Raw genomic sequence first — 57,671 nt, forward strand, 5'->3', positions numbered from 1 at the left:
GGAATTCATCCCCGGTCCGGATTTCCCCACCGAGGGCATCATCAACGGTCGTGCGGGCATTGTTGAGGCGTATCGCACCGGCCGTGGCCGCGTGTACATTCGCGCCCGCCACGAAGTAGAACACGACGCCAAGACCAAGCGCGACGCGGTTATCATCACCGAACTGCCGTATCAGCTGAACAAATCGCGGTTGATCGAGAAAATCGCCGAGCTGGTGAAAGAGAAACGCCTGGAAGGCATCACCGGGCTGCGTGACGAGTCCAACAAGGAAGGCATTCGCGTTGTTATCGAATTGCGCCGTGGTGAAAATCCAGACGTAATCATTAACAACCTGTTCAAACAGACCCAGCTTGAAACTGTGTTCGGTATCAACATGGTGGCGCTGATTGACGGCGAACCGCGCATCCTAAATCTGAAGGAAATGCTGGACGCCTTTATACGTCACCGTCGCGAAGTGGTTACTCGTCGGACAATTTTTGAATTACGCAAAGCCCGCGAGCGTGGTCATATTCTTGAAGGTCTGGCGGTTGCGCTGGCCAACATTGACGAGATCATCGCGCTGATCAAAGCCTCGCCTTCGGCCTCAGAAGCCAAGGAAAAGCTAATTGCCCAGGGTTGGGGATCCGAAGATGTGATGGCCATGCTGGAGCGTGCTGGCGAAGATGCCTGCCGTCCGGACGATTTGCCGGAAATTTACGGCTTGCGCAATGGCAAATATCACCTGTCTCCGGAACAGGCCCAGGCAATTCTGGACCTGCGTCTGCATCGCCTGACCGGTCTGGAAACCGAAAAGCTGCAAAACGAATACCGCGAAATTCTGGAGCGTATTGCCGACTTGTTGGACATTCTGGGTAACCCGGAGCGCCTGATGCAGGTCATTCGCGACGAACTGCAAGCTATTGTGGAAGAGTTTGGCGACGAGCGTCGCACTGAAATTACCAGCTCCCGCCGCGATTTAACCGTGGCCGATCTGATTGATGAAGAAGAGCTGGTAGTCACCATTTCCCACAGCGGCTATGCCAAGACGCAAGCGGTGGAAGATTATCAGGCTCAGCGCCGTGGCGGTCGTGGAAAAGCGGCGACCTCTATGAAAGACGAAGATTTCGTAGAAAAACTGCTGGTGGCTAACTCTCACGACACTATTTTGTGTTTCTCCAACCGTGGCAAAGTCTACTGGTTGCGGGTATTTGAAATTCCGCGCGCCAGCCGTGCTTCACGCGGCCGCCCGATGGTGAACATTCTGCCGTTGGACGAGGGTGAACGTATCACCACCTTCCTGCCGGTTCGGGACTACCCGGAAGATCAGTTTGTATTGATGGCAACATCAGCCGGCGTGGTCAAAAAAACCCCACTGCCGAACTTTTCCCGCCCACGCAGCAGCGGCCTGATTGCGCTGTCGCTGGACGAAGGTGACACCCTGATTGGCGCGGCGATCACCGACGGCAGCGCCGAAATCATGTTGTTCTCCACCGCCGGCAAAGCGGTGCGCTTTAAAGAAGAAGCTGTGCGCCCGATGAGCCGCACCGCACGGGGTGTACGCGGTATCCGTATGGCCGGAGGCCATCACGTGGTGTCGTTGATCATTCCACAGGATAACGCCGTATTACTGATGGCGAGCGAACACGGCTACGGTAAACGCACCAACCTGGACGAGTTCCCCACTTACGGTCGCGGCAGCCAAGGCGTCATCGCCATGCAGTGCTCTGACCGCAACGGCAACCTGGTGACCGCATTGCAACTGTTCGACGGCGACGAAATGATGCTGATCTCGGACAAGGGCACGCTGGTTCGTACCCGCACCGATGAAGTGTCTGTGCTCAGTCGCAACACCCAGGGTGTGCGCCTGATCAAACTCAGCCAGGAAGATGAACGCCTGGTGGGTGTAGAGCGTATTGCGGAAACCGATGCCGAAGAAATCACCGATGAAGATGTCAGCGGCGAAAACACCGAAGTTGAAGGTGTTACAGGTGACATTAGCGATGTGCAGGCAGGCGATGAAACGCTTGACGGCAACAGCACCGATGCAGACGATAATGGCGACGCGGATGCCGGCGACGAATAAGTCGCCGCAGCCGGCACACTGAATCAGCAAGACGCGAGAGACCACAGCAACATGAGCAGGGCGTATAATTTTTGTGCAGGCCCGGCAACCTTGCCGGAACAGGTGCTGCGACAGGCACGGGATGAAATGCTCGACTGGCGCGGTACTGGCATGTCGGTGATGGAAATGAGTCATCGCAGCGACGAGTTTGTTGAAATCGCCGAAACTGCCGAGCAGGATGTGCGTGATTTAGCTGGAATATCAGACGATTACGCCGTTCTTTTCATGCAGGGCGGTGCCTCTAGCCAGTTTACGACTGTGCCCCTGAATCTGCTGGGTAACTCAGCCTCCGCTGATTACGTGAACACCGGTATCTGGTCTGAAAAAGCCATCGCTGAAGCACGCCGTTACGGTGACGTGAACGTGGTGGCGAGCTCTGCCGAGTGCGGTTTTACCACCGTGCCGGATCAGGCCGGCTGGAAAACCCGTGCCGATGCCGCTTACCTGCATTACACGCCCAATGAAACTATTGGCGGGCTGGAGTTTGATTTTGTTCCCGACAGCGGTAAGGTGCCGCTGGTTGCGGACATGTCATCCACAATGCTGTCACGCCCTATAGATGTCTCGAAATTCGGACTTATTTACGCCGGCGCGCAGAAAAACATCGGTCCTTCCGGCCTTGTGGTTGTCATTGTTCGCAAAGATTTGCTGGGTAAAGCCCACGCAAAAACCCCGACCATGATGAATTATCAGGTGATTGCTGATAACGCTTCCATGTTCAACACGCCGGCTACCTATTCCTGGTACCTGGCGGGTTTGGTTTTCAAATGGTTGAAAGATCAGGGCGGCGTAAGCGCCATAGGCGAGCTCAACGCCCGCAAGGCAAAAAAACTGTACCACTTTATTGATACTAACCCGTTCTACGCCAACCCTATTGACCCGCGCTTTCGTTCCTGGATGAACGTGCCCTTCATCCTTGCAGACGATGCGCTGAACAGCGCTTTCCTTAAAGGTGCTGATGAACGTCAGTTGCTGAACCTGAAAGGTCACCGGTCCGTAGGCGGCATGCGTGCCAGCATCTACAACGCTATGCCGGAAGCTGGCGTAGACGCACTGATCGCCTACATGGCGGAATTTGCCAAGGAGCGCGGTTAATCATGAGCGATGAGCAAGCTCGATTGGCGGAACTGCGCGACGAAATAGACAGTATTGATCAGCAAATTATGGAGCTAATCAGTGCCCGCGCCCGCTGCGCCCAAGAAGTGGCCCATGTAAAAACGGCCGCCAATCCGGGGCAGGACGTGCTTTTTTACCGGCCTGAACGCGAAGCTCAGGTGCTGCGCCGTATTATGGAGCAGAATCCGGGGCCTTTGCCCAGCGAGGAAATGGCGCGTTTGTTCCGTGAAATCATGTCGGTGTGCCTTGCGCTTGAAAAGCCCATGCACATTGCTTTTTTGGGACCGTTGGGGACCTTCACACAGGCCGCTGCGCTCAAGCACTTTGGCCATTCGGTGGTAAGCGTGCCCATGCCTGCCATTGATGCCGTGTTCCGCGAAGTGGAATCCGGGGCTGCGCACTACGGCGTGGTGCCGGTTGAGAATTCCACCGAAGGCATGATCAACCACACTCTGGATATGTTCATGTCGTCGCCGTTAAAAATCTGCGGCGAAGTGCAACTGCGCATTCACCACCACCTGATGGTGTCGCCGCAACACGATGGCGTGGAAATTACCCGAATTTACTCGCACCAGCAGTCCTTTGCCCAGTGCCGCCAGTGGCTGGATACCCACCGCTACGGCATCGAGCGTATCACCGTTTCTAGCAACGCCGAGGCGGCGCGCCGTGCCGCAGCGGAGCCTGGCGCGGCCGCCATTGCCGGTGATATGGCGGCAGAGCTTTACGGTTTGGTCAAGCTGGCCAACAGTATTGAAGACCGGCCTGACAACACCACCCGTTTTCTGATTATCGGCCGCGAAGCGGTTACCCCCAGCGGGCACGATAAAACGTCGGTGCTGGTGTCTATGCGCAATAAGCCGGGCGCCTTGTATCAGTTGTTAGAGCCGTTTCACAGCCATGGCATCAGCCTGACCCGTATTGAAACCCGGCCTTCGCAAACAGGCACCTGGGCCTATGTGTTCTACATCGATTTTGAAGGCCATATGGACGACGAACCCGCCTGCAAAGTATTGGCCGAAGTGGATGCAGAAGCGGTAGAACTCAAACGCTTGGGCTCTTACCCTATTGGTGTGCTTTAACCCGCTTAAAGGATAAATCATGGCGATTGATTACCAGAGTCTGGCAGTATCCGGTGTTCAGGCGTTATCGCCTTATCAGCCAGGCAAGCCGATTGCAGAGTTGGCGCGGGAGTTAGGCTTGAACCCGGCCGACATCATCAAGCTGGCCAGCAACGAAAATCCGCTGGGCCCCAGCCCGAAAGCCGTGCAGGCCGCGCAAAAAGCCATGGGCGAGTTGTGCTTGTACCCTGACGGTAACGGCTTTGATTTGAAACAGGCATTGTCCAGCCGTTTTGTTGTCGGAACGTCACAACTGACTCTGGGCAATGGTTCTAACGACCTGCTAGAAGTGATCGCCCGTTGCTTTGCCGGTGCTGATGACGAAGTGATCTATTCCCAGTACGCCTTTGCCGTTTACCCGATTGTGACCCAAGCGATTGGTGCACGGGGCGTGTGCGTTCCAGCGTTGAACTGGGGGCATGACCTGAATGCCATGGCAGCGGCGATTACCGAACGCACAAAACTGATTTTTGTGGCCAATCCCAATAACCCCACCGGTACAGTTCACGGCGCCAAAGCCTTACAGGCGTTTATGGACACAGTGCCCGCACGGGTGCTGGTGGTGTTAGACGAAGCCTACTGCGAATACATGCAAGGCGAGGATGACGCCGACGGCCTGTTGCTGTTGCCCGATTATCCCAATCTGATTGTTTGCCGCACTTTTTCCAAAGCCTGGGGCCTGGCGGCGCTGCGCATCGGTTACAGCATCAGCTCTGCGGCTATTGCCAACATTCTTAATCGGGTACGCCAGCCGTTTAACGTGGGCAGCGTGTCTTTAGCAGCGGCTACGGCGGTGTTGAGCGACGAAGCTTATCTGGATGAAGCACGCAGGGTGAACCGTGATGGCCTGGCTCAGCTTAGCGCTGCGTTTGATGCCATGGGACTGTCGTATATTCCGTCTACGGCGAACTTTATTGCGGTAGACGTGGGTGAGCAGGCCATGGATGTTTATCAGGCGCTTTTGGCGCACGGCGTAATTGTGCGCCCTGTCGCCGGTTATGGCATGCCGCGGCACCTGCGGGTGTCGGTGGGCCTTGCGAGAGAAAACGCGCGCTTTATTGAAGCTTTATCACAAGTTCTGATGACGTCCGGGCAGGGCGCTTAATATGCCCATAGCTCAGCTTCTGTTTCAGCGTGTTGCGGTGATTGGCCTGGGGTTGATCGGCGGCTCGCTGGCTGCGGCCCTGCGCGAAAACAAACTGGCGGAAGAAGTGGTGGGTTTTGACACCCGCGCCGACGAACTGGGCCTGGGCGTAGAGCTGGGTGTGATCGACAGCGCTGCAGAATCTGCCGCGCAGGCGGTCAGCGGCGCCGATCTAGTGGTGCTGGCAGTGCCCGTAAAAGCTATCCAGTCGGTGTTGCGGGAAATACAATCGTCGCTAAAGGTCGATGCTGTTATTACCGATGTGGGCAGTACGAAAAGCGGATTTGTAAACGATGTGCGCGCGGTTTTGGGACACTTGCCGGCAACGGTAATACCAGGCCACCCCATTGCCGGCTCGGAGAAAAGCGGCATTCGAGCGGCGAATCCGCAGCTGTTCGCCAAACACAAAGTCATTTTGACGCCTGCGGATAATGCTTGCCCGCAAGCCTTGGGCAAAGTAACCGCCATGTGGCGCGCCTGCGATGCTAACGTGCTGACCATGGCCGCGGAGCATCATGACGAAGTGTTGGCAGCCACCAGCCATCTGCCTCATCTTATCGCGTTTTCCTTGGTGGACACCCTCGCCGGCGACGACCAGAATATGGATATATTTCGCTACGCGGCCGGCGGATTCCGTGATTTTACCCGCATCGCTGCCAGCGACCCGGTTATGTGGCGTGATATTTTTTTGTCAAATCGCGACGCTGTGCTGCTCACGATCGACCGGTTTACCCAAGATCTCGACCAGCTGCGTTCGGCCATTGCCGACCAGGATGGAGACACTCTGCTGCGGGTTTTCACGCGTGCTAGAGCTGCTCGCGAACACTTTTCAAAAATGCTCTCAGGACAGGCCTACGTGACTAACAATACAGAACATCAGGTGACCTTCCGGGCTCAGCCCGCCGGCCCAATTGTGGGCGATATTCGGGTGCCGGGCGACAAATCCATGTCGCACCGCTCCATTATGTTGGGTGCCTTGGCCGAGGGCATTACCGAAGTGAACGGATTTCTGGAAGGCGAAGACAGTCTGGCCACGGTACAGGCGTTCCGCGATATGGGTGTGACCATTGAAGGCCCCGACGACGGCTTCGTGCGCATTCACGGTGTTGGAATGAACGGCTTGCAAGCGCCGCGCGGGCCCATTTATTTGGGCAACTCCGGCACAGGGATGCGGTTGTTTTCCGGTTTGCTGGCGGCTCAGGCGTTTGATTCCGAACTGGTGGGTGACGCCAGCCTTACCAAACGGCCGATGGGCCGGGTGGCTGACCCGCTGCGCGCCATGGGTGCAGTGATTGATACGGCCGAAGGCGGGCGGCCACCGCTGAAAATTCGCGGCAACCAGCCGCTGACAGGCTTTCACTACGACATGCCGGTGGCCAGTGCCCAGGTAAAATCTTGCCTGTTACTGGCAGGATTATACGCCGATGGCGTCACGTCAGTCACCGAGCCTGCACCCACGCGTGACCATACCGAACGCATGCTGGAGGGTTTTGGTTACCATGTGTATCGCGATGACGCGACCTCCAGCGTCAGCGGCGGCGGCAAGCTGGTTGCTTGCAATATTGATGTGCCGGCCGACATTTCGTCCGCGGCTTTTTTTCTGGTAGCCGGCAGTATCGCGCCAGGCTCTGACTTGACATTGCGCCATGTCGGTATGAATCCCACGCGTGTAGGGGTGATTAATATACTCCGGCTAATGGGTGCAAACATTGATGTCAGTAATGAGCGCGCGATTGGCGGCGAGCCGGTGGCGGATGTTCGCGTGCGTTACGCCCTACTAAAAGGCATCGACATTCCTGAAAGGGAAGTGCCGCTGGCCATTGACGAGTTTCCGGTGCTGTTCATCGCTGCTACTTTCGCCGAAGGCCGCACCACGCTGCGAGGCGCGGAAGAGCTGCGGGTTAAAGAAAGTGACCGCATTCAGGTAATGGCGGACGGTTTGGCAGCGGTAGGCGTTAAAACCACGGTCACCCCCGACGGCATCATTATCGACGGAGGTCAGACCATGACCGGCGGTATTGTTAACAGCCACGGCGATCATCGCATTGCCATGTCGTTTGCGGTGGCCTCACTGCGTGCAAAAGGCGAGATTGTCATCAACGACTGCGCCAACGTCGCAACGTCGTTCCCCGGTTTTGTCGAGCTGGCGCAGCAGGTGGGTATGAATATCCAAAGCCAGGGAGGTGCCTGATGGGTGTGCAGCCAGTAACGGTTATAACTGTGGATGGCCCGGGTGGTTCAGGTAAGGGTACTATTACCCAAATGCTGGCGCGCAAGCTGGGCTGGCATCTGCTGGACAGCGGTGCTCTTTATCGTTTGACTGCATTGGCGGCCGAGCGCCAGGGCGTGGCGCTAGACAACGAGCCCGCTCTGGTAGCGGTGGCGGCCAGTTTGGATGTCACTTTTGAGCCCACACCCCCCGGGGAGCCCGCAAAAGTGTTGTTGGCCGGTGAGGATGTAAACGCTGCGATTCGCACCGAACAGTGTGGCAATAACGCGTCTAAAGTGGCGGTGATGCAGTCCGTTCGAGATGCTCTGTTGCAGCGCCAGCGCGATTTTCGTAAGGCGCCAGGCCTGGTAGCCGACGGTCGCGATATGGGCACAGTGGTGTTCCCGGACGCACCGGTAAAAATCTTTTTGACGGCCAGCGCTGAAGAGCGGGCGCAACGCCGTTTCAGCCAGTTGCTGCAAGCCGGCGTCGATGTTAGTATTGCCAACGTTTTAGAAGAGATTCGGGTACGTGATGAACGGGATATGAATCGTTCAGCTGCCCCGCTTAAGCCCGCGGATGATGCGCAAGTCATTGATTCCACAGGGTTAAGCATAGAAGAGGTGTTAGACAGGTGTATGGCAGCAGTAGGCCAGGCCTGACGGCACCTCTTTGCCATTGGAAATCCGGGAACAGCATAATCTGCCAGCCCCAGGCTGATTCCGGACTTAATTAACAGACCGTGTTGCTGGCGGCACGAGATACTTGCGTTGAACATATAGGACTCATAATGAGCGAGAGCTTTGCGGATCTTTTTGAAGAAAGTCTAAAAGAAATTGATATGCAGCCAGGTTCCATTGTTCAGGGAACCGTTGTTGATATCGATAGCGACTGGGTCACCGTTAACGCCGGACTAAAGTCCGAAGGCGTTATCCCCGCCTCCCAGTTCCTGAATGAAAAAGGTGAGATGGAAGTAGTCATTGGCGACGTTGTAGACGTTGCCCTTGAAGCAGTTGAAGACGGTTTCGGCGAAACCCGCCTATCCCGCGAAAAGGCCAAGCGTGCAGAAGCCTGGACAGTACTTGAAAAGTCCTTCGCAGCGGAAGAAGTGGTTAAAGGTATTATTAACGGCAAGGTTAAGGGTGGTTTCACCGTTGATCTGGCTGGTATTCGTGCGTTCCTGCCGGGCTCCCTGGTGGACGTTCGTCCGGTTCGCGATACCGCGCACCTGGAAAACAAAGAACTTGAATTCAAGGTTATCAAGCTCGACCAGAAGCGTAACAACGTGGTTGTTTCACGTCGTGCCGTTCTGGAAGCTGAAAACAGCGCCGAGCGCGAAGCTCTGCTGGAAACCTTGACCGAAGGTCTGACAATTAAGGGTATCGTCAAGAACCTGACCGACTACGGCGCGTTCGTAGATCTGGGCGGTGTTGACGGCCTGCTGCACATCACCGATATGGCCTGGAAGCGCATCAAGCATCCGAGCGAAATCGTGAACGTTGGCGACGAAATCAACGTCAAGGTTCTGAAATTTGACCGTGAGCGCAACCGCGTATCACTGGGCTTGAAGCAACTGGGTGAAGATCCCTGGGTTGAAATCAAGGCTCGCTACCCAGAAGGTAGCAAGGTCACAGCACGCGTTACCAACCTGACCGATTACGGCTGCTTTGCTGAGCTGGAAGAGGGCGTTGAAGGCCTGGTTCACGTGTCTGAAATGGATTGGACCAACAAGAACATCCATCCTTCTAAAGTTGTCCAGGTTGGCGACGAAGTGGGTGTGATGATTCTGGATATCGATGAAGAGCGTCGTCGTATTTCTTTGGGTATCAAGCAGTGTGTATCCAACCCATGGGAAGACTTCTCTGGCAACTTTAACAAGGGCGACAAAATCTCCGGTAAGATCAAGTCAATCACTGACTTCGGTATCTTTATCGGTCTGGACGGTGGCATTGACGGTTTGGTTCACCTGTCTGATATTAGCTGGAACGAGACTGGCGAAGAAGCCGTACGTGAATACAAGAAGGGCGACGAAGTTGACACCGTTATCCTGTCTGTAGATCCCGAGCGTGAGCGTATCTCTCTGGGTATCAAGCAGCTGGAAAGCGATCCGTTTGCAGAGTTCGTTCAGTTGAATGATAAAGGCTCTATCGTTAAAGGGATTGTTTCTGCCGTCGACGCCAAGGCAGCTACTATTACCCTGAGCGATGAAGTTGAAGCCATTCTGAAGGCTTCCGAAATCAGCCGTGACCGTGTTGAAGATGCACGCAACGCGCTGAAGGAAGGCGAAGAAGTTGAAGCTAAGATCATTAGCATTGATCGCAAAAACCGCATTATCAACCTGTCCGTCAAGTCGAAAGACGTTGAAGACGACAAGCAGGCTATTGAGACTGTGCGTACCAAGACTGCAGAAAGCTCCTCCGGTGCGACCACCATTGGTGATCTCATTAAGGAACAGATGCAGCAGCAGAACGCCAACAAAGATTAATTTCTGAGTTGTGTCAAAAAAACGGGCTCTAAGAGCCCGTTTTTTTTGTGTTTTTTTTCGGTGTGGCTAAACTACAGCCATGGTAAAGTAGATTCATTCATCGAATAATAACGCAAGAGGGGAACACCTCATGACAAAGTCGGAATTGGTTGAGTTAATCGCTTCAAAGCAGACGCAGTTGTCGGTAAAAGATGTGGAACTGGCGGTAAAAACCATCATCGAGCATATGTCCCGATCCTTGGCAGATGGCCAGCGCATCGAAATTCGCGGTTTTGGTAGTTTTTCTCTCCACCATCGCGCCGCGCGGGTAGGGCGTAACCCGAAATCCGGTGAAGCCGTGCAATTACCGGCAAAATTTGTGCCCCATTTCAAACCGGGCAAAGAGCTGCGTGAACAGGTCAACGAGAGCCTGAAACAAGGTTTCTGATGTTGCGTTGGGTGCCGTTTCTCAATCGGGCCTGAACGGCCTTCAGGAGTTCTATTGTTATGGCGGGATTACAGAAAATCCTGATCGTTCTATTGGTATTAGTGCTGGTTCTGTTGGCACTGGTGTTCTCGTTGAATAATCAGATGGCCGTTCCGCTGAACTTTCTGGTTTTTGAAACCCGCCCCTATAGCGTGGCCATGTGGATTATTCTGGCTTTTGTGCTGGGAGCGCTGATGGGCGTTTTGATGGCCACACTGGCTACGGTAAAAGCCAAAGTGTCGCGGCGATCCCTACAGAAAAAACTTGCACGTACCGAACAAACACTTGAAAAAGAGCGGGCCCAGAACGACCGGACGGTTTAATGGACATGATGTTTCAGTGGCTGCTGGTTAGCACGGCAGTCGCGGTTGGTTGGGCAGTTGGCCGCTTCGGGGGTTCGCGCAGCCGCAATGAAGTAATAGCCGATGAAGAATCGGTGCGTGACCGTTTGCAATTTCTGTTCACCAACTACTCCGACCAGGCCGTTGATAACTTTGTTCAGTCACTGGCGGTCAACCGCGACACCGTTAGCCTGCATTTATCCATTGGCAGTCATTTCCGTAACAAAGGCGAAACAGACCGAGCAATTCTGATTCATCAGAATTTACTTGACCGCCCTGAGCTTCCCGCCCGTTATTCTCCTCAAGTGACTCTGGAGCTGGCTCTGGACTATCTCAATGCTGGTTTGCTTGATCGTGCAGAGGCGCTGTTGCAGCAGCTGATGGGCGATCGTGAGTACGGCCGCAGTGCTGCAGTCCAACTGATTGATCTGTACGAGCGCGAGCGGGAGTGGGATAAAGCTTCGCGGGTAGCCCACACGCTCACCCGCGGTGACGCAGATCCGGCCATGTTTAAAATTCTGGCCTATCTGACCTGCGAAAAATCGGAGCAAGCACTGCGCCAAGATGACCGCTGGGGCGCCCAGCGCTTGGCCAAAGAAGCGCTGGAGTTCGACCGTTCTTGCGTGCGCGCTACACTGATACTGATGAAATTGCTGACCCGGCAGGGCAGCTTCCGCGAAGCCGGCACTATGGCGATTAAAGTGTTCGAACAGAACTCCGACTTCGGCCCGGAAGCCATCGACCAGCTGATGACGCTGGAACGCGAACACGGCGACATCGGCAAGCTCGGTGGTAAGTTGCGCAAACTTTATGAAAGCTACCCCAGTACCAGCTTGCTGCTGGCGCTGGTAGAGTCGGTAGAGCGCCGCTCCGGCCGTCTGGCAGCCATTGACCTGCTTCGTGGTGAATTGGAAGCTCGCCCTAGCGTACGTGGCTTGTTGCAGCTGGTGGAAATGGCTGGTTACGAAAAAAGCATGACCACCGATGAAGGCCGTCTGGTCAGCCGTATCGGCGAACTGATACTGCTTAACCGTCCGGTTTACCGCTGCGTAAACTGCGGTTTTGATGGCCAGCAGCTGCATTGGCTTTGTCCGAGTTGCCGCCAATGGGAAACCGTTCGTCCGATACAGGGCGTAGACGCAGAATAAACCAGCGTTCCGCCACACATCACATTCATTCATTTAACGTCAGGAACCTCAGCGTGCAAGGCACCCTAGTATCCCCCATCATTGTTGCCCTCGATTTCCCCTCTGATCAGCCCGCATTAGCCCTGGCCGATCGGCTGGATTCAAAAAAGTGCCGCCTGAAAGTGGGCAAAGAGCTGTTCACCAGCAGTGGTCCGGCTTTAGTTCGTGAGCTTCAGCAGCGTGGCTTCGAGGTGTTTCTGGATTTGAAATTCCACGACATTCCCAATACCGCCGCGGGTGCGGTTGCCGCAGCGGCTGACTTGGGTGTGTGGATGGTGAACGTGCACGCCTCCGGCGGCGAAAAAATGATGATCGCTTGCCGCGAACGCCTGGAACGCTTCGGCGCCGACAAGCCGCTGCTGATTGCGGTCACCGTACTGACCAGCATGACGGAACACGATCTTAGCGGCATCGGCATCAATGTCTCCGCCGAAGAGCATGTATCGCGCCTGGCCACCCTGACCAAAAACTGCGGCCTGGACGGCGTCGTCTGCTCAGCGCAGGAGGCGCCCAAGCTAAAAGCAGAGCAGGGCGCAGCCTTCCAGTTAATCACCCCCGGCATCCGCTCGGCCAGCGCCGACAAAGGCGACCAGCAGCGCATTATGACCCCCGCAGCGGCCTTAAAAGCCGGCTCCGACTACCTGGTCATTGGTCGCCCAATAACCCAGGCTGCTGATCCTCTGGCTGCTTTGGAAGCGATCTATGCTGAGGTGGCGGGCTTGTAGCTCGCTGCTGTTTCTGGCTTTACCACGGCAAACATCAGAACGAAAAAGCCCGCTAATCCAAAGAATTAGCGGGCTTTTAAATAGTGGCTCCCCGAGCTGGGCTCGAACCAGCGACAAACGGATTAACAGTCCGTTGCTCTACCAACTGAGCTATCAGGGAACATCGTCGTAAGACGAAGCGCGTATACTAGACATGCCGCCTCGCCTCGTCAACCCCTCCGGGGAAATTATCCCAGAGCTTTCTTCAGCCGTTCAATCGCGTTCTTAAGAATTTCCTGACTGGTGGCGAAACTCAATCGCATGTGCCCTGGCATACCAAATGCCGAGCCAGGAACCAGCGCTACGCCTGCTTCTTTCAACAGCTTTTCCGCGAACTCCACATCATTGCTCACGCTACTATCAGCGTCAATCGCGCCCTGAAAACTAGGGAATACATAAAAAGTACCGTCGCCTTTCAAGCACTCAACGCCCGGCAAGGTGTTCAAGGCCTCTACCAGGTAATCGTGACGTTCGTGGAACGCTGTTACCATGGTCTGCACGCAGTCTTGACTACCATCCAGTGCCGCTTGCGCAGCTGCCTGTGAAATAGACGCCGGGTTAGACGTGCTTTGCGACTGAATCTTCTTCATCGCGCCAATAACCTTGGCAGGGCCTGCGGCATAACCGATACGCCAGCCAGTCATGGAATAGGCTTTAGACACGCCGTTCAACACAAAGGTACGATCGTACAATTCCGGGGTGGCGTTCAGAATGTTGCAAAAAGGCTTACCCGTCCACAAAATGGGTTCGTACATATCGTCGGTTGCAATCATCACCTGCGGGTACTTTTTCAGCACCTCGCCCAAAGCTTGCAATTCTTCGAGAGTGTACGCCATGCCGCTGGGGTTAGACGGGCTGTTGATCACAAACAGGCGGGTGCGATCGTTGATCGCGTCTTCCAGTTGCTGTGGGGTGATCTTGAAGCGGGTTTCGGCGGTGCTTTCCAGAATGACGGGCTTGCCTTCGGCTACCAGCACCATGTCCGGGTAAGACACCCAATAAGGCGCAGGAATAATGGCTTCGTCGCCGGCGTTCAGAACGGCCAGGGCAAGGTTGAAAAAGCTTTGTTTGCCACCACTTGATACCAGTACCTGGTTGGCTTCGTAATCTAGGCCATTGTCGCGTTTGAATTTCGCAATAATCGCCTTCTTCAACGCCGGAGTGCCGTCGACCGCGGTGTATTTTGTCTGGCCGTTGTGAATGGCCTCAATCGCAGCCGCCTTGATGTGATCTGGCGTATCGAAGTCTGGCTCACCAGCGCCAAGGCCAATAATGTCCTGGCCTGCAGCACGAAGTTCTGCCGCTTTGTTAGTGACTGCTAGAGTGGGGGAAGGCTTGATTGACTGTACACGGCTGGAAAGTTGAAGGTCCAAACTTGCGCTCCTTAAAGCTGCATCTAAAAAAGGCTGCGATCGGCCGGAGTCAGCTGCGCTGGCTGAACCTCCTCCAGCCGTCGATCAGGAAGATATTAGCACGAAGCCGGCGCAACACTAAATTTCTCTGTATTATTTACCTACTATCTAAACACTGTCTAAGCACTATCTATGCCCCGTATCTCGGTAAGATAGTGCCAATTTCCACGGCTTACAGAGCCATCGAGGATTTTCTCAGGTTATGGTCAACAGCTTTGAAAACGTTGAACAACCCAATGTGGGTGAGGGCGCTTTTCAGGTGCACTCACCCTACCTTCCGGCCGGTGATCAACCTAAAGCCATAGAAGCCCTGGTGGACGGTATCAAATCGGGGCTGGCCCACCAGACCCTGTTGGGGGTGACTGGTTCCGGTAAAACCTTCACCATTGCCAATGTCATCCAGCAGATTCAGCGGCCCACCATCGTGATGGCGCACAACAAGACTCTGGCTGCCCAGCTGTACGGCGAATTCCGCGAATTTTTCCCGAATAACGCGGTCGAATATTTCGTGTCTTACTACGATTATTACCAGCCAGAAGCCTACGTGCCGTCATCCGACACGTTTATTGAAAAAGACGCCTCCATCAACGAACACATCGAGCAGATGCGGCTGTCGGCGACAAAAGCTCTGCTGGAACGCCCGGACGCAATCATTGTGGCGACGGTATCGGCCATTTACGGTCTGGGTGACCCACAGTCTTACAAAAAGATGATGTTGCACCTGGATCGCGGTGATCAGATGGATCAACGTCTTATTTTGAAGCGTTTGGCTGAATTGCAGTACACCCGTAACGACATCGAATTTCATCGCGCGAATTACCGCGTGCGCGGCGATGTGATCGACGTGTTTCCGGCGGAGTCGGAAAAAGAAGCCATCCGCATCGAGCTGTTTGACGACGTGGTAGAAAATCTGAGCTTTTTCGATCCGCTGACCGGTGAGATGCTACGCCGTGTGCCGCGGGTAACGGTATACCCCAAATCTCATTACGTAACGCCTCGGCAAAACGTTCTGGATGCAATTGAGCATATTCGGGTGGAGCTGGACCAGCGCCTGACGCAGTTGCGCGACAACAACCGCTTGGTGGAAGCCCAGCGCCTGGAAGAGCGTACCCGTTATGACATGGAGATGATGCAGGAACTGGGTTACTGCAACGGTATCGAAAACTATTCCCGCTACCTGTCGGGCCGGCCCCCCGGTGAGCCGCCACCCACGTTATTTGACTACCTGCCTGCGAACGCTTTACTGGTGGTGGACGAATCCCACGCCAGTATTCCGCAGATCGGCGCCATGTATAAAGGCGATCGCTCGCGCAAGGAAACCCTGGTGGAATACGGTTTTCGCTTGCCGTCGGCGCTGGACAACCGCCCCATGCGCTTTGAAGAGTGGGAGCGCATTGCGCCGCAGATGATTTTTGTGTCGGCCACCCCCGGTAACTACGAAGCTGAGCACCAGGGCCAGGTGGTTGAACAAGTTGTTCGGCCGACCGGCCTGCTTGATCCAGAAATTGAAGTACGGCCAGCGTCTACACAGGTTGACGATCTGATATCAGAAATTCACGCCAGGGTAGCGGTCAACGAGCGGGTGCTGGTGACCACACTCACCAAGCGTATGTCAGAAGATCTCACCGACTTTTTGATGGAGCACGATATCCGCGTACGCTATCTGCACTCGGATATCGACACAGTCGAGCGTGTGGAGATAATCCGCGATTTACGCCGCGGCGAATTTGATGTGCTGGTGGGTATTAACCTGCTGCGTGAAGGACTGGATATGCCGGAGGTGTCGTTGGTGACTATTCTGGATGCGGATAAGGAAGGCTTTCTACGTTCCGAGCGTTCGCTGATTCAGACCATTGGCCGCGCCGCCCGTAACATCAACGGCAAAGCGATTCTGTATGGCGACCGCATTACCGGCTCTATGCAGCGGGCGATTGATGAAACCGCGCGCCGGCGCGCTAAACAGGCGGAACACAACGAAATACACGGCATTACGCCCCAGGGCCTGACCAAAAAAATTGCGGATGTGATGGAAGGCGCCAGCAGTGGTGGCCGTGGCCGCAACAAATCGAAGCGTCCGGGCCAACAGGCCGCAGAAGAAGCCGAACATTACCGCACTCTGGTGGGCAACAAGTCGCCACAGGAAGTTCACAAGGAAATATCGCGACTGGAAGACGAAATGTACAAGGCTGCTGCCGATCTGAATTTCGAGACGGCGGCGCGATTGCGTGATGATATTTCCGAATTAAAAGAAGCGTCGCTGCGCACCGGATAACCGGTGCAGGAGCCTGATGCTTTCGTTAGCTGAGGCTCTTGTTAAAGGGCGCGTTTTGGCCCCACAATCACTGCTGCTTGCAACGGCTGATTGCTGCCATAACGGGAGATTTTGCTGAACACCCGGCGGTCGATAGGCAGGTATTGCTTGTCGGCCACGGTTTCCCCTTCCTCTACATCAATCTCTGGATCGTGCAGATATACGAACTGGTCGTCCATGGCACACACGGTTACCCAGTGAGGTACGCGGCTGCGGTTTAGCTGCCAGGTGCTGATCAGAATCAGTGGGATGCGCCCGCCCAGCAACGCTTGCTCTAACCCCGCCAGGGTCAGCGGGTCGTGATGGAGTTCAATGCCGGTTTGGCCGAGGTCGTGCATAAAGCCTTCGTGTACCAGCTCCAGCACCCGTTTTTTATCGTCGTTACGCACCGTGTCTTTAAACAGTGCGCCTTCGTTGCTGATCCACGCGCTGGCCTCAAACCCTCTGTGCCAGGCCGCCAGTGCCAGGCCGTGGGGGCCGCAGCCGCCATGGCCAGAGAGCATAAAAATGGTGGTGGCCTCACGCCAGATTTTCAGTTCTTCCAGGGTCGTCATTGACTGCTGTTGGTTCAGCGCCGCCATCGCCATAATCAGCGCCGCGGGGCCACAGGTAAATTCGGTGGTCTGCGGGTAATAGGGTACTGGCGGGAATTGTGCGCCCGGCTTGTAAAACAGAATCCGCCGTTCAAAACGCAGGGCGTCACCGTGATCTTCGTAATAATCGCGATAACTGCCAAACTGGCGATAGCCCAAACGTTTATAAAGCGCAATGGCGCCGGGGTTGTCTTCTCTTACCTCCAGGCGCATTACAATGCGCCCTGCGTCCGCCGCCTCGGTCTCAGCCATTTGAACCAGCTTTTCACCGATACCTTTACCACGAGAGCCGGGGTTAACGGCAATGGAGTAAATGCGCGCCAGACGAGTTGCCGCGCTCATCAATACCAGGCAATAACCCAACAGGGTGTTGCCGTCGCTGGCCAGTAGTAACCGGTCCCGTGGCATTTCCAGAAAACGGCGGAAGCTGCGGCGAGAAATCCGGTCTTCACTGAAACAGTGGTGCTCCAGCGCTACAAGGGCGTCAAGATCGTCACTGACGGCCTGGCGAAGCACAATCGAAGACATAAATCAGTGGCCTGAACAGAAGTACACAAGGGCATGCGCATACGCTTCCCGTATGGGCGTATTATGGGCTTGCGCCGCGCTGGCGCAAGCATTGTAAGTATGCGTAAAAGCACCGATCACGTGATGATTGTAGCGCACTGAATTGCCGCGTATTGTTGCGAAAATTTACTGATGCCATCCGCTGGATGCCGTCCTTTTAAGGTAGCGCCCAAATATGTCTCGATTGTTGATTGTGGTAGATCGCGCCAAAGACTGGGCGCCGTATTATCCCAGTACAGACGTGCTGACGTTTGATCAGTACCTGCAGTTTGCGGCGCCGGCGTCCAGCCGGGTGCGAGTGATCAACCTGTGCCAGAGCGCCCGCTACCTTAGCCGTGGCTATTACTGTTCTCTGCTTGCAGAAGCCCGTGGCCACAACGTGGTGCCTTCGGTGATGACGCTGAACGACTTGAGCCGCAAAGGCTTGTTTTCGTTGCAGTTGGAACAGCTGGACGCCAGCGTGATTCAATGGCTGGATGCGGCCATTGTGCCTACAGCGGAGAATTCTCATTCAGCGAAGGAAGTGCGCATACGCACGTATTTTGGCGAGTCGTCCCAGCCGGAGTTAAAACCCGTAGCGCGTGCGCTGTTTGATCGCCTTCCGTGTCCGATTCTTGAAGTGGTGTTCAAGCGCCGTAAAACCTGGCAAATCGAATCCATGAAGCCGGCTGCGCCGGTAGATTTGCAGGAACAGGAGCAAGACGTGTTTGCCAGTTCGCTGGATCGTTTCAGCGGTATGGTGTGGCGCAAGCCTCGCGCTCGCCGCAACTATCGTTTTGATCTGGCCATTCTGGTGAACCCGGATGAGGAAATGCCTCCCAGCGATAAAGAAGCCCTCAAACGCTTCGAAAAAGCCGGTCGCAAGCTGGGCATTAACGTAGAGCAGATCACCCGTCGCGATTACATGCGCATTCCAGAGTACGACGGTCTGTTTATTCGCGAAACCACCGCTATTGACCATCACACCTACCGTTTCGCACGTAAGGCCGAAGCCGAAGGGTTGGTTGTCATTGATGATCCGGTGTCGATTCTGCGTTGTACCAACAAGGTGTACTTGGCTGACCTGTTAAAAAACAACAAGGTGCCCACGCCAAAGACCCTGATTCTGTCTAAAGACCAGAAAGACGCGGTAGAGCAGGTCATCAGTGAGTTGGGCTTCCCGGCGGTGATCAAAATACCCGACGGCGCCTTTTCCCGCGGCGTTAACAAAGCCGAAGATGAGAAATCTCTGCGCGAAGGCTTGAAGGAGCTGTTCAAGCAGTCGGCGCTGGTACTGGCTCAGGAATATTTGTACACCGACTACGATTGGCGCATTGGCGTATTGGGTGGGCGTGCCATTTACGCCTGCAAATACCTGATGGTGAAGGGCCACTGGCAAATCTACCAACACACGGAATCCAGCAGCGACAGCGGCGATTTTGAAACCATGCCCACCTATGAGGTGCCGCGCAATGTGATTCAGGCGGCGCTGAATGCAACCCGTCTGATTGGTAACGGCCTGTACGGTGTAGACATCAAGCAGTCTGGTAATCGGGTAGCGGTGATTGAGGTGAACGACAACCCCAGCATTGACGCCGGGGTGGAAGATCTGTTTCTGGGCGGTGAGCTGTACACCCTGATCATGCAGGAGTTCCTGTCGCGGATGGAAGCCAACCGTCGCCGCTAAGCCGCTAAGAAGTTAAAAAGCGTTTACAGGCCGCCGCTCAGTCGGCGGTCTGCCACACCCTTAGGCTGCCAAACCAGGGGAACTCGCCTAGCTGTGCGCGCAGCCCGGCGCTATCGAAATCGCCCTCGCTGCCGTCCAGAAATAGCTCCAGATGCACCTTGTTCTTTAGGTAGTGCAGGCGCAGCCGATTGCCAGTAGGTGCTTCAGGCGTGATCTGATGTATGGCCTTTTGAATGATTTTTCGAGAGGGCATCAGTGCAGACGTCGGGTGGTAGCTTTCATCGTCTTCCGCATCAATGTGGAAGTTGATGTCACGAATGTTGTCCAGCTCTTTGCGCATAGCGCTTACCACGCGCATACCCACTTGGTGCCCTTCCGATACGCTGACGTCCGGGCGTACCACTAAATGCACATCCAATAGGATATCGTCGCCCATGCGCCTGCTGCGCAGTTCGTGCACATCACGAACGCCGTCGATGTCACTGGCAATGGCAAGCAATCGCTCGGTGTCTTCAACAGAAAGGCCTGTGTCGACCAGTTCTTTCATAGAACTCCAGCCAAAGCTCCAGCCCACATGGATGATAATGCCTGCCACAACAACCGCTGCCAGGGTGTCTAGCCACAAATAGCCCAGCATGGCACCAATGGTAGACAGCACCACAATGCCTGATGAGAAAGCATCAGTGCGGCTATGCCAGGCGTTGGCAATGATCAGATCTGAACGTATCTCCTGGCCCACCTTACGGGTGTAGCGAAAAATCCATTCTTTGCCCACCACCGACAACAGCGCCACAACCAGCACCGGCCAGCCCGGCGTGAAGGTTAGGTCGTCTGTGAATAGCCGTTGCACGTTTTCCCAGGCCAGGGCGGCGCCAACTGCAATTAGCAGGCTGCCCATTAACAAAGTGCCAAACGTCTCAATGCGTTGATGGCCATAGGGGTGGTCTTCATCCGGTGCCTGCCGCGATATCCGCATCACACCCAGTACCATCAAGTCAGAGGCCACGTCCGTGAACGAGTGAATGCCATCCACCACCAGCGCGTGAGAATGGAACAGGGTGCCTACCACCATCTTGAACAGCCCCAAGACAGCGTCCAGCACCATGCCAATCACGGTAACCTGGCTGGCGGCCTGTTTTTCCTTGTCCAGATTGGCGTATTTGTCAGCGGGTGCCGGTGTCGTGTGTTCCATAACGAATGCTCCAAAGCGCGTTTAACAATGCAAATCAAGCCTTTCCGGTTAGCCGGAATGAATCAGCGGAGGGTGGCGAGGTATTTCAGATGTCGCCAAAGTGTAGTCGTATTGCTGCGTATATAGATCAAGAACAGTGTGCTTTCTGCTGATTTTATGCACACCAGAGTGTAAGCCGGTTGGCAGCTAACATGGTTTGTTATTTTAAAAAAGTGTCGATTGCGAAGTATATAGGTTTCTGAAAATAAAGGAAATTTTAACTGATCAAAAAGTGATCAATTAGTAGCCGGGCGCTGCTTGCAAGGCGTGGAACGCGTTAAACCGGCATTTTCAACAGAGTTATCCACAGATTCCGTGGACAAGCCTGAGTGGAGCCAACCAGACAATGAGTTACGATGAAACTCGAACCGCACCCTAACCGCGCAGGATGCTGTGGAAAACTTCGGGTATACTCCCCACACGAATTTTTAGCGTGTTTCTTGGCGCGCGTGTTTAAGATTGTCTTTGGGATTATCTTTGAGGGTGTTTTGATGTACGGGATGATTCGCAACCTGCTGTTCAAGTTGCCGCCAGAGCAGGCGCACAATCTTAGCTTGAAAGGGCTGGATATGGTCCATCGGCTGGGCGTGCTAAAGCATTTGGTGCCTGCTGTTCCTGCACATCCGGTAACGGTGATGGGTCTGGAGTTTCCCAATCCGGTGGGATTGGCAGCGGGGCTGGATAAAAATGCCGTCCATATGAACGCTTTGGGCGATCTCGGCTTTGGTTTTATTGAAGTGGGCACGGTCACGCCCTTGGCTCAGCCGGGTAACCCCGAGCCCCGTATGTTTCGCTTGCCCGAACACCAGGCCATTATTAACCGCATGGGTTTTAATAACCAAGGCTTGGGGCATTTACTAGCCCAGGTAGACCGCCGCAAATTTCGCGGTGTGCTGGGTATCAACGTGGGTAAGAATAAAAACACCCCGGACCAAGATTCGGCGCAGGATTACCGCAAGTGCATCACCGCCGTGTATAACCGCGCTGACTATATTACGGTCAACGTTTCATCACCCAATACACCAGGCCTGCGAGACCTGCAATTTGGTGATTCGCTGAAGCAGTTGTTGGCCGCTGTAAAAGATGAGCAACTCAGCTGCCAAAAAGACCATAGTCGTTATGTGCCCATCGCGGTTAAAATTGCGCCGGATATGGACGACGCCGGCATCCGGTTTGTTGCAACGGCGCTGGTGGAAAGCGGACTGGATGGGGTGATTGCGACGAACACAACTATTAGCCGCGAGGCCGTGGCCGGCCACAGGCACTGTAACGAAGCTGGTGGCCTAAGCGGTGCGCCGGTACGCGAGCCCTCATTACGCATTATTCGCGGACTGCACGCCGAGTTGGGTGACCGGCTGCCGATTATCGGTGTGGGTGGAATTACCGATGGCGCCAGCGCGGCGGAGAAAATTCAGGCGGGTGCCAAATTGGTGCAAATCTACACCGGCTTTATATACAGAGGTCCTGGGCTGATTGGCGAAGCGGCAGCGGCGATTAAAGCGCTGGGTTGAGGAAATGCCCAAATGTTATCCATAAAAAAAGGGCCCGCTGAGCGAGCCCTCCTTGGGGAACTACAGTCCCCTGCGGTTTACCGCAATTTTACGGGGCGGGTGGCCCCGTTCGGTTTTATCGACTACTCATCCAGTTTTCAGATTGCTCCGATTAGTGGGTTGCGTACAAACACCGAACTCAATTAAGTAATGTCGTTAATGATAAACTTCACCACTACGTCCATCACGCAGTGGTGACGGTGGCTAATCGATGGATGCCAGAGACACCGGTCAAACCATCCCATTGATCTGTGCGGCCTTCTCGCCACCCATTTATCCATTCTTGACGAACTTCAGCCTGTTCAATGGGACAGCTGTCTTTCGATTTACCGGACACTCCTGCGAGATAACCCCGCTTGAATGCTCGAGCGACCATGTCTCTTTTCTGTCTTTTCATGCCGTTCCTCACTGATGGATTAACAGAAACAAGCGTGTACACATTCTGCTGAGGTGTCGACAAACGGGGTGGCGAAATGATTTTCGCTACAACCCACTATTGCCAGCTCTCACCAGAGCAGTCAGGATCCTGTTACTGGGGGCAATTGCCCCGAAACGACGCGTCAAGTACAAGGTATGCCGAACTGACTGTTAAAGTACAACACTATTTCGGTCTAATGAATTCATTTTTTAGACGCTATAGGCATAAAAATTAGTCCTAAAGTGGTTAATGAGCCCAATTCCAGAAACTTAGCCGTCCCGATAAAACCAGGAGTTCAACTTGTCCCTACCTCTCTTTTTTGTAACCTGCCCAAAAGGCGTTGAATATTTGCTGGCGGACGAGCTGGACGGCTTCGGTCTAAGCCTGGTTCGCCACGCGCCTGCTGGTGTGTGGGTTGAGGGCACGTTGGAAGGGGGATACCGCGCTTGCATGTGGTCTCGCCTGGCGAACCGGGTCATCCTGCACGTGGCGGAAGTCGCCGCAACCAGTGATGATGAACTGTATGACGGCGTGGTGCATCTGGACTGGCAGCAGCACATTGCCGTTAATGGCAGCTTCAAAGTGAATTTTATTGGCGAGAATGAAGCTATTCGCAATACTCAGTATGGCGCCCAGCGGGTGAAAGACGGCATTGTCGATCGTTTTACGGCCAGCGGCGGTAAGCGCCCTGCGGTAGAGGCCAAAACGCCCGATGTGATTGTGTCGGCGCGCTTGCACCGCGGCCAGTTAACTCTGGGCATTGATTTGAGTGGGCACAGCCTGCATCAAAGAGGCTATCGAGCCGAGCAGGGCCGGGCGCCGCTGAAGGAAAATCTGGCAGCTGCGCTGCTGATTCGGTCTGGCTGGCCTGAAACGGTCGCCGCCGGCGGTGACTTTATAGACCCGATGTGCGGGTCCGGTACGCTGTTGATTGAAGCAGCGTTGATGGCTCTGGATATTGCACCGGGCCGGCGCCAGGACGGTTTTGGTTTCGAAAAATGGCTGGGCCACGATGCCGAATTGTGGATGTCGCTACGCCAGGAAGTGGAGCGCCGCGCCCACGCTGGTAAACAAGGCCGAATACCGCGTATCGCCGGTTTTGATGAGGACCGCCGGGTATTGACCACGGCACGCAACAACCTTCAGAGGGCAGGGCTGGACAGCATTATTGAGCTTACAGAAATGCCATTGCAAGAGCTTGAACTCAATGGTGACTGGGCCGGACAGGGCCTGGTAGTGACCAACCCTCCTTACGGTGAGCGCTTGAGCGAGCGCAAGTCACTGGCAGAAATTTATCAGGCCTTAGGCGCGGCGGTAAAACGGGTAACGCCAAACTGGCGCCTGGGAGTGTTTACCGGGGCGCCGGAGTTCGGTAAATCCATTGGCCTGCGCAGTTTCAAACAGTACAAGCTATTCAACGGTAAGCTGCCGGCACAACTGCTGCTGTTCACGGTAGACGAGGCCAGCGCGCGTATTCCGAAAGATCCGGCAGCGCCGGGTGAAATCCTGCCGCGTATTGCCAACGAAGAGCGCGCCGCCATGCTGGCGAACCGCTTGAAAAAGAACGTCAAAAGCATCGGCCAGTGGGCACGAAAACAGAACATCAGCTGCTATCGCCTGTACGACGCCGACATGCCGGAATACGCATTGGCAATTGATATCTACAATGACTGGGTGCATGTGCAGGAATACATGGCGCCCAAGACCATCGACGAGCGCGCTGCTCGTGAGCGCCTGTCAGAAGCGTTGGCGGTCATACCCGAAGCGCTGGGTATCCCGCGTGATCGGATGGTGTGCAAACAGCGTCTTCGTCAAACGGGCACCAATCAGTATGAAAAGCAGGCGGCCAGCGGCGAGTTTTTCCAAGTGCAGGAGCACGGCTGCACGCTAAAAGTGAATTTGAAAGACTACCTGGATACCGGTTTGTTTCTGGACCATCGTCCGCTACGCCAGTGGATTCAGCAGAATGCCCGCGGCAAACGCTTTCTGAATTTGTTCTGTTACACCGGCGCGGCCACGGTACACGCGATTGCCGGCGGTGCCAGCCGCTCGCTGAGCCTGGATATGTCACACACCTATGTCAGCTGGGCTAAAGATAACCTGGAACTGAACCACGCTGATCCGAAAAAACATCAGGTGGACGCCGTAGATTGTCTGGCGTGGCTGGCAAGTAAGCCCAAGCCTGACCAGCGTTTTGATTTGATTTTTATGGACCCACCCACTTTTTCCAACTCGGCGAAAATGATTGGGGTTCTGGATATTCAGAAAGATCACGCCAAGCTGATTCGCCAGGCCATGCAACGCCTGACCAACGACGGTTTGCTGGTGTTCTCCAACAACTTCCGCCGTTTCAAGCTAGACGACGAAATCAGCGCGGAGTTTGCAGTGGAAGAAGTCAGCCAAAGCACCATAGACAAGGATTTTCAGCGCAACCCGCGCATCCACCGCTGCTGGAACATTCGCCACCCGCTGCAAGCGCGAGAAGCGGGTGCTTTCTACGTTGGCTAAGGCTAAGGGGCAGGGCCAGACCGGGGACGGATTTCAAATCCGTCCCCTAGGAATCCGTCCCCTCGGAATCCGTCTCTTCGGTGAACTCGTCGTCGCCCAGTACGCCGTAGTGCTGGGCCAACATTAGCAGCGCATAAACGCCGTTTTCTGGCAGCTGAGGTTCCAGTCCTTCCTCAATCAGAAGGGCGCGGCGTTCGTCTTCCAAGGTTTCGCTGTCTACGCCGGTGATCAGGTCGGTGATCGGTGCGACTTCAAAAGGCGCGTCCTGGCCGATTGCTGTGAAAATCCGGTCAATCAGAATTTCGTCCGGATCCAGACCGTCTACGTACACTGTCTGGTCAGGCAAGTCCTGGTGCAGTTCTCGGGTCAGTTCTATCAGCGGCACGCCCTGTTCTTCAAGGTAGTGCAGGTCGATATCGCCGGTGTCGCCGTCTTCTGGCAGCCAGTCGTCTTCTGGCGCAATAACCACGGTTTTCATGGTGCCATCCACCAGCGACCAGGCCATGGCAGTGGGGAATAGGGTGTCGTCATCCTGATAGTATTCAATATCGAGAAAACACGGTTTGGCCAAGGGCTGGGCTCCTGTAGGATTGAGTATCTGGGGCTGCATAACATAGTGTTGGCGCCATTATTATTGAATTAAGGACACCATGGAACACATTGATTTCAACAACGATCTGCTTTCGTTTCTGAACCAGTCACCAACGCCCTGGCACGCTGTCGCTACTATGAAAATGCAGCTGGACAGAGCGGGTTTTCATTCGCTGGATGAAAAAGACGACTGGTCACTGCAAGCTGGCACCAATTATTACGCCATCCGCAACGGCTCGTCGATCGTGGCCTTTCGTACAGGCAATACCGACACCACCAAAGCCGGCGTGCGCATGGTTGGCGCTCACACTGACAGCCCGTGCCTGAAAGTAAAGCCTAATCCGGTACTCCGTCGCAAAGGCTTCTTGCAGCTGGGCGTTGAAGTCTACGGCGGTGCCTTGCTGAACCCGTGGTTTGACCGCGATCTTTCCCTCGCCGGGCGAGTCACTTACGTTGACGGCAACGGGCAAGTGCAAGATGCGCTGATCAACTTCCGCAAGCCGGTGGCGTTTATACCTAGCCTGGCCATTCATCTGGACCGCGAAGCCAACAGCAACCGCACGGTGAACCCGCAAACCGATTTGCCACCGGTGCTGATGCAGGTGCCTGAAGACGACACCACCGATTTTGCCAGCCTGCTGATCACTCAGCTGAAAGCTGAGCAGGGCGTTACCGCAGAGCGCATTCTGGGTTACGAGCTGAGCTTTTACGATGTGCAGCCAGCAGGCTTTGTAGGCCTGCGCGATCACTTTATTGCTTCAGCGCGGCTGGATAATTTGTTGAGCTGTTACATCGGCTTGCAAGCTTTGCTGAAAGCAACCGGTGAACAGCCAGCGTTATTGGTGTGCAACGACCACGAAGAAGTGGGCAGCATGTCCGCTGAAGGTGCCCAGGGGCCTTTTTTAAGCTCGGTGCTGGAGCGCTGGTGTGGCGCAGGAAAAAGCCGTGCGATTGCCCATTCAATGATGATTTCGGCGGACAACGCCCACGGCATCCATCCGAATTTTATGGACAAACACGACGAGAACCACGGTCCGCTGCTAAACGCCGGCCCGGTAATCAAAGTAAATCACAACCAGCGTTATGCTACCAACAGCCGCTCGGCGGCGGTGTATCGTCACCTGAGTGACCAGTTGGGCCTGCCCCACCAAACCTTTGTGGTGCGCAGCGATATGGGCTGTGGCAGCACCATAGGGCCGCTGACGGCCGCCAATCTGGGAGTGACCACGCTGGATATCGGTGTGCCCCAGTTTGGCATGCACTCCATTCGCGAGATGATTGGTGCCGACGACGCTTACACGCTGTTCAAAGTGTTGACCGGCTTTTACCAAAGCCCTCAGGTTTTTTGAGGGCTATAACGAGAAATGCCGCTGATTCTTTCGAATCAGCGGCATTTTAAAATAATTGGCTCCCCGAGCTGGGCTCGAACCAGCGACAAACGGATTAACAGTCCGTTGCTCTACCAACTGAGCTATCAGGGAACAGCATCAAGTCGGCGCGCATATTATTCGCTTTTAGCGCCGGAGTCAATACCCTGAAATAAAAGGTTTGTTAGCGGTGACTCAAAGCAAAGGTACCAGGTGGGGCCACACATTATCCAGCAAAATGCTTTGGGCCGGTTCCGTGGGGTGAATGCCATCGCTTTGCATTAAGCTGTCAACGTTGTAAATGTCGTCCAGGAAGAAGGGCACCAGTGCGGAGTTGTAGCGCTGTGCCAGATCTCCGAAAATAGCGGCGAAAGCCTGGGTGTACCGGTCACCATAATTGGGGGGTATTTGCATGCCCACTAGCAGAGTTTGAACGCCGGCTTGCTGGCTGTTTTTAAGCATCAAGGCCAGGTTTTTTTCGATCACCTGCGGTGGAAAACCGCGCAGGCCATCGTTGCCGCCGAGCTCCACAATCACCAGTTGCGGTTGGTACTTGTTCAGTAAATCCGGCAGCCGGCGGGCGCCGCCGTCTGCGGTTTCGCCACTGATACTGGCATTCACCACGCTCCAGTCGCTGTGGCCCTTGTCGGCCAGGCGTTGGCGCAGCAAATTTACCCAGGCGGTTTCTTCCGGCACGCCGTAGGCCGCGCTTAGGCTGTCCCCCAGCACCAGCAAAGTGTTGGCACTGATCAAACCGGGCGTTGTAACCAACACAAGCAGCAGTGCAAATGATCTGAGCGCCGGTAAAACCGTATTCTTAAACACTGCGTAGTCTCCTAAATTTTTTGCCACAGGACAGGATTAATTAGAGCCGTGAACGAATTTAACGACCAGAAGTCACCGAATCCCCACGTAATATTGCGGGTCAGCAACCTGACACACAAGGTAGACCTTGAATTCAATACGCTAACGATCTTGCAGGGGGTCAACCTGGAAATCAATCAGGGCGACTCCGTCGCTATTGTAGGGCGCTCCGGTTCCGGAAAAACCACCTTGCTGGGCCTGCTGGCCGGGTTGGACACGCCGAGCGAAGGCAGTATTGAACTGGATGGTGCAAACATCAGCGCGCTGAGCGAAGACGAACGCGCCGCGCTGCGGGCCCAAAGAGTTGGTTTTGTGTTTCAGTCATTTCAATTATTGCCGGCTTTGACCGCTCTTGAAAACGTGATGTTGCCGCTGGAACTGGCCGGTCGCCAAAATGCCGAGGCCCGAGCGCGGGAGCTTTTGCAACGGGTAGGTCTGGGTGAGCGCCTGACGCATACCCCGCGGCAGTTATCCGGTGGCGAGCAGCAACGGGTGGCCATAGCCCGCGCCTTCGCTTGCGAACCTGCGATTCTATTCGCCGATGAACCCACCGGTAATCTCGATAACCGTACCGGCAAAGACGTATCGGATTTGCTGATGGCACTGAACCGCGAGCAGGGCACCACCTTGGTGATGGTGACTCATGACGAACAGCTGGCGGCCCGCTGTGGCCGACAGTTCCACATTGAGGGTGGCGTGTTGAGCGAGCCGGAAACCCGCCAGAAGGCAGCAAGCTGATGGCCGCTACCGGTAAATTGCAGTCGGTGCGCCGCGAATGGCGCGAGCGGGATGTTCGGGTGGTGCTGGCGGCGCTGATTATTGCCGTGGCCACGGTGGCTACCATCGCGTTGTTTGCCAGCCAGTTGCAACGCACTCTGGTGTCATCGGCCAGCTCGTTCCTGGCGGCTGACCGCCAGCTGGAATCGGAAAACGGCCAACCACTGCCGCCGGCCTGGCTCGTTGAGGCGCAGCAGCGTGGATTGGAAACAGCAGAAATGACCGAGTTTTCCACCATGGTGTTTGGCGGTGGTAACTTTCAACTGGTTTCGGTGAAAGCTGTTAGCGACGGTTATCCGCTGCGTGGCGAAGTCGAAATTCGCACGGGTTTCGATGAGCCACGGCAAACTCTGAAATCTGGCCCAGCTCCCGGTGAGGTTTGGATAAACCCGCGTTTGCTGCGCTTGCTGGAATTAAATGTGGGCGATGAGCTTGAGCTGGGCACTCGCAAGTTGGTGATCGGCAGTCTGCTGGAGCGCGAGCCTGACGGTGGCTTCAGTCTGGCAGCGTTGGCGCCACGGGTAATGATGCACCAAGCGGATGTGGCATCGACCGGCGTTCTGCAAGAAGGCAGCCGGGTCAGCTTTGTGTATCTGTTTGCCGGCGAGGCGGCTGAGCTGTCGGGTTTCGAACAGTGGCTACAACCCCAGCTGCAACCTAGTCAGGAATGGCGCAGCGTGCGTGACGGTGAAACTCTGTCGGCATCACTGGAGCGAGCCGAAAGCTTCCTGCTGCTGGGCGGCAGCTTGGCCGTGCTTCTGGCCGCGGTGGCGGTGGCGGTGGCCAGCCGTCAATACGCCGTGTCGCAGCGCGATACGGTAGCTTTGCTGAAAACTCTGGGCGTCGGCAGCCCTCGCATCGGCCGTTTGTACCTGCGCCGACTGGCCGTTTGGGGCGTTGTCGGCATGGTCGGTGGTTTGCTGGTGGCCTTACCGCTGTTCTGGGGCCTGAGTCAGATACTAGGTGATGTGCTGGATCAGCCTGTTGACGTTTACCTTGACCCTAAAGCTCTAACGCCGGCTGTTCTGACGGCCCTTGTGTCGCTGTTCGCTTTTGCTTACCCGCCCATCCGCCGCCTGCGCAAAGTGCCGGCCATGCGGGTGCTGCGCAGTCAGCCGGGTGAATCCCGGCGCGAGCTGGTGCCAGACTTTATCATCGGTATCGTGGGTGTGTTTGGTTTGGTGTGGGCTTACGCCGGCGATGTGCAGCTGGTGATTGCGCTGCTGGTGGGCCTCGGCCTCCTGCTGGCCACTCTGGTGTTGCTGGGTTGGATGCTGGTGCTGGGCTTGCGAACAGTGCGCGGCGGCGGCAACGCCTGGCGCCTTGCTTTGCTGGGCCTATACCGGCACCGCCAGGCCAGCCTGTCGCAGATTGCGGTGTTCGCCATGACGCTGATGCTGGCCACCACCCTGATTTTGGTGCGTACCTCGCTGTTGGACGACTGGCGCGCGCAGCTGCCCGAAGGCGCGCCCAACCACTTTATGGTCAATATCAGCCCGCAAGCAGTGGACGATATCGATGAATTCTGGAACAGCCGCGGCCAGCCTCTGGACGCTATGTACCCCATGGTGCGTGGCCGCCTGACGTTGCTCAACGGTAAACCGGTAAAAGAGGCGGTGAGTAAAGACGAACGGGTGAATGCGTTGAACCGCGAGCTTAACCTGACCTGGATGGACACGCTGCCAGAAAACAATCGCATTGTTGATGGTGAATGGTTCGCCCCAGGCAAAACTGACGGCGTATCGGTGGAATCTGAGCTGGCTGGAAAGCTTGGTATTACGCCTGGTGACGTATTGACCTTCACCATTGGTTCCGAGCAGATCACTGAAACCGTGACCAGTATCCGCACCGTGCAGTGGGACAGTATGACACCCAACTTCTACGTGGCGTTTTCGCCAGACAGCAGTCTGCGCCAGTTGCCGGCAACCTGGATCACCAGTTTCTTTTTGCCGAAAACGGCGAAAAACGAACTGAATGCGTTTTCCCGCCAGTTCCCCACAGTGTCGGTGCTTGAGGTTGATAATATTATCGAACGCATTCAGCTGATTGTGGTGCAAATCACCCAAGCCATCGAGGCTATTCTAGGGTTGATTCTGGCCGCTGCGCTGGTGGTGATGGCGGCGGTGGTCAGTGCCACTTTGCAGGATCGCCAGCGCGAAGGGGCGCTGCTGCGTACCTTGGGCGGTCGTCAGAGCTTGCTGGTGCGGGCAACCATGCTGGAATTTGCGTTGCTGGGAGGTTTTGCCGGTATTCTTGGAGTTGTTGCGGCTGAAGCCGCGGTCTACGCGCTTCAGATGAAAATGTTTGAAGGGGATTTCCGCGTTCACTGGCAGGTAGTGTTACCGATTCCGTTAATCAGTGCTGTGGTACTCGCGCTGTTCGGGCGCTGGCAGCTTCGCCCGGTGTTAACCGTGTCGCCGATGCTGCTGTTGCGGCGGTTGGAGTAGCTTCGCAGCCTTCCAGCTGCGAAGCTACTGCTAACACAGCGCCTGGGTTTATCCGGCCCAGGCGTTTTCTAATACTGCACGCACGTCTTTCAAATCGGCTTCTTTCGGGTTGAACATGATGGCGCCGTCGTCCAGCGCCATCCGGGCAATGGCTTCCAGCTGGTCGTAGGTCACCTTGCCGCTTTCTTTCAGGGTGCGCGGCAATTCACACTGCTGGTACAGGGTGTTGCGCATTTTTCGAAGGGCGGCAATGCTGGCTTCGGCGCGACGACTGGAAGGCGTGGAGGAATACACTTCCGGGCCATCCAGATAGAGCAACAGTTCACCCAAAGGCTGGCGAATGGTTTCCAGGTTGTATTCCAGCACGTAGGGCAGGTACAGGCTCATGCACAGGCCGTGGGGCAGGTGGCAGATAGCGCCCGTGGCGTGACCAAGCGCGTGTACCAGGCCCACCATGGAGTTGGAAAACGCGATGCCCGCCATAGTAGATGCTTGCGCCAACTCCAGGCGGCCGTCAACGTCTTTGGGGTTGTCCATCACCTTCGGCAGAAATTGGCTGACCTTTTTGATGGCTGCTGTGGCATAAGCGTCGCTGAGCGGGTTCTTCGCCATGCAGGTGAAGGCTTCCACCGAGTGAGTCATGGCGTCCATGGCCGTGGCCGCAGTGATGTGTGGCGGCAGGGTGATGGTCATTCGCGGGTCAATAATCGCCGCGTTGGGCAGCAAAAATGACGACGTAAAGGGCAGTTTAACGCCTTTTACCTCGTCGGTGATCACCGCCACAGACGTCACTTCCGAACCGGTGCCGGCGGTCGTTGGCACCACAAAAAACGGATTCAACGGATGCTTGATCACACCGGCACCGCTGTACTTGGCAAGGTCATCGCCGCCCTCAGACACCAGAATGTTCACCGCTTTACCGGTATCAATGGCCGAGCCACCGCCTACGGCGATGATAGAGTCGCACTTCTCTTTGCGGTAAAGCGCGGCAATCGTGCGCACCACGCTGGTGGACGAATCGGGTGGCACGTCATCAAAAATGCAGACAATCTCTAAACCGCTGTCTTCGCAGGCGGCAATCACAGGGTCTAGCAAACCGGCCGCGCGCACGCCCTTGTCGGTCACAATCATCGGGCGTTTGGCCCCAATGCTGGTCAGTTCGTAGGGGATGTGCTCCAAAGCGGCTTTGCCTGCAATAACTTTGACCGGGCAGAAGAACTCGTAATATTGGCGGCTCATAATGTTCTCGCTGTTTTAATAAAATGGGTCGCAACTTTCAGATAAATTCGGGCGGCACTGATGAGTTTTTCAGGCAGATGCAAATTCTGGGGGTAGGCTTTCACCGCCCGCTTGGCCACCAATTTTGGCAAAATAAAGGTTTCTAGGCGGTTCAGGATGCGGGTCATACGCACCGCGTAACTGATGTCGCCATCCACCAGCATGCGATCGTTGGCGAAAGCCACCGACGTTTTTTCCTGGAACGAAAGCACTAGAAATGCGTGTTCCAGGTGTTTGAATTTTATTGATAAATCGATCGGCCGAGGCGCTTCTCCGCTGTGGTATTTAAAGCGCCCGTCGCCGACGTGCTCAATCATCAGGCTGGCGCCCTTGGGCATCACCATCATCTGAAATAGAAAACCGATGGGCAGTGGGCGCGCTTCATTGCACACCTCGTCGTCCACCTCGCTGACCGCCTGCAAGGCTCGGCCCATTACCTGAAACATAATGTTTACATATAGCCGCTTGGCTTTTGAGCCCAATGGCCGAAGGTGCTTTGTTGCCATGGTTATTACCCACTGTGAATGTCCCTGAGCGTATTTTTAGAGTGATTACTCTATAAAGTCAATCCGGCTTACCGAGCTGTCGCTCAAAGCCGTGACTGTGATCATTTTTTGCCATAAAAAAACCGCAAGCTTTTAAGTCTGCGGCTTTAGAAATTGCGATTAACGGGTTATTGGGTCAGGCGCGTCAACTTGGCCTGAGCTTCCTGGCCGATTTCGCCACCGGCCTGTGCAGCGGTGCGGTAGTTGGCAATGGCCTCACCACGGTCGTTCTGTTTCACCGCAATGTCTCCCAGGCGCAGAAACGCGATGGACGTGGGCACCGACTGGTTGGCCTGGGTCAGATTGTCTTTGGCCTTGCCCAGGTTATTTTGTTCCAGCGCGTTCAAGCCGTTGTAGATACGGTACACATACATTTCCGGGTAAAGTTCAACGGCCTTGTCAAAATCTTTACCGGCTTTGTCCAGATTTTCCTGCTGCTGGTACAAGCGCCCGCGCAGGTTGTAGAACATCGCTTCTCGCGGCGCCAGTTTGATTGCCTGGTTTACTTTGTCGATGGCCGCCGCGTATTCTTTTTTACCAGCCAATTCAACCGCCTTGTCGTGTGCATCGTAAGCGGGCTGCAGCTTTCTTAGCAGGGCGGTTTTCTTCTGGTATATGTCTTCACCTCGATAGCCGCCGCCACCCACTTCACTCACCAGCTTACGGTTCTCGGCCACCCTTTTGGCGGATGGCGGGTGAGTAGCAAACAGTCCGTCGATGAATCCGGCGCTGCGGCCCTTGGACATTTCCAGAAAAATCTGCTGCAGCTCTACAGCGGCCTGGGGGTCATAGCCGGCTGCTTTCATATAGCGAATGCCGTAATAGTCGGACTCCAGTTCGTCGCCCTGGCTGTATTGCGCCAGCGCAATTTGTGCGCCAACGGCCGCGCCGCCCATCACCATGCCCGCCCATTCGTTATCGGTCAGTGCCAGGCCCAGAGCACCCACCCCCAAGCCTATAATCTGCGCCTGCTGCATACGCTGCACACTGTGGCGGGCAGCGGCGTGCACAATCTCGTGGCCCAGCACCGAGGCTAGCTGGGCTTCGTCGTTGAACTCGGTCAACAGGCCGCGGTTAATGGCAATCTTGCCGCCGGGCAGGGCCCAGGCGTTGGGCACGCTGCTGTTCAGCACCACAAAATCGTAGGGCAGGTCAGGCCGGTCGCTCACCGCCGCCAGTTTCATGCCCACTTCGCGTATGTACACGGTCAGCTCAGGGTCGAGATAAAACTGCCCGCCCTGGGTTTGCTGGGTGGGTTTGTACTGCTCGGCACCCATGCTCAATTCCTGGTTTTCAGGAATGATGGACAGTTGGCGTTCCCCGGTGACCGGGTTGACTGAGCAGCCGGCCAAAGTAAAAGCCAGCGTTAGCGCAGTAAGTAGGACTTTCAACATTTGGGATTTGGTGATTGGGTTCACTGCGAGCTCCTGCTGATTCACAAGTTATGAGGGCTTTATAGCATAGGTGGCGTTCCGCCTTGCTACTCACTGACGTTAAATCCGCTGACTCGTTAGCCTTGAAATGCCTCCGGGTGGCCCCATTTCTGCTTCCATGATCCATGGCGTCGCACGAATCGCCACTTATTTTATGTTCCACAGTAGTCAGGAGAGATACGCACCATGACGGTTGAATCGCAAAAAGAAACTCTGGGTTTCCAGACCGAAGTAAAGCAGCTGCTACAGCTGATGATTCACTCCTTGTATTCCAACAAGGAAATTTTCCTTCGTGAGCTGGTTTCCAACGCTTCTGACGCAGAAGACAAGCTGCGCTTCGCTGCTCTGAAAGACGACGGCCTGTACGAAGGCGATTCCGAACTCAAAATCCGCCTGGCGTACGATGCCGAAGCCAATACCGTCACTTTGAGTGATAACGGCATTGGTATGGCCCGCGAAGACGTGATCAGCAATCTGGGGACTATTGCCCGTTCCGGCACCGCGGACTTCCTGAAGCAGCTGTCTGGTGATGAGAAAAAAGACAGCAAGCTGATCGGTCAGTTTGGTGTAGGCTTTTATTCGTCATTCATTGTGGCTGACCAGGTTGACGTATTTACCCGCCGCGCCGGTGCACCCGCATCTGAAGGCGTACATTGGGCGTCTAAAGGCGACGGTGAATTCACCATCGAAACCGTTGAACGCGCTCAGCGTGGCACCGAGATTGTGTTGCAGCTGAAGCCGGAAGCTAAGGAATTTGCCGATGGCATGCGCCTGCGCAACCTGGTGAAGAAGTACTCTGACCACATTTCGTTCCCGGTGGTCATGGCGTCTGAATCCGAGGAAGAAGAGCAAAAGGGCAAAGACGAAACGGTCAATGATGCCACGGCGCTCTGGACACTGCCGCGCACGGAAATTAAAGACCAGGAATACAAAGAGTTCTACAAGCACATCTCCCACGATTTTGAAGACCCTCTGAGCTGGTCTCACAATAAAGTGGAAGGCAAGCTGGACTACACCAGCCTGCTGTACCTTCCGGCTCGCGCGCCGTTTGACCTGTACAACCGCGAAACACCCCGCGGCCTGAAACTCTACGTTCAGCGCGTGTTCATTATGGACGACGCCGAACAGTTCCTGCCGCTGTACCTGCGCTTCACCAAGGGTGTGATTGATTCCAGCGATCTGTCGCTGAACGTGTCCCGTGAAATTCTGCAGAACGACAGCATCGTCGACAGCATTCGCACCGCGGTCACCAAGCGGGTTCTGGACATGCTATCGAAGCTGTCCAAAAAAGAAGGCGACGAATATCAGAAATTCTGGAACGAATTTGGCGCGGTGTTAAAAGAGGGCCCGGCGGAAGACTTTGGCAACCGCGAAAAAATCGCTGGCCTGTTGCGTTTTGCCTCTACCCACACCGGTGAAGAAGCCCAGAATGTATCTTTGGAGCACTACATCGGCCGCATGAAAGAAGGCCAGAAAAAGATTTACTACATCACTGCTGACAACTTCATGGCCGCCAAGAGCAGCCCGCATCTGGAAGTGTTCCGCAAGAAAGGCATTGAAGTGCTGATTCTGTCTGACCGCATTGACGAGTGGATGATGGGTTACCTCAATGACTTCGACAGCAAGCAGTTCCAGGACGTAGCTCGCGGTGAGCTGGATCTGGGTGATGTCGAAACCGAAGAAGATAAAAAGCACCAGGAAGAAGCTACCAAAGAACATCAAGGCCTGCTCGAACGCATCAAAAAAGCCTTGGAAGAACGGGTTCAGGAAGTGCGGGTAACCAACCGGTTGACCGATTCACCAGCCTGCCTGGTAGTGGCGGATTTCGACATGGGCGCCCAGATGAAGAAGATTATGGAAGCCGCTGGCCAGAGCGTGCCAGACAGCAAGCCGATCTTCGAAATCAACGTGGATCACCCGCTGGTGCAGCGCTTGGAGCGTGAGCAGAGTGAAGATCGCTTTGGCGAGTTGTCTGCGGTTCTGCTTGACCAGGCTACCCTGGCCAGTGGCGAACAGCTGAAAGACCCGGGCGCATACGTAACACGCTTGAACCGTCTGCTGCTGGAGCTGGCTAACTAAGCCAGACTGGACACGATCCATGCAGCGCATTGTGGTGGATATTAGCATTGGCCCTGACGAGTGGATAAAGCTCTATCAGGGCCTTGCACAAGATGTGACCGCACGGGCCCGGGACGGACGCTCTGTCCGTTTTCCGGCTCGAATTCTTTCCCGTTTTTATCTGAGCGATGGCGTTCGTGGCAGTTTTTGCATCAGCTTCAACGACCAGGGCAAGTTTGAAACCATAGAACGCGTATAATCCCTGCTTCTCTATCTCCTGATTTTTTGGCATCCTCAGTGCCACTCTTGCTATCACTCTTTTATCACTTTTTCACCGCTGTTTTGACCTGCTCTGGAGCGCTCATGCGAATTATTCTGGCCCCGATGGAAGGGCTGGTGGATGCACCTATCCGTGAAACCCTCACCAAAGTGGGCGGTATTGACCGGTGCGTGACCGAATTTATTCGCGTGACCCACGGCATGCTGCCGCCGCGAATTTTCTACAAATACGCGCCCGAACTTCATAACAACTCGCTGACCCGGGTGGGCGTGCCAGTGGCTGTTCAGCTGCTGGGTTCCGACCCGCACATGATGGCGCGCCATGGCCTGAAAGCCGCCGAGTTGGGGGCCACTCAGGTGGATATCAACTTTGGCTGCCCGGCCAAAACCGTTAATAAGCACAAGGGCGGCTGTGTGTTGATGCGCGAGCCCGAGCTGATGCACGAAATTGTTGCCGCTGTGCGCCAGGCGGTGCCTGCGACGGTTTTAGTAACCGCCAAAATGCGACTGGGTTACGACGACCGTTCTATGGGCGTGGCCTGTGCGCAAGCTTTGGAGGCAGCCGGTGCCGGCGAAATCGTGATTCATGCCCGCAGCAAAAAAGACGGCTATAAGCCGCCTGCCTACTGGGAAGAAATTGCCAAGGCGCGGGAAGCGGTAAAGGCCAAGGTGATTGCTAACGGTGACATTTTCACGGTGGCTGACTACTGGCGCTGTCGTGAAGTGTCTGGCTGCGACGATGTAATGATTGGCCGCGGCCTGGTGGCGCGGCCGGATCTGGCACGCCAAATTCGCGCCAGCCAGCGCGGTGAAAGTATCGAGCTGATGACCTGGCCAGAAGCACTGGCTCTGGTGCAGGAATACGGGGTCGCGCTTCAGGGCTGGCTGGAGGACAAATACGTAACCGGGCGCATCAAACAATGGATGAATTATTTACGCCAGGGCTTTAGCGAAGCCGAGGCCCTTTGGCCCCAGGCGCGCAAAATTCGTGAAGTGGCACCTATGTTCGAGTTCCTTAATCAGGCCACAGCTGTCGATCAACGCTTAATTGATTTCGGCCAACAGCAGGGTGTCGCGCACAGTCTAAACTAGGGTGTTGATATTTGGTATTTGGATCATAACCAGCTCGGATCATAACCAATAAGGATCGCCCCTAATGAAAACCGTGGTTAGCGTAAGTCTGGGCTCCAGTGAACACGATTACGATGTGCAAACTAACTTTCTGGGGCAATCGTTCCGGGTGATTCGAACCGGTACCGATGCAAACCAACAGCGGGCAGAGCAGATCCTGCGGGGCCTGGAAGTGGACGCGATTGGTCTGAGCATGGTCCACGACCACTATCAGGTCGGTCGCGAGCGCCTGATAAACTCGCAAACTGCGCAATTGGAAGCCTGTGTGCCAAACACATCGGTTACAACAGGCGTTGGCCTGCGGGGCATACTGCAGGAATGGGCTGTGCGCCGTACCCAGGCGAGCCTGGGGCATTTCTTTGATAATGCCCGGGTGGTGTGTCTAAACGGTAAAGCCAGCTACCGCATCGCCCGCGCTTTGAGTGAACATACCGAAAATTTTCAGTTTGCCGACCCTTACCTTGAGTACGGCGTACCCGGTTTTCTGACGTCCCTGGCGCAGCTTGAGCGCTATGTTGCGCTGACGGCACCTCTGGCCAAGCGCCCGGGTGCCATAAAAGTTGTGGACGCCCTTTTGGGCGGCCCGCTGTACCGCATGGGTGAAAAACGCGTAAAAAGAAGCTTGCAGTCGGCGGTAAAAAAAGCCCACGTCATTGTTGGCAATATGGGAGATCTGGCGCCGTTCACCCGTGAACAGCTGGACGGCAAAACCGTGATTACCTCGCGGGTGTCGGAATCCGGTCTGGACTGGATGCGCTCCCGCGGCGTGGCTATGGTGGTGGATTACAGCCCGTGGCTGGAAGACCGCCCGGTTGGCGTAAACGTGATGGAGGCGATGATCAGCGCGGCTCTTTCACGCGCGCCGGCACAACTGGGCCCCGACGATTACCTGAAAGTCATCCAGAATCTGGGCATAGAGCCACGCATTCTTTACCCCGACGGCTATCGCCGCATTAACCGCATGGCGTTTGTGATTCATCCTCTGTCACAGCAGTATCTGACTAAAACTCCACCGCTTGACCTGATTGCCGCGGTAGCACCAAAGTCGGTGATGAACCTGATCGAAAAGGCCGTGGCCTATGCGCCACCGTTTATCTATTCCGAAATCTCCGGTTTGAAGTCGCCCACTGGCGACGAAGTGGAAGGCTACCTGATTACCGTGGGTGGCACGCCAAAAGAAATCATGGCCCACGACCCAGAATTTACCTATAGCCGCCTTTTGGCTGCCGCCGAACTGGCAAAAAAATTGGGCGCGCAAATTATGGGCCTGGGTGCGTTTACCAAAGTGGTGGGCGACGCCGGTATTACCGTCGCCAAGCGAGCGCCGCTGCCTATCACCACTGGCAACAGTTACAGTGCTTCTGGTGCCTTGTGGGCTGCCCACGAGGCCGTGAAGAAGATTGGCCGCGCCAAGATAGGCGATAACGGCAAAATGCAGGGCAAGGCCATGGTGGTTGGAGCCACCGGTGCCATTGGCTCTGTGTGTGCACGCCTGCTGGCAAAAGCCGTGGATGAGATTTATCTGGCGGCACCGGAGCCGGCGAAACTGCTGGCGTTGAAAGCTGCTATTGAACAGGAAACCCCTGGCGCCATCGTGCACGTGGCCGGCGCAGCCGATCGTGATCTGGCGCAGATGGACATGATTGTGACGGCCACCTCCGGCGCGGGTAAGCGGGTGCTGGACATCATGCAGGTAAAACCTGGCTGCGTGATTACTGACGTGGCTCGACCCCTGGACATTTCAGCGCAAGACGTTGCCAAACGCCCCGATGTATTGGTGATTGAATCCGGCGAAATTTTCCTGCCCGGCAACGTACGCATGAAAGACATAGGCTTGCCCAAAGGCATCGCCTACGCCTGCCTGGCGGAAACCATGGTGCTGGCGTTGGAAGGGCGGTTCGAGAACTTTACCCTGGGCCGTAATATTAAATGGGAAAAAGTTCGGGAGATCTACAAATTAGGTCTGAAGCACGGTATGACACTGGCGGCTATTTCCGGGGTGAACGGCGTGTTCACCGAAGAAGATTTTGCGCGGGTGCGGATGCTGGCGGAGACCGCAGACGCGGCCGCACAGTTATAGTTAAAAACTAACCGCATCGGTAGTCAAAGAAAATTATATTGATGTTAGCCTGTTGCACTATAGTCAGTCCAAGCCACATCAAAGAAGAAATGTCTAATTGCTACGTTGTCTTTGAGTGGAGCCAACATCCCCCGAAAATAGTGGAGAAAAACATGGCTGATAATAGCCCTACTGCAGGTAAATGCCCGGTAATGCACGGTGGAAACACCACATCCGGCGACAGCAACATGAAGTGGTGGCCAAGCGCCCTTAACTTGGCCATCCTTAATCAGCACGATAGCAAAACCAAGCCGTTGGGTGCCGCTGTTAACTATCGTGAAGAGCTGAAAAAGCTGGATGTTGATGCTCTTAAAAAAGACCTGACCGACTTGATGACCGACAGCCAGGATTGGTGGCCGGCGGATTGGGGCCATTACGGCGGCCTGATGATTCGTCTGGCGTGGCACGCAGCCGGTTCCTACCGCGTTGGCGATGGCCGCGGTGGCGCAGGCACTGGCAACCAGCGTTTCGCTCCGCTGAACTCCTGGCCGGATAACGGCAACCTCGACAAAGCCCGCCGCCTGCTGTGGCCCATAAAGCGGAAGTACGGCAACAAGCTGAGCTGGGCTGACCTGATTTTGTTGGCGGGTAATGTGGCTTATGAATCCATGGGCTTCAAAACCTTTGGCTTCGCTTTTGGCCGTGAAGACATCTGGCACCCGGAAGAAGACATCTACTGGGGCGCGGAAAACGAGTGGCTGGCTACCAGTGACAACGAAAAGAGCCGTTACAGTGGTGATCGCGATATGGAAAACCCGCTAGCCTCGGTGATGATGGGCTTGATCTACGTGAACCCCGAGGGCGTTGACGGCAACCCGGACCCGCTTGCAACTGCCCGCGACGTGCGCGAAACCTTTAAACGCATGGCCATGAACGACGAAGAAACCGTCGCGTTGACCGCTGGCGGTCACACCGTGGGTAAATGCCACGGTAATGGCGACCCCGCAAATCTGGGCGAAGCACCGGAAGGCGCCGAAGTGGAAGAGCAAGGCCTGGGCTGGAATAAAAAGACCGGTACTGTGGGCAACCACACGGTTACCAGTGGCCTTGAAGGTGCCTGGACCACCAATCCTACCCAATGGGACGACGGCTATTTCAAGCTGCTCATGAACCACGAGTGGGAACTGACCAAGAGCCCGGCTGGCGCTTGGCAGTGGGAACCTGTGGACATGAAAGAAGAAGACAAGCCGGTGGATGCGGAGAACCCATCCGTGCGTCGCAACCCGATCATGACTGACGCCGACATGGCCATGAAAATGGACCCTGCGTACCGCAAAATCTCTGAGAGATTCGCTAGTGATCAGGCCTACTTTGAAGACGTGTTTGCCCGCGCCTGGTTCAAACTGACTCATCGCGACCTTGGACCAAAAGTGCGCTACGTTGGTCCGGAAGTACCTCAGGAAGAATTGATCTGGCAAGACCCGATCCCCGCCGGCAATACCGGTTATAACGTAGAAGCAGTTAAAGCAAAGATTGCTGCCAGTGGCTTGAACGCTACCGACATGATCAATACCGCTTGGGACAGTGCCCGTACCTACCGCGGCTCGGATATGCGTGGCGGTGCTAACGGAGCTCGAATCCGTCTGGCCCCCCAGAAAAACTGGGAAGGCAACGAACCCGAACGCCTGGCTCAAGTGTTAACCGTGCTGGAAGCTATTGCCGCAGACACAGGTGCAAGTGTGGCGGATGTGATTGTGCTGGCGGGTAATATTGGCGTAGAGCAGGCGGCCAAAGCCGCAGGTGTCAGCGTCAATGTGCCATTCTCAGCCGGCCGCGGCGATGCCACCGACGAGATGACCGATGTGGAATCTTTTGAGCCGCTGGAGCCCATTCACGATGGTTTCCGTAACTGGGTCAAAAAAGATTACACGGTTACCCCGGAAAAACTGTTGTTGGATCGTGCTCAGTTGATGGGCCTTACAGCGCCGGAGATGACGGTGCTATTAGGCGGCATGCGTGTGCTTGGCACCAACCACGGTGGCAGCAAGCACGGCGTATTCACTAACAGGGAAGGGCAACTGACCAACGACTTTTTTGTGAACTTGACCGACATGGGAAACAGCTGGAAACCGACCGGTAAAAACTCCTACGAGATTCGCGATCGCAAAACAGACGCGGTGAAGTGGACTGCTACCCGAGTAGACCTGGTGTTTGGTTCCAACTCGATCCTGCGTTCCTACGCAGAACTGTATGCTCAGGACGACAACAAAGAGCGCTTTGCGCACGACTTTGTGACCGTCTGGGCCAAAGTCATGAACGCTGACCGGTTTGATATCGCGTAAGTGTGAATGGTATTTAAAAGGGCGCTTCAACGAGAGTTGAAGCGCCCTTTTTTTATTAAAAATGACTCTTTTTAGATCAGCGTGCTTCATGTGAACATGAATATATTATGAATTAATCGCAACGCCGTAATCATTGTTAAATTTTAGCGCTTATGCGAACTTAGATAGTGACTTAGCGCAGAGTTTTTTTTGGCATCAGGTTTCTACCCTGCACTATGGTTTGATTTATCGCACTGTCGAATCGAAAGTCTAATATTGATTTTAACCAAGAGCTTAGTGAAGACTCATCAAACTTGGAGGTTGCTATGAATAAAGACATCGCTGAAGGTAAATGGAAACAACTCAAAGGCACGGTTCGTGAGACCTGGGGCAAACTGACTGACGATGAAGTAGACGAGATTGGTGGCCGTAAAGATCACTTCTTGGGCAAAGTTCAAGAAAAATACGGCATGAGCAAGGAGGATGCCGAAAAAGAGTGGGATAAGTTACATAACTCTTAAGAATTTGCGGTTTTGATCATCGCTTAAATCGATGCCTGCATTGTAATGTTTCATACATTAGGTGCAGGTATCGATTTTTTCAATCTAAAGTGAATGTTTTACACGAGCGCCTCGAACGTATTCCCCAAAGCCTTTATTCGAATCCCCGCCCTTCACCCGCTTCCTCTTGAGTCACTCCGTCGCGGATGTGATAAATGCGTTTGAACGTTGGAATAATTTTTTCATCGTGCGTCACAACGATAATCGCTGTTTCGTACTTTCGCGCCATGTGGTTGAGAATGCGAATAACGGCCATAGCACGCTCACTGTCGAGCGGTGCGGTCGGTTCGTCGGCCAATATTACCGGCGGCCGGTTGACCAAGCCCCGTGCAATGGCTACCCGCTGCTGCTCGCCACCGGAGAGCTGTGAAGGCATGGCGCTGGCACGGTGTTGCACATCCAGCGCCGTGAGCAGTTCCAAAGCCTTGGAACGGGCCTCGCCATTGGGAATACCCCGCAACATCGGCAGCAGTGCTACGTTATCGGTCACGTCAAGAAACGGAATCAGATACGGCGCCTGGAATACAAAGCCAATTTTGTCCCGTCGCAGAGCGCGCAGGTCACGCACTTTCCAGCCGTCGTCAAAGATAACCTGATCACCCAGAGTCATGCGTCCCGCAGTTGGGTCAATCACTGCGCCCAGACATTTGAGCAAAGTACTTTTGCCAGAGCCTGAAGGCCCGATCAGGCCCACAACTTCTCCTGGCGCAACCTGCATGTCCACGTGTTTTAAAGCGTCGACGGCCGTGTCACCCTCGCCATAGCGCTTGCTTACGCCTTCAATACGAATGCCTTTTCCCTTCATTTCATCCTCCGATGGCTTCGGCTGGGTCTACCTTGAGCGCCATGCGAATAGCGACAATGCTGGCCAGCACACAGATCAACATCACGGCGAAAAAACCGATGACGGAATCCAACGGCATCAATAACACATACTTGGGGAATATAGGCGCAGCGAAAGTGGCTGTAATCTTGCCTACCACGAAGCCGATGACGCCCAGCGCCAGGGCCTGCTGCATGATCATCGCGGCGATGGTGCGATTCTTGGTGCCAATCAGTTTCAGTACCGCGATTTCGCGAATTTTATCCATGGTCAGGGTGTAAATAATGAACGCTACAATGGCCGCGCTAACGACCGCAAGAATCACCAGAAACATGCCAATCTGCTTAGCCGAGGTAGCGATCAACTTGCCAACCAAAATGCCTTCCATCTGGGCACGGGTGTAGACGGTCAGACGCTTCCAACGGCGGATAGACTCCGCGACTTCGTCTGGCACCTGGCCGGGTTTTAGGGTCACCAACACGGCGTTGACGAACGCGTTGGTGCTCTGTGACGCAATTATGGCGTCTAGCAGACCGGGAACGCTGGGCCGGTTGAATGCCGGGTTAGCTTCCGTGCGCCGCCGGCTTTGCCAGATGGCGTCGTTGTCCTTCAGAAACTGAGCTTCCTGGGCGTCTTTGAGCGGTACGAATATCATTGGGTCGCCGTTTGTTGACACCATTCGCCGGGTAAGTCCCACAACGGTGTAGAAGTTGCGGCGAATAGCCAGGCGCTCACCCAGTTTGAACCCGCTGGCGATATCGGCCACGGCTTCATAGTGTCCGCGGGTGATCTGGCGGCCCGCGACCAGGTAGGGTGGCCACCCGGGGGTGACACCCAGCTCGCCGGGCGCGATGCCAACAACCATGGTGCGCACATCGCTATCGCCCTTTTGTACCTGCATGGTCAGGTAGGTCACGTTCGCAGCTTGGGCCACGCCCGGCATGGCCAGAAGGGTGCGGTAAATGTCGTCGTTCACGCTAGACGGTTCCGCGTAAGGCCCGAGCGTGTCCTTTTGTACCACCCAGATGTCAGCGCCGCTGTTGTCGAGTAGGGCTCTGCCGTCGTCTACCATGCCCCGGTAAACCCCGGCCATGGTGAGCGTCACACCAATCAGCAGGCCCAAGCCAATGCCGGTGAACACGAACTTGCCCCAGGAGTGAAGAATGTCGCGGCCGGCCAGGCTGATCACTTAGCCGCCCCTGGAATGCGGTCAACCACATTGATGCGACTGTGGGACGTTAACGCTTTTTCGCTGTAGAGCACGATTTGATCGCCATCGTTGATGCCTTCAGCAACCTGCACCCAACCATCAAGGCTGGAGGCGCCAAGAGTGACGGGGGTAAAATGCAAATCGTCGCCTGCAATTTGCCAAACACCGACGGTGTTGCCATCGCGCCTTACCGCAGCGTTGGAAATGGTCGGCGTGGTTGGTAAAGCCGGGAGGTCCACCGTAACTTCGGCCAATTCGCCGATGGGTGGCAAAGGTTCGGGAATGGTATCGAACACCACCTTGGCGAGCATTTCTTCGGTCACTGCATCGGCTTTGAGCTCAACGCGCAACACACGACCTTCCAGCGAATGCCCGCCGCGCGAGCGCAAAGCGATGTGAGCTGGCAGCCCGCCGGCCAGTCCCAATGCGCTGATCTGATCGAAGCGAACGTTGACCCAAAGACTTTCGGGATCGATAATTTCCACCACTGCTTGGCCGGCGACGATTGTCGTGCCTGGGTCGGCATAGCGCACGGCGACCACGCCATCGACCGGAGCAATCAGCCGTAAATTGTTGCGCTGCGCCACCAGTCCTTCACGGTCTGAGCGCACCCGGGCGAGATCTTCTTGAGCGCCTGCCAGAGCAGCCTCGGTGATTCTTAGCTCTTGTTGCTTAGTGGTTAGAACCTCCTCGCTTGTTGAGCGCACGGCGAACAGCTGCTCATAGCGGCGTGCTTGAGTCTTTGCGAAGGCCTGTCGTGCTTGTGCTTCACGCAACGCGGCTTGTGCGCTCCGGTATGCGGATTCCTGCGAGCGTACCCGATCATCAAGATCGACAGGGTTCATCTCGCCAAGTATTTGCCCCGACTGAACCAGGTCGCCCACTTGCACATCCAGGCTTTCAATACGCCCGGCGAACGTGGGCCCAATTTTGTAGGTGTAGCGCGCCTCAATGGTGCCTATACCGAATAGCCCGGGTGCAACTGCCCGTGACTCAACGGTTACCACCGTCACAGCAACCGGCGCCAAGGGCCCGGAGCGCAGACCAACGTAAATAAACAACACCACTAACGGAACGATAACCGCCAGCATGGCTAAGGTGCGGCCGTGTAAAGGCAGGCCTTTCATAAGTCACTCCCAATACCACGCCGATAAATTGCAAACACCCGCGGTGCTTCCTGGCGAATACGTTCGATATTGCCCGTCAGCAGCGATTGCATAACCAAGCCCTGAATCGTGCCAATAAACAGCAAGGCCGCAGCTTCGTTATCCAGTGAAGGTATCAGCTCACCATTGGACTTACCTTTCTCGATCAGCCCATGCAGGCGTTCTGCGTAGCTCTTGAGCAAGGCCTGTACCATCCGCTTGGCCGGCGTGGGTTCGGCGCGTTGAAGCTCGCCAAAAATCATACGAGGTACGCCAGGGTGCTCGGCGACGAATTCGGCGTGGCTCATGAAGATCGCCTCCATGGCCGCTAAAGGCGATTCGATTCCTTCCATGGAGCGATCAATTCGTGCAAGAAGACGTTCTGCCACCCACTCCATAACGGCCCGCCAGATGGCCTCCTTATTCGGAAAATGCCGAAACAAAGCCCCCTGGGTCAGATTCATGTGCTTGGCGATCGCAGCCGTTGTAATCTCGCTGGGATTTTTTGAACCGGCAAGCTGAAGCACAGAATCGATTATGACGGCACGCCGTTCATTGGCTGGAAGGTGATTGGGGCGATTATTCACGGTAATTTCCCTCAACTAAGATAGTAATTGGTTACTATCTTAGTTGAGGGAAATTGAACCCGCAACTAACGACACCGGGACTCAAAAAAAGGATACTGAACGCTCACGAAAGATGGGCAGGCCCAACAACACACTAGCATTGGTTTTTAAGGATTATTAATGCACGCGACTTCGGATTTTATTGAAAAACTGGGCATTCGCTTCCCAATTATTCAGGCACCGATGGCTGGGGTATCTACGCCGGAGTTGGCCGCTGCGGTGTCGAACGCGGGCGGGCTTGGCTCGCTGGGGATTGGCGCGAGCACTCTTGATCAGGCCCGAAACATGATTGAACAGACGCGCCGGCTAACCGGACAGCCGTTCAATGTGAACGTTTTTTGCCACGCCCCTGCAACGCGTGATCTTGATAGGGAAAATGCGTGGCTTGCCTATCTTGCTCCACTGTTCAGCGAAGCCGGGCTAGATACGCCTGATCAGCTCGACGAAATTTACACATCATTCCTTGTCGACGATGAACAATTCGAGATGCTGCTTGAGCTGCGCCCGGCGGTCGTCAGTTTTCATTTCGGCATACCCGCAGCCGACCGCATTGCCTGTTTGCGCGAGGCTGGCATTTACACCATGGCGACGGCGACGAATCTTTACGACGCCACGCTGATTGAACAAGCGGGAATAGACGCCATTGTTGCCCAAGGTATTGAAGCTGGCGGGCACAGGGGCATGTTTCACCCAGAGGTAACAGATGAGTGCTTGAGCACACTGGTGCTCGTGCGGTTGCTCGCGGCAAAAACCACACTTCCCATCATTGCGGCGGGCGGCATTATGGACGGCCATGCCGTCAACTCGGTGCTGAACCTTGGCGCCGTAGCCGCCCAGCTTGGAACAGCCTTTGTTCTGTGCCCCGAATCTGCGGCGAATAGCGCCTATCGCGAAAATTTGAAAAGCCAACGAGCATCGCAGACACGATTGACGGATGTCCTATCCGGCCGGCCGGCACGGGGGATGGTTAATCGATTGATTACATTTGGCGAAGCAGACGGCAGCCCGTTTCCCGCGGATTATCCGCTGGCTTACGATGCGGCTAAACGGCTCAGTGGAGCCGCGTCCAAACTGGGAAACAACGAATTTGCCGCACAATGGGCGGGGCAGGGAGCGCCGTTGGCGCGTGAACTGCCAGCGGCGGAGTTGATGAGCGTGCTGATGGCTGAAACTCGCATCGAATAGTAGATCTACCTCAATTTTGTTCAATATTCTATGCCGCCGGGCATGTCAGAATCCGCTCCTGATTCGACCGGAGAGTGTATGACCATGTCTTTGATTCTGCCCATGTGCGCGTTTGCCTTAGCGGCATCTATTTCACCCGGGCCTGTAAATCTTGTGTGCCTGAGCAGTGGTACCCGCTACCCGATTGCCACCGGCTTAACGTTTGTTACCGGTGCAACGCTGAGTTTTATCGTGCTCTTCATTGCGGTAGGGCTGGGACTTTATTCACTGCTGACGATAGTGCCGGGGCTGCAAAGTATGTTGCGCTGGGCAGGCATCGCATTTTTGCTTTATCTGAGTATCAAGTTAGCCCTGGACAGCGGTCAATTGCCAGACGCTGGCAGCAAAAAGGCACCGGGCTTCATGACAGGCGCCTTGATGCAGTGGTTGAACCCCAAAGCCTGGCTTGCCTCGGCTTCTGGTATCGGGGCGTTCACTAACGCAAACGATCTGAGCCAGGTCTTGCTGTTTGCTGCTCTTTACCTGCCAATCTGCTGGTTGTCACTGGCTTGCTGGGTTTACGCCGGCGCATTCATGCGCCGATATGTTCAAAAACCCGTCATCCTGATGACCATCAACCGCACACTGGCGTTATTACTTGCTGCCAGCTGCGTGTACCTTGTCGTTGGCTGAACCGAGACGGTACTGGTTTGGAGTTGCGGCCACTCGTAGCTTGAACGCACGCTGAAAGTGAGGCTGATCGGCAAAGCCTACATTCAGGGCTGCCTCGGCAATGGGCGTACCTTGTTTTAGCTCACTCTGGCCGAGTTGCACGCGTCGGTTCACTAGGTACGCATGGGGAGTAAAACCGAATGCCTGTTTAAAGGAGCGGATCAAATGGCCCTCGCTTAAACTTGAAAGGGTGCATAGGGTCTCCAGCGAAATATCTTCCGTCGCATGCTGATCTATATAGCGTGCCAGTTGTGTTAGAACCACTGCGGTAGCCGGCTGCTGATTGATTGGCTGAGTTGCTAGCTCGTGCATGAGACCTGATAGAAATGTCTCTAATTCTTTCTGCTTGTCTGTCACCGCAGACTGGGTATCCAACAGGCAATCTGAGAGATGGCAGTAACGATCGAACCAGCGGGTATCGGATAGCACAGCCGTGTGTAGATCCTGCCAGGCTGGGGTAGGGAGTAAACCCGCTTGGAATCGCAAATTTGTTAACCACTGGGTATCAACATACATCATTAAATATGACCAGGGACGGTTATCTATTGGATTGCACGCGTGCGCCCACTCCGGGTTCATCGTCACCAGGTCTCCGGCATTGACAGGAAAATGGTTGTCGCGATAGCGAAACGTACTTGCTCCGCTGGTAATCGCACCTAATGACCAATGTGGATGGCTGTGGAGGGCATAGCAGGCCTGGCGCCCGTCCGCGACCTTACGAAGTTCTACGTGAGGCATGCGTTCGTCGCGCCAGAAAATCGGGGAAAATGAAGAAGCGATCATTGCTTGTCATCCTGAGAAATGCTCAAGTAACTTACTTCACGTTCACGCTTTTTAAAAGAAAACCGGTGCCGATTTATTTTCTTGGGAAAACAATCAGTCACCGGTTTTTTTAAAACTTCATCATTCAAACGTTGGCAATTAGGCCTTCGCGACCCAAGTCTGACACCAGCCGTTGGTCTCTACGCTATTTTGCGGGAACAATGTACAGCCGTTGTTGGCTTCTTGGAAGAAATTGCAATTTGCGCAGTGTTCACCCGCCGCATAAGCCGGGTGGCCGGCGGCTTCTTCGGCCACTTTAACGTAATTCAACCCTTTGGCTTGGGGGGTTGTTGGGTCGAGCGGTGGAAGGCTCTGGGCGAAAGCGCGCTGGGATAATATGCCCATACCAAGAGGTAGAGCAGCCATACCGAGCAAACTGTGGCGCATAAACTTGCGACGACTCTGATCAGCCATGATAGTTCCTTATATGTGTTTAAATTAGGAATATTAACCAGTTATTAATCTTCACGATGTCTTATACGTTTCACAGTGAGAATAGATCGAATTGAAAAAACATTCAAATCTTCACTTCATGCAGATCAACTCGTTTCTTAAATAAGAAAGAGGTTGATAATTAAACAGATTGTTAAATGGGATGCATTCTCAATATGTTTCAATAATAATTATCATTACCTTTATTTGCTCCGCCTGCGTATTTCTAGCAATGAGCTAATAGTCAACGTAATGATGGTAAGTGGTATTACTAAATAAAGTACCACTGCACCAAATCCGGGTAGAGCGTCATGTTGAGTTGTTGCCAGAACGAGGTAGAGTGTGTAAACCACGTAATACCCCAAGAAAAGGCTGCCTTCTGGCCGGCTGATTCCGCCACCTGTGAAGAATATGGGCAAACAGGCAAACGCAACGGCTATCATTACGGGAAGATCAAAGCTAATAACGGCGGGTGGAACCTCAATTCCAGACGGCGCAACAATGCTGGCAACACCCAGAACACCCATCAAGTTAAAAATATTGCTACCGATAACATTGCCGACGGCGATGTCCCGTTGACCGCGAATAGCCGCAATGAGAGAGGTAACCACCTCGGGTAAGGATGTTCCAGCCGCAACAATTGTAAGGCCGATAATAAGTTCGCTGACGCCCATATATTGAGCAAATGAGACTGCGCCATCAACCAGCCAGCGTGAGCCGACAACCAATAAAGTCAAACCTCCGAGGATAAGGAGACTATTTTTTAGCGTGTCACTACTTGTGCGCTTCGGACCTTTGGATTCATTAATGCCCTCTTTATCACGTTCGAGACTTTCTTTGCGACTCAGGTAAATCAACACCCCAATATAGCCGCCGAGACCGGTTACCAGCATTATGCCGTCTGCGCGACTGACGCTGCCATCCAGCGAAAGAAGCAAAACAATAACCGAGAGTGCGATCATGACGGGCACATCAAGTCGCAGGAGTTGTTTCGACACAACAAGTGGCACAATTAACGCCGAAAGCCCGAGTATAAAAAGAACGTTGAAGATATTGCTGCCGATGACGTTGCCGACAGCAACACCCGATTGGCCCGATAGAGCCGCTTTAACACTGACCGCAAGTTCTGGCGAACTGGTGCCGAATGCGACAACGGTCAACCCGATAATTAATGGCGATATACCGAAGCCCAGTGCGAAACGGGATGCACCCCTGACTAAAGCTTCGGCACCTAAAACCAAGAAAACCAACCCAGCACTGAAGAGAACAAAGGCCATACGTTTCTCGCAAGTTTGCTTAATGACCGCACAAAGCGCATTAACATTAAGCTGGCATGAGTGTACGCTCGGTACGCCAGAAAAATTGCATAGATTTATTTTTCTTTTAAAGCCGGTGTAGCGAGAAATAATACTTGCTTAACGACTCATTAATTCAGGATATTAAAGATAATAACACTCGGCGGTCTTCAGCTCCAAGTGCAACACTTGGTTCAATGAACGCGGGCTTTCTTTCGTCTAGCGATGCCAAATAAAGCTAAACCTAAACCCAACAATAAGGCTGTTGAAGGTTCGGGTAGGCGGGCTAAATTATTGTAAGCGGTAGCTGCGCCGTTTTTGCAACCGTCCGCTCCCAATGTGGCATTTGCGCCTAAAGTGACATAATTTGTCGCTGAAAAAGCGCCGCCACAATAGTCACCTACGCCTAACATTACAGCACTGTCCCCGGCGGAAATGTAGCCTTTCGATAGAACAAGGCCTCTGAATTTCGCACCAGCGCCTAGTGTTGTGTAACCTTCGCCGGCCCCGACCGTTTTGTCGCCTAAGATATTCCAGATAATGCTGCTCTCATCAGTTACGTTCAAAAGCTCTATATTTGCGAGCGCACCAAAGGTCATGTAGTTCGAGATGTTGAAAACCCAAGAGGAATCTACACCTTCGCCATCAAGGGTGATGGTTGTGCCGGCAGCAACCGTTAGATAATCTGCGACACTGTAGAGACCAGCTCCGAGCAGTTCGTCATTTGTCCCGAAACCGACGGCTAGTTGCGTCCCTTGTCCGAGATCTTTGAGCGTTTGTTGGGCAGACTCAATATTTTCCGTCTGAATGATTACTTTGGGAGCGCTATACCCAGGTTCCATCGTAAGGTCTTGCTTCGTGATTACTACGGTAGCGGTAAGATCTATTCTTGTATCCGTTCCGCTCTCAACATTGCCCGCGACAACGGCCGAATTGCCGAAGCTTGCGTACGTTCCTGTTTTAATGTCGCCGCTGAGCCCGGCACCTGCGCCAGCGCTTGTGTATGTGCCACTTTTAATATTGCCTTTGACCGCTCCCGAGGCGCCGATAGATGCGAAGGTTCCAGCCTCAATATTACCGCCAGCAATTGAACCCGCACCTGTTGATATCGCGCCGGGGCTCTGCATATTGCCACCGGCGGTTGCCAATGCACCTACTGTTACGTAAACATTGGCATAAATCGACTGGTTATTTAGCTCCGCATTTAACAAGGGCATCGCTTGTGCGCTAGACGCCGCAGCGATGATCGAAATAAAGAGTAGTGATTTAGTGTGTTTCATAGAGGTCCTTTTTCATAATATCCATTGAAAAATAACACTGCAAGTGAGCCAAAAACCTAGAAGCAATGATTAATGCTTTTTTGAAACTCGTAGAATTTTCACCTATTTGGTTCTGATTTTGATTAATGCATTTATCATGCCATTATATTTAATATCACTATAAATCATAATTGTACATTATATATCAGATTTACCGCCAATGAATTTGTAAAATAAGCTGACGTTATTTTGGTGGATCTGATTACTGTGCGTCGTTATAGCTACTCCACCAAAAGTTCTACCTGCGCCCTATTTTGAGTAATCGCAGAAGAGCAGATACCTCTTGATATTAGGTGTGTTCGTTGTGGGGCACTAAGAAGATGTAGATAGGCTATTAATGCTACTTGAGCATAATAAAAAGCGCCTCAAACTAGATCTGTCTCTTTGCTGTCAGCCTGCCTGGTTCGAATCAATGTTGCGTGGCCCGTATCCAAAGCTTCGGTCAGCCGCCTCTGTTTCTCCTGAATCGCGTGTGCGGCCTGCTCACGAACCGGGCCATAGCCCCGGACTTCACTCGGCAGCTCCGCTAACTGCAAAAAAGTGTCGTAGTTGCTGGCATTCAACTCCTTGACTGCGCGGCGTGCCATTTGCTCGTAGTCTTGCAGTTGGGCGCGATCCATCTTCCGGTCGGCAGAATAGCTGAACGGGTCAAGGGCGGTGCCGCTCAGCACCCGAAACTTCGCCAACAGCCCGAATGCCCGGAACATCCAGGGGTCGAACTGACGTCCTCTGCCCGGGCCTCGCCGGTGTTCAGCAGGTCGGTAATAGCCTTCAAATCTGTCGCGGCTACGCGGCCCCAGCCAAAGGCTTCCTTATTGCGGTCAATCGCGACGCCATTCAGCTCAATGGCTTTTATCAACGAGGCCTGTGACAGAGGCAAAAGCCCTCTCTGCCAGGCAAAGCCCAGCATCATCACGTTGGAAAACACGGTGTCTCCCATCAGCTTTTCAGCAATGCCATTGGCATTCAGTCGCACCGAGGTACCCAGGCCTTCAAGATGGGCTGCCATAGTGATGAGCTGGCCCACGGTTACAACGCCTGTGCCGCCCACACCACCCACCAACAGATCGTAGGAACCGGTCAGCGCAGGCAAAACCGGCTCGGGAATAGTAGTAAGTTTGCCCGTAAGCACAGAGTCCGCGTCTGTACCGCGAGATTTGCGCAGCTGGCCACCCTCGATGGTTGCAAAGCTTGGGCAAAAGCCATTCACGCAGGAGAAATCTTTGTTACAAGAGGGCTGATCAATTTTGCGTTTTCGGCCCAGCTCATCCTGTTTACCAGTGATCAGAACGTCGCCGGGGTGATCCGGTTCCGACATGGCTTCTTTGATCTGGCTTTCGATAATGCCGCGCTTTTCCTCGGCAACAAGCACTTCTTCCTTGTCGTGAACAAACTTGAGAATACCGCTACGTTCAAGTGGCCAAACCAAGCCCACTTTGTAGATATCGAGCCCTATGTCCTTGGCATGAGTTTCATCAATGCCGAGCAGATCAAGCGCTTCCGGCAGATCCAGATGTCTTTTTCCGGTGGTGACTATTCCAAACCGGGCGTTTGGCTCGTTAAACAGGCAGCGGTCGATAGGATTCGCTCGGGCAAAAGCTTGCACAGCCGCCAGTTTATGTTCAATACGGGTTTGCAACTGAGGCCCCGGAAGGTCCGGCCAGCGATAATGAAGACCGGTCTCCGGCGGCGTGAAATCATCCGGCGTTACAAAATCTGGCAGTGGCGGCAGCTCCACCGAAGCAGCACTTTCCACCGTTTCGGGCACCGTTTTGAATCCAACCCAGCAGCCGCTGTAACGCGACAAGGCATAGCCCCAAAGGCCAAACTCCAAATACTCGGCAATGTTGGCTGGATTAAGAGTGGGCATGAAAAAGCTGATGAACACGCCATTCACCAGGCGGTCATCGTCGGTCTCCACCTGTTGGGTACCCAATATAATGGTGGCCGCAAGATCCTCGTTGATTGCGGGCACAAAATCTATACAGTTTGCGTCAAGCAACGTTTTAGCCTGCAACAGTGCAACGTCTACTGCGGCTAGAGGTGAACCACGATAGCCACTTACCAAACCGGCCTTTTTAGCCCAAGTTTGCGGTCCAGCCCTGCCTGGGTCAGAAGTATGCGCACCAAGGCCGGGGTTTCGGTCAGAAATACTCGCCCGGACTCTCACAGGTAGTGGTCTTCAAGTTGGCAATTGTGAGCTTCGGGCCGCCGGTTTTGGTGCGCTTGCCTTGAGTGGGGCGATGTTGAGAATTGTCAGCAGGCATGCGAACCTCTCCTTCTGTTCACTTTATGATCAAAAGTATAGAAGAGAATTCAGCAGATGAGTTGGTAAATAGACGTCTGTTACGTGCTTAAAACTGAGGAATATGGGGGTGCCGGTCGTGTTTGTCGGGCCGTTCGTGTAAATTCAGGTACGAATTACATCAAAGGAAAATGTTATGGGTCTGGCTATTGCGTTGCATGCGTTATCCGCCGTTATTTGGGTTGGCGGTATGTTTTTTGCCTACATGGCGATGCGCCCGGCCGTGGGTGAGGTGATTGAAGCGGGACAGCGTGGTGAACTTTGGTGTCAAACGCTTACGCGGTTTTTCCGTTGGGTTTGGTTGGCGATCGTGCTCTTGCTGATCACCGGGTACTGGATGATTTTCAAGGGATTTGGTGGCATGGCAGGAGCAGGGTGGCACATACATGCCATGCAGACGCTAGGCCTGATCATGATGTTGTTGTTTTTTCACCTCTACTTCGCCCCGTTCCGCCGTTTGAAACTGGCCGTTGCCGCCAGCGACTCGCAAGAAGGCGGGCGTCAGGTCGGCAAAATTCGCCGGCTCGTTGGCATTAATCTGATTATTGGCCTGGTGGTGGTGGCTATCGGTTCTGCCGGGCGCTACCTGTAAACAGAGGCAAAAAAACTGGGAACAGTGACATTGTAATGGATACCACAGAACTGATTTTGGGGCTGATTTTCAGCTCCATTGGCGTTGGCTATTTCATTTACGGCCGCAAGCAATCGAATATCGTAACGCGATATTGTGGTATCGCTTTGGTTCTATACCCTTATCTGGTGACGGACACGCTTGCGTTGGTGGCGGTGGGTGTCGGGTTGATGCTGGTTCCAAGATTCGTTGAAATTTGATCGAGGCTAACGTATTTGTAAAATTTAATGCGCAGTTGCGTTGGAAAACACGTTAATAACAACAACGCCAGCCACAATCAGCCCCATGCCGAACACGCTCGCCATGTCTAATTTCTGACCAAGCGCCAACCAGCCGATCATTGATATCAGAACAATTCCTGAGCCAGACCAGATGGCATAAGCTATGCCCACAGGAATCGTTTTCAGGGTCAGTGACAGAAAATAGAATGCAACGCCGTATCCGATAACCACCATCAAGCTTGGGAGCACTTTGGTAAAGCCTTCGCTCGGCTTCAGGCTTGAAGTTGCGATCACTTCCGCAATAATAGCGACGCCCAGAAACAGCCAGTTTTTCATCTAAACACTCTTGTCAAAAACAATGAATTGGAAGACCCCTTGCCGGAGGCTGAAAAAAAGAATTCTTATCTCAATTATCAGCGTTCGCTCAAAATAGCGGCCTTTGCGTTTTACGTTATACTTATATTACTCGGGCGGCATTTTGTTCCACTAAATTTGAATCTATCACGGTTTGTTTATCCCTGAGTTCAAGTAACAGCGCCTTATGGTGCACCCCCAATAATCTCGGAGTATACCAATGACGAAAACGATGAGAGGGGCTTCATTTTTGCTCGCAACCTTCGGTTTCGGTGCGCTGAATGTAAGTGTTGTGATTGCAGCGGGTGACCTGGATCGAGGTAAAATCATTGCCACTCAGGGCAATGGTGCTGGCGCTTTGGCGTGTGTGGCTTGTCATGGCCCGGATGGGAAAGGTAATGACGCAGCCGGCTTTCCGAGTATCGCCGGGCTTAATGCCGAATATTTGGGCAAGCAATTGCACGATTACGCTGGCGGACTGCGAAAAAACGCCATCATGCAGCCCTTTGCAAAGGCACTGACAGAAGACGACATCCAAAGTGTGACAGTCTATTACCAGAGTCTCAAGCCAATGGTTTTTTCCATTACCCAGCAAGCGCCTGCTGAAGATAATCAAGGCGAATGGCTGGCCATGCGGGGTGACTGGAACAACGACATACCAGCGTGTAACCAATGCCACGGCCCCAACGGTATGGGGGTCGGGAGTTCGTTTCCGGCCCTTTTAGGCCAGCATGCCGGTTATCTGAAAACGCAATTGAATGCCTGGCGCAGTGGCAGTCGTGATAATGATCCCAATCACCTGATGAGGGGTATTGCGCAGCGCCTGAGCGAACAACAGATCAGTGCTGTCACCGAATATTATGCAACTCTGCCTGAGCCACTGGCTGCGCAGTCCAAGCAAGAGGAGAGCCGCTGATGAGCCTTTGGAAATCGTCCCTGCTCGTAGTTGGTAGTGCTTTTTTTGTCTTTGCCGCACCTGCATTCATTCAGGCCGCAGAGCCAAAAGTGGATTACCAGAAACCATTACCCGCGGCACCCTCCGGTGAGGCGACGTTTCAGCCACCGCAAGAGCGGGATATTCCAGACTCTCCCTACGGCGACATGGTTCGTTATGGACGTGATCTATTTGTAAACACCCAGCAGTTGCGTGGCAAGTATGTGTTCAATGGCCAAAACTGCGTTAACTGCCACCTGGATGCCGGGCGACATGCCAGCGCTGCGCCGATGTGGGCGGCATTCGGTATGTACCCTGCCTATCGCAGCAAGAACGACAAAGTGAATACTCTGACAGAGCGACTTCAAGGCTGCATCACCTATTCCATGAACGGCGTGGCGCCCGCGCAAGGTGACCCCACTCTCGTCGCCATGGAAACCTATTTTCATTGGTTATCAACCGGCGCGCCTATTAACCAGGCTCTGCCAGGCCGTGGTTACCTCAAGCTTGAAACGCCAGAAGGTGGCCATGACCGAGAACGTGGCGCTGCGGTTTATATCGAGCAGTGCGCCATATGCCATGGTGAAAACGGGGAAGGGCAAAAGGTAGCAGGGCAGGTTGTTTTTCCACCTTTGTGGGGCGATGGCGCCTATAACTGGGGCGCGGGCATGCACCGGGTGAATACGGCAGCCGGCTTTATAAAAGCCAACATGCCACTGGGCAAGCCCAACTCCCTGAGCGATCAGGAGGCTTGGGATGTG

At 54.4% G+C, this 57,671-nt stretch carries 50 protein-coding genes and 2 tRNA genes (2 of these 52 only partly in view); 30 read left to right on the top strand and 22 right to left on the bottom strand.

Features of this window, described 5'->3' with window-relative positions; all coding sequences use genetic code 11:
- The 11 genes from gyrA to pyrF all read left to right on the top strand — a co-directional run.
- Nucleotides 1-2,062: the 3' portion of a DNA gyrase subunit A gene (gyrA, locus tag MIH19_RS08500; protein WP_249008449.1), read on the top strand. It extends 626 nt beyond the left edge of the window; 2,062 of the gene's 2,688 nt are visible here — the last part of the coding sequence; its start codon lies beyond the left edge, outside the window; its stop codon occupies nucleotides 2,060-2,062.
- A 51-nt stretch (nucleotides 2,063-2,113) separates the two neighbouring features.
- Nucleotides 2,114-3,196, top strand: coding sequence for a 3-phosphoserine/phosphohydroxythreonine transaminase (serC, locus tag MIH19_RS08505; RefSeq protein WP_249008450.1), 1,083 nt, complete (start codon nucleotides 2,114-2,116; stop codon nucleotides 3,194-3,196).
- Nucleotides 3,197-3,198: 2 nt separating this feature from the next.
- Nucleotides 3,199-4,296: a prephenate dehydratase gene (gene pheA / locus MIH19_RS08510; protein WP_249008451.1), complete on the top strand. Its 1,098-nt coding sequence runs from the start codon at nucleotides 3,199-3,201 to the stop codon at nucleotides 4,294-4,296.
- Nucleotides 4,297-4,315: 19 nt separating this feature from the next.
- Nucleotides 4,316-5,440, top strand: coding sequence for a histidinol-phosphate transaminase (gene hisC / locus MIH19_RS08515; protein WP_249008452.1), 1,125 nt, complete (start codon nucleotides 4,316-4,318; stop codon nucleotides 5,438-5,440).
- A 1-nt stretch (nucleotide 5,441) separates the two neighbouring features.
- Nucleotides 5,442-7,670, top strand: a complete 2,229-nt coding sequence (locus tag MIH19_RS08520; RefSeq protein WP_249008453.1) for a bifunctional prephenate dehydrogenase/3-phosphoshikimate 1-carboxyvinyltransferase — start codon at nucleotides 5,442-5,444, stop codon at nucleotides 7,668-7,670.
- Nucleotides 7,670-8,350 (top strand): (d)CMP kinase, encoded by a 681-nt coding sequence (gene cmk, locus MIH19_RS08525; RefSeq protein WP_249008454.1) that lies wholly within the window; start codon nucleotides 7,670-7,672, stop codon nucleotides 8,348-8,350. The genes MIH19_RS08520 and cmk overlap by 1 nt, the downstream gene beginning before the upstream one ends.
- Before the next feature lie 128 nt (nucleotides 8,351-8,478).
- Nucleotides 8,479-10,173: a 30S ribosomal protein S1 gene (gene rpsA, locus MIH19_RS08530; protein WP_249008455.1), complete on the top strand. Its 1,695-nt coding sequence runs from the start codon at nucleotides 8,479-8,481 to the stop codon at nucleotides 10,171-10,173.
- A 130-nt stretch (nucleotides 10,174-10,303) separates the two neighbouring features.
- Complete coding sequence (locus MIH19_RS08535) at nucleotides 10,304-10,600, top strand: integration host factor subunit beta (protein ID WP_014870821.1); 297 nt, start codon at nucleotides 10,304-10,306, stop codon at nucleotides 10,598-10,600.
- A 59-nt stretch (nucleotides 10,601-10,659) separates the two neighbouring features.
- Nucleotides 10,660-10,962, top strand: a complete 303-nt coding sequence (locus MIH19_RS08540) for a LapA family protein (protein ID WP_249008456.1) — start codon at nucleotides 10,660-10,662, stop codon at nucleotides 10,960-10,962.
- Nucleotides 10,962-12,128 (top strand): lipopolysaccharide assembly protein LapB, encoded by a 1,167-nt coding sequence (gene lapB / locus MIH19_RS08545; RefSeq protein ID WP_249008457.1) that lies wholly within the window; start codon nucleotides 10,962-10,964, stop codon nucleotides 12,126-12,128. The genes MIH19_RS08540 and lapB overlap by 1 nt, the downstream gene beginning before the upstream one ends.
- A gap of 53 nt (nucleotides 12,129-12,181) precedes the next feature.
- Complete coding sequence (gene pyrF, locus MIH19_RS08550) at nucleotides 12,182-12,892, top strand: orotidine-5'-phosphate decarboxylase (protein WP_249008458.1); 711 nt, start codon at nucleotides 12,182-12,184, stop codon at nucleotides 12,890-12,892.
- An 84-nt stretch (nucleotides 12,893-12,976) separates the two neighbouring features.
- On the opposite strand, the gene MIH19_RS08555 is transcribed toward pyrF, so the two are convergent.
- Together MIH19_RS08555 and MIH19_RS08560 are read right to left on the bottom strand one after the other, a co-directional pair.
- Nucleotides 12,977-13,052, bottom strand: a tRNA-Asn gene (locus MIH19_RS08555).
- A gap of 67 nt (nucleotides 13,053-13,119) precedes the next feature.
- Nucleotides 13,120-14,304 carry a pyridoxal phosphate-dependent aminotransferase gene (locus tag MIH19_RS08560; protein WP_249008459.1) on the bottom strand — a complete coding sequence of 395 codons (1,185 nt, stop codon included), beginning with the start codon at nucleotides 14,302-14,304 and terminating at the stop codon, nucleotides 13,120-13,122.
- 241 nt (nucleotides 14,305-14,545) lie between these two features.
- Between MIH19_RS08560 and uvrB the strand changes: the two genes are divergently transcribed.
- Complete coding sequence (gene uvrB / locus MIH19_RS08565) at nucleotides 14,546-16,615, top strand: excinuclease ABC subunit UvrB (protein WP_249008460.1); 2,070 nt, start codon at nucleotides 14,546-14,548, stop codon at nucleotides 16,613-16,615.
- Nucleotides 16,616-16,656: 41 nt separating this feature from the next.
- On the opposite strand, the gene rimI is transcribed toward uvrB, so the two are convergent.
- Nucleotides 16,657-17,775, bottom strand: coding sequence for a ribosomal protein S18-alanine N-acetyltransferase (rimI, locus tag MIH19_RS08570; RefSeq protein WP_249008461.1), 1,119 nt, complete (start codon nucleotides 17,773-17,775; stop codon nucleotides 16,657-16,659).
- Nucleotides 17,776-17,989: 214 nt separating this feature from the next.
- On the opposite strand from rimI, the gene MIH19_RS08575 reads away from it, so the two are divergent.
- The gene (locus MIH19_RS08575; protein WP_249008462.1) at nucleotides 17,990-19,480 is read left to right on the top strand and encodes a RimK family protein; all 1,491 of its coding nucleotides are present in this window, start codon (nucleotides 17,990-17,992) and stop codon (nucleotides 19,478-19,480) included.
- A 37-nt stretch (nucleotides 19,481-19,517) separates the two neighbouring features.
- Here MIH19_RS08575 and MIH19_RS08580 read toward each other — a convergent pair whose 3' ends face one another.
- Nucleotides 19,518-20,672, bottom strand: coding sequence for a cation diffusion facilitator family transporter (locus MIH19_RS08580; RefSeq protein WP_249008463.1), 1,155 nt, complete (start codon nucleotides 20,670-20,672; stop codon nucleotides 19,518-19,520).
- A gap of 530 nt (nucleotides 20,673-21,202) precedes the next feature.
- On the opposite strand from MIH19_RS08580, the gene MIH19_RS08585 reads away from it, so the two are divergent.
- Entirely contained in the window at nucleotides 21,203-22,222 is a 1,020-nt protein-coding gene (locus tag MIH19_RS08585) for a quinone-dependent dihydroorotate dehydrogenase (protein ID WP_249008464.1), read from the top strand.
- A 223-nt stretch (nucleotides 22,223-22,445) separates the two neighbouring features.
- Here MIH19_RS08585 and rmf read toward each other — a convergent pair whose 3' ends face one another.
- Nucleotides 22,446-22,658 (bottom strand): ribosome modulation factor, encoded by a 213-nt coding sequence (gene rmf, locus MIH19_RS08590; RefSeq protein WP_249008465.1) that lies wholly within the window; start codon nucleotides 22,656-22,658, stop codon nucleotides 22,446-22,448.
- Between the two features lie 321 nt (nucleotides 22,659-22,979).
- On the opposite strand from rmf, the gene rlmKL reads away from it, so the two are divergent.
- The gene (rlmKL, locus tag MIH19_RS08595) at nucleotides 22,980-25,187 is read left to right on the top strand and encodes a bifunctional 23S rRNA (guanine(2069)-N(7))-methyltransferase RlmK/23S rRNA (guanine(2445)-N(2))-methyltransferase RlmL (RefSeq protein WP_249008466.1); all 2,208 of its coding nucleotides are present in this window, start codon (nucleotides 22,980-22,982) and stop codon (nucleotides 25,185-25,187) included.
- A gap of 46 nt (nucleotides 25,188-25,233) precedes the next feature.
- On the opposite strand, the gene MIH19_RS08600 is transcribed toward rlmKL, so the two are convergent.
- Nucleotides 25,234-25,758 carry a hypothetical protein gene (locus MIH19_RS08600; RefSeq protein ID WP_249008467.1) on the bottom strand — a complete coding sequence of 175 codons (525 nt, stop codon included), beginning with the start codon at nucleotides 25,756-25,758 and terminating at the stop codon, nucleotides 25,234-25,236.
- Nucleotides 25,759-25,837: 79 nt separating this feature from the next.
- Between MIH19_RS08600 and MIH19_RS08605 the strand changes: the two genes are divergently transcribed.
- A complete protein-coding gene (locus MIH19_RS08605) occupies nucleotides 25,838-27,127 on the top strand; it encodes a M18 family aminopeptidase (protein ID WP_249008468.1) in 1,290 nt (429 codons plus the stop codon).
- A gap of 56 nt (nucleotides 27,128-27,183) precedes the next feature.
- On the opposite strand, the gene MIH19_RS08610 is transcribed toward MIH19_RS08605, so the two are convergent.
- Nucleotides 27,184-27,259, bottom strand: a tRNA-Asn gene (locus MIH19_RS08610).
- 81 nt (nucleotides 27,260-27,340) lie between these two features.
- On the bottom strand, nucleotides 27,341-27,970 hold the full coding sequence (locus MIH19_RS08615; RefSeq protein ID WP_249008469.1) for an arylesterase: 630 nt from the start codon (nucleotides 27,968-27,970) through the stop codon (nucleotides 27,341-27,343).
- Between the two features lie 48 nt (nucleotides 27,971-28,018).
- Between MIH19_RS08615 and MIH19_RS08620 the strand changes: the two genes are divergently transcribed.
- Complete coding sequence (locus MIH19_RS08620) at nucleotides 28,019-28,747, top strand: ABC transporter ATP-binding protein (protein ID WP_249008470.1); 729 nt, start codon at nucleotides 28,019-28,021, stop codon at nucleotides 28,745-28,747.
- Nucleotides 28,747-31,233, top strand: coding sequence for an FtsX-like permease family protein (locus MIH19_RS08625; RefSeq protein ID WP_249008471.1), 2,487 nt, complete (start codon nucleotides 28,747-28,749; stop codon nucleotides 31,231-31,233). Before MIH19_RS08620 ends, MIH19_RS08625 begins: the two co-directional genes overlap by 1 nt.
- Nucleotides 31,234-31,281: 48 nt before the next feature.
- Here MIH19_RS08625 and MIH19_RS08630 read toward each other — a convergent pair whose 3' ends face one another.
- From MIH19_RS08630 to MIH19_RS08640, 3 genes are all read right to left on the bottom strand, one after another.
- Nucleotides 31,282-32,472: an iron-containing alcohol dehydrogenase gene (locus MIH19_RS08630; protein ID WP_249008472.1), complete on the bottom strand. Its 1,191-nt coding sequence runs from the start codon at nucleotides 32,470-32,472 to the stop codon at nucleotides 31,282-31,284.
- Complete coding sequence (locus MIH19_RS08635) at nucleotides 32,469-33,017, bottom strand: hypothetical protein (RefSeq protein ID WP_249008473.1); 549 nt, start codon at nucleotides 33,015-33,017, stop codon at nucleotides 32,469-32,471. The genes MIH19_RS08630 and MIH19_RS08635 overlap by 4 nt, the downstream gene beginning before the upstream one ends.
- Nucleotides 33,018-33,184: 167 nt before the next feature.
- Nucleotides 33,185-34,474, bottom strand: coding sequence for a M48 family metalloprotease (locus tag MIH19_RS08640; RefSeq protein ID WP_249008474.1), 1,290 nt, complete (start codon nucleotides 34,472-34,474; stop codon nucleotides 33,185-33,187).
- A gap of 201 nt (nucleotides 34,475-34,675) precedes the next feature.
- On the opposite strand from MIH19_RS08640, the gene htpG reads away from it, so the two are divergent.
- The 6 genes from htpG (at nucleotide 34,676) to MIH19_RS08670 (ending at nucleotide 42,858) form a co-directional block, all read left to right on the top strand.
- The gene (htpG, locus tag MIH19_RS08645; RefSeq protein WP_249008475.1) at nucleotides 34,676-36,568 is read left to right on the top strand and encodes a molecular chaperone HtpG; all 1,893 of its coding nucleotides are present in this window, start codon (nucleotides 34,676-34,678) and stop codon (nucleotides 36,566-36,568) included.
- A 19-nt stretch (nucleotides 36,569-36,587) separates the two neighbouring features.
- Nucleotides 36,588-36,806 carry a DUF2835 domain-containing protein gene (locus MIH19_RS08650; RefSeq protein ID WP_249008476.1) on the top strand — a complete coding sequence of 73 codons (219 nt, stop codon included), beginning with the start codon at nucleotides 36,588-36,590 and terminating at the stop codon, nucleotides 36,804-36,806.
- Between the two features lie 104 nt (nucleotides 36,807-36,910).
- Complete coding sequence (locus tag MIH19_RS08655; protein WP_249008477.1) at nucleotides 36,911-37,918, top strand: tRNA-dihydrouridine synthase; 1,008 nt, start codon at nucleotides 36,911-36,913, stop codon at nucleotides 37,916-37,918.
- 64 nt (nucleotides 37,919-37,982) lie between these two features.
- Complete coding sequence (locus MIH19_RS08660; RefSeq protein ID WP_249008478.1) at nucleotides 37,983-40,037, top strand: dehydrogenase; 2,055 nt, start codon at nucleotides 37,983-37,985, stop codon at nucleotides 40,035-40,037.
- A 152-nt stretch (nucleotides 40,038-40,189) separates the two neighbouring features.
- The gene (katG, locus tag MIH19_RS08665) at nucleotides 40,190-42,358 is read left to right on the top strand and encodes a catalase/peroxidase HPI (protein WP_249008479.1); all 2,169 of its coding nucleotides are present in this window, start codon (nucleotides 40,190-40,192) and stop codon (nucleotides 42,356-42,358) included.
- A gap of 305 nt (nucleotides 42,359-42,663) precedes the next feature.
- The gene (locus MIH19_RS08670; RefSeq protein ID WP_249008480.1) at nucleotides 42,664-42,858 is read left to right on the top strand and encodes a CsbD family protein; all 195 of its coding nucleotides are present in this window, start codon (nucleotides 42,664-42,666) and stop codon (nucleotides 42,856-42,858) included.
- 133 nt (nucleotides 42,859-42,991) lie between these two features.
- Here the strand turns inward: MIH19_RS08670 and MIH19_RS08675 are convergent, their stop codons facing one another.
- The 4 genes from MIH19_RS08675 to MIH19_RS08690 are packed head-to-tail and all read right to left on the bottom strand — an operon-like array spanning nucleotide 42,992 to nucleotide 46,662.
- Nucleotides 42,992-43,702, bottom strand: a complete 711-nt coding sequence (locus tag MIH19_RS08675) for an ABC transporter ATP-binding protein (protein WP_249008481.1) — start codon at nucleotides 43,700-43,702, stop codon at nucleotides 42,992-42,994.
- Nucleotide 43,703: 1 nt separating this feature from the next.
- Nucleotides 43,704-44,909, bottom strand: coding sequence for an ABC transporter permease (locus tag MIH19_RS08680; RefSeq protein WP_249008482.1), 1,206 nt, complete (start codon nucleotides 44,907-44,909; stop codon nucleotides 43,704-43,706).
- Nucleotides 44,906-46,057, bottom strand: coding sequence for an efflux RND transporter periplasmic adaptor subunit (locus tag MIH19_RS08685; RefSeq protein ID WP_249008483.1), 1,152 nt, complete (start codon nucleotides 46,055-46,057; stop codon nucleotides 44,906-44,908). The genes MIH19_RS08680 and MIH19_RS08685 overlap by 4 nt, the downstream gene beginning before the upstream one ends.
- Entirely contained in the window at nucleotides 46,054-46,662 is a 609-nt protein-coding gene (locus MIH19_RS08690; protein WP_249008484.1) for a TetR/AcrR family transcriptional regulator, read from the bottom strand. The genes MIH19_RS08685 and MIH19_RS08690 overlap by 4 nt, the downstream gene beginning before the upstream one ends.
- 159 nt (nucleotides 46,663-46,821) lie before the next feature.
- Here MIH19_RS08690 and MIH19_RS08695 point away from each other — a divergent pair, with 159 nt between their 5' ends.
- Nucleotides 46,822-47,886 (top strand): nitronate monooxygenase, encoded by a 1,065-nt coding sequence (locus MIH19_RS08695; RefSeq protein WP_249008485.1) that lies wholly within the window; start codon nucleotides 46,822-46,824, stop codon nucleotides 47,884-47,886.
- 84 nt (nucleotides 47,887-47,970) lie between these two features.
- Nucleotides 47,971-48,558: a LysE family translocator gene (locus tag MIH19_RS08700; protein ID WP_249008965.1), complete on the top strand. Its 588-nt coding sequence runs from the start codon at nucleotides 47,971-47,973 to the stop codon at nucleotides 48,556-48,558.
- Here MIH19_RS08700 and MIH19_RS08705 read toward each other — a convergent pair.
- The 6 genes from MIH19_RS08705 to MIH19_RS08730 all read right to left on the bottom strand — a co-directional run bounded on the left by MIH19_RS08705 (nucleotide 48,520) and on the right by MIH19_RS08730 (nucleotide 54,467).
- Nucleotides 48,520-49,380: an AraC family transcriptional regulator gene (locus MIH19_RS08705; protein WP_249008486.1), complete on the bottom strand. Its 861-nt coding sequence runs from the start codon at nucleotides 49,378-49,380 to the stop codon at nucleotides 48,520-48,522. The genes MIH19_RS08700 and MIH19_RS08705 overlap by 39 nt on opposite strands.
- Before the next feature lie 138 nt (nucleotides 49,381-49,518).
- Nucleotides 49,519-49,833 (bottom strand): high-potential iron-sulfur protein, encoded by a 315-nt coding sequence (locus MIH19_RS08710; RefSeq protein WP_249008487.1) that lies wholly within the window; start codon nucleotides 49,831-49,833, stop codon nucleotides 49,519-49,521.
- Nucleotides 49,834-50,054: 221 nt separating this feature from the next.
- The gene (locus MIH19_RS08715) at nucleotides 50,055-51,128 is read right to left on the bottom strand and encodes a calcium/sodium antiporter (RefSeq protein ID WP_249008488.1); all 1,074 of its coding nucleotides are present in this window, start codon (nucleotides 51,126-51,128) and stop codon (nucleotides 50,055-50,057) included.
- A gap of 212 nt (nucleotides 51,129-51,340) precedes the next feature.
- Nucleotides 51,341-52,426 (bottom strand): ice-binding family protein, encoded by a 1,086-nt coding sequence (locus MIH19_RS08720; protein ID WP_249008489.1) that lies wholly within the window; start codon nucleotides 52,424-52,426, stop codon nucleotides 51,341-51,343.
- Between the two features lie 404 nt (nucleotides 52,427-52,830).
- Nucleotides 52,831-53,172 carry a DUF6537 domain-containing protein gene (locus tag MIH19_RS08725; protein ID WP_349292897.1) on the bottom strand — a complete coding sequence of 114 codons (342 nt, stop codon included), beginning with the start codon at nucleotides 53,170-53,172 and terminating at the stop codon, nucleotides 52,831-52,833.
- The gene (locus MIH19_RS08730; RefSeq protein WP_249008491.1) at nucleotides 53,130-54,467 is read right to left on the bottom strand and encodes a hypothetical protein; all 1,338 of its coding nucleotides are present in this window, start codon (nucleotides 54,465-54,467) and stop codon (nucleotides 53,130-53,132) included. Before MIH19_RS08730 ends, MIH19_RS08725 begins: the two co-directional genes overlap by 43 nt.
- Before the next feature lie 439 nt (nucleotides 54,468-54,906).
- Between MIH19_RS08730 and MIH19_RS08735 the strand changes: the two genes are divergently transcribed.
- Together MIH19_RS08735 and MIH19_RS08740 are read left to right on the top strand one after the other, a co-directional pair.
- A complete protein-coding gene (locus tag MIH19_RS08735; protein ID WP_249008492.1) occupies nucleotides 54,907-55,362 on the top strand; it encodes a CopD family protein in 456 nt (151 codons plus the stop codon).
- 35 nt (nucleotides 55,363-55,397) lie between these two features.
- Nucleotides 55,398-55,601: a hypothetical protein gene (locus MIH19_RS08740; RefSeq protein ID WP_249008493.1), complete on the top strand. Its 204-nt coding sequence runs from the start codon at nucleotides 55,398-55,400 to the stop codon at nucleotides 55,599-55,601.
- Nucleotides 55,602-55,625: 24 nt separating this feature from the next.
- On the opposite strand, the gene MIH19_RS08745 is transcribed toward MIH19_RS08740, so the two are convergent.
- Nucleotides 55,626-55,958, bottom strand: coding sequence for an SMR family transporter (locus MIH19_RS08745; RefSeq protein ID WP_249008494.1), 333 nt, complete (start codon nucleotides 55,956-55,958; stop codon nucleotides 55,626-55,628).
- A 238-nt stretch (nucleotides 55,959-56,196) separates the two neighbouring features.
- Here MIH19_RS08745 and MIH19_RS08750 point away from each other — a divergent pair, with 238 nt between their 5' ends.
- Together MIH19_RS08750 and MIH19_RS08755 are read left to right on the top strand one after the other, a co-directional pair.
- On the top strand, nucleotides 56,197-56,892 hold the full coding sequence (locus MIH19_RS08750; protein WP_249008495.1) for a c-type cytochrome: 696 nt from the start codon (nucleotides 56,197-56,199) through the stop codon (nucleotides 56,890-56,892).
- A protein-coding gene (locus MIH19_RS08755; RefSeq protein ID WP_249008966.1) for a c-type cytochrome crosses the window boundary here: on the top strand, nucleotides 56,889-57,671 show its 5' portion. Its footprint extends 180 nt past the window's final position; only the first 783 of its 963 coding nucleotides appear in the window; the start codon lies at nucleotides 56,889-56,891; its stop codon lies off the right edge, out of view. The genes MIH19_RS08750 and MIH19_RS08755 overlap by 4 nt, the downstream gene beginning before the upstream one ends.

The organism is Marinobacter sp. M1C, assembly GCF_023314135.1.
Classification (GTDB): domain Bacteria; phylum Pseudomonadota; class Gammaproteobacteria; order Pseudomonadales; family Oleiphilaceae; genus Marinobacter.

What these genes read in the sequence shown, in the direction of transcription:
- MIH19_RS08635 (WP_249008473.1), bottom strand. Translation starts at nt 33,017, where the DNA reads ATGGCAACAAAGCACCTTCGGCCATTGGGCTCAAAAGCCAAGCGGCTA.
- MIH19_RS08575 (WP_249008462.1), top strand. Translation starts at nt 17,990, where the DNA reads ATGTCTCGATTGTTGATTGTGGTAGATCGCGCCAAAGACTGGGCGCCG.
- MIH19_RS08630 (WP_249008472.1), bottom strand. Translation starts at nt 32,472, where the DNA reads ATGAGCCGCCAATATTACGAGTTCTTCTGCCCGGTCAAAGTTATTGCA.
- MIH19_RS08720 (WP_249008489.1), bottom strand. Translation starts at nt 52,426, where the DNA reads ATGAAACACACTAAATCACTACTCTTTATTTCGATCATCGCTGCGGCG.
- MIH19_RS08710 (WP_249008487.1), bottom strand. Translation starts at nt 49,833, where the DNA reads ATGGCTGATCAGAGTCGTCGCAAGTTTATGCGCCACAGTTTGCTCGGT.
- MIH19_RS08715 (WP_249008488.1), bottom strand. Translation starts at nt 51,128, where the DNA reads ATGGCCTTTGTTCTCTTCAGTGCTGGGTTGGTTTTCTTGGTTTTAGGT.
- MIH19_RS08625 (WP_249008471.1), top strand. Translation starts at nt 28,747, where the DNA reads ATGGCCGCTACCGGTAAATTGCAGTCGGTGCGCCGCGAATGGCGCGAG.
- MIH19_RS08585 (WP_249008464.1), top strand. Translation starts at nt 21,203, where the DNA reads ATGTACGGGATGATTCGCAACCTGCTGTTCAAGTTGCCGCCAGAGCAG.
- MIH19_RS08540 (WP_249008456.1), top strand. Translation starts at nt 10,660, where the DNA reads ATGGCGGGATTACAGAAAATCCTGATCGTTCTATTGGTATTAGTGCTG.
- MIH19_RS08740 (WP_249008493.1), top strand. Translation starts at nt 55,398, where the DNA reads ATGGATACCACAGAACTGATTTTGGGGCTGATTTTCAGCTCCATTGGC.
- MIH19_RS08650 (WP_249008476.1), top strand. Translation starts at nt 36,588, where the DNA reads ATGCAGCGCATTGTGGTGGATATTAGCATTGGCCCTGACGAGTGGATA.
- MIH19_RS08580 (WP_249008463.1), bottom strand. Translation starts at nt 20,672, where the DNA reads ATGGAACACACGACACCGGCACCCGCTGACAAATACGCCAATCTGGAC.
- MIH19_RS08695 (WP_249008485.1), top strand. Translation starts at nt 46,822, where the DNA reads ATGCACGCGACTTCGGATTTTATTGAAAAACTGGGCATTCGCTTCCCA.
- MIH19_RS08675 (WP_249008481.1), bottom strand. Translation starts at nt 43,702, where the DNA reads ATGAAGGGAAAAGGCATTCGTATTGAAGGCGTAAGCAAGCGCTATGGC.
- MIH19_RS08705 (WP_249008486.1), bottom strand. Translation starts at nt 49,380, where the DNA reads ATGATCGCTTCTTCATTTTCCCCGATTTTCTGGCGCGACGAACGCATG.
- hisC (WP_249008452.1), top strand. Translation starts at nt 4,316, where the DNA reads ATGGCGATTGATTACCAGAGTCTGGCAGTATCCGGTGTTCAGGCGTTA.
- MIH19_RS08670 (WP_249008480.1), top strand. Translation starts at nt 42,664, where the DNA reads ATGAATAAAGACATCGCTGAAGGTAAATGGAAACAACTCAAAGGCACG.
- MIH19_RS08685 (WP_249008483.1), bottom strand. Translation starts at nt 46,057, where the DNA reads ATGAAAGGCCTGCCTTTACACGGCCGCACCTTAGCCATGCTGGCGGTT.
- rmf (WP_249008465.1), bottom strand. Translation starts at nt 22,658, where the DNA reads ATGAAAAGACAGAAAAGAGACATGGTCGCTCGAGCATTCAAGCGGGGT.
- katG (WP_249008479.1), top strand. Translation starts at nt 40,190, where the DNA reads ATGGCTGATAATAGCCCTACTGCAGGTAAATGCCCGGTAATGCACGGT.
- MIH19_RS08735 (WP_249008492.1), top strand. Translation starts at nt 54,907, where the DNA reads ATGGGTCTGGCTATTGCGTTGCATGCGTTATCCGCCGTTATTTGGGTT.
- MIH19_RS08535 (WP_014870821.1), top strand. Translation starts at nt 10,304, where the DNA reads ATGACAAAGTCGGAATTGGTTGAGTTAATCGCTTCAAAGCAGACGCAG.
- uvrB (WP_249008460.1), top strand. Translation starts at nt 14,546, where the DNA reads ATGGTCAACAGCTTTGAAAACGTTGAACAACCCAATGTGGGTGAGGGC.
- MIH19_RS08520 (WP_249008453.1), top strand. Translation starts at nt 5,442, where the DNA reads ATGCCCATAGCTCAGCTTCTGTTTCAGCGTGTTGCGGTGATTGGCCTG.
- pheA (WP_249008451.1), top strand. Translation starts at nt 3,199, where the DNA reads ATGAGCGATGAGCAAGCTCGATTGGCGGAACTGCGCGACGAAATAGAC.
- MIH19_RS08605 (WP_249008468.1), top strand. Translation starts at nt 25,838, where the DNA reads ATGGAACACATTGATTTCAACAACGATCTGCTTTCGTTTCTGAACCAG.
- serC (WP_249008450.1), top strand. Translation starts at nt 2,114, where the DNA reads ATGAGCAGGGCGTATAATTTTTGTGCAGGCCCGGCAACCTTGCCGGAA.
- MIH19_RS08700 (WP_249008965.1), top strand. Translation starts at nt 47,971, where the DNA reads ATGTCTTTGATTCTGCCCATGTGCGCGTTTGCCTTAGCGGCATCTATT.
- MIH19_RS08725 (WP_349292897.1), bottom strand. Translation starts at nt 53,172, where the DNA reads ATGTTCCGGGCATTCGGGCTGTTGGCGAAGTTTCGGGTGCTGAGCGGC.
- rpsA (WP_249008455.1), top strand. Translation starts at nt 8,479, where the DNA reads ATGAGCGAGAGCTTTGCGGATCTTTTTGAAGAAAGTCTAAAAGAAATT.
- htpG (WP_249008475.1), top strand. Translation starts at nt 34,676, where the DNA reads ATGACGGTTGAATCGCAAAAAGAAACTCTGGGTTTCCAGACCGAAGTA.
- MIH19_RS08655 (WP_249008477.1), top strand. Translation starts at nt 36,911, where the DNA reads ATGCGAATTATTCTGGCCCCGATGGAAGGGCTGGTGGATGCACCTATC.
- MIH19_RS08660 (WP_249008478.1), top strand. Translation starts at nt 37,983, where the DNA reads ATGAAAACCGTGGTTAGCGTAAGTCTGGGCTCCAGTGAACACGATTAC.
- MIH19_RS08745 (WP_249008494.1), bottom strand. Translation starts at nt 55,958, where the DNA reads ATGAAAAACTGGCTGTTTCTGGGCGTCGCTATTATTGCGGAAGTGATC.
- lapB (WP_249008457.1), top strand. Translation starts at nt 10,962, where the DNA reads ATGGACATGATGTTTCAGTGGCTGCTGGTTAGCACGGCAGTCGCGGTT.
- rimI (WP_249008461.1), bottom strand. Translation starts at nt 17,775, where the DNA reads ATGTCTTCGATTGTGCTTCGCCAGGCCGTCAGTGACGATCTTGACGCC.
- cmk (WP_249008454.1), top strand. Translation starts at nt 7,670, where the DNA reads ATGGGTGTGCAGCCAGTAACGGTTATAACTGTGGATGGCCCGGGTGGT.
- MIH19_RS08750 (WP_249008495.1), top strand. Translation starts at nt 56,197, where the DNA reads ATGACGAAAACGATGAGAGGGGCTTCATTTTTGCTCGCAACCTTCGGT.